Origin of the sequence: Agrobacterium tumefaciens (assembly GCF_031801495.1) — a bacterium.
In the GTDB taxonomy this organism is placed as follows: domain Bacteria; phylum Pseudomonadota; class Alphaproteobacteria; order Rhizobiales; family Rhizobiaceae; genus Agrobacterium; species Agrobacterium tumefaciens_K.
Map to the genome: position 1 here is coordinate 1 of NZ_JAOEGC010000002.1, position 57671 is coordinate 57671.

The 57671-nt window shown below is 58.1% G+C and carries 52 protein-coding genes, 1 other RNA gene and 1 riboswitch (1 of these 54 running past the window's edge); of the genes, 26 read left to right on the plus strand and 27 right to left on the minus strand.

The window, feature by feature from the left end:
- Positions 1-522 precede the first annotated feature (522 nt).
- The 3 genes from N7578_RS09465 (at position 523) to N7578_RS09475 (ending at position 4336) form a co-directional block, all read left to right on the plus strand.
- Positions 523-1422, plus strand: coding sequence for a DMT family transporter (locus tag N7578_RS09465; protein ID WP_311110107.1), 900 nt, complete (start codon positions 523-525; stop codon positions 1420-1422).
- Between the two features lie 93 nt (positions 1423-1515).
- Positions 1516-2520 (plus strand): ROK family protein, encoded by a 1005-nt coding sequence (locus tag N7578_RS09470; protein ID WP_311110108.1) that lies wholly within the window; start codon positions 1516-1518, stop codon positions 2518-2520.
- Positions 2521-2584: 64 nt separating this feature from the next.
- Complete coding sequence (locus tag N7578_RS09475) at positions 2585-4336, plus strand: GH116 family glycosyl hydrolase (protein WP_311110109.1); 1752 nt, start codon at positions 2585-2587, stop codon at positions 4334-4336.
- A 52-nt stretch (positions 4337-4388) separates the two neighbouring features.
- Here N7578_RS09475 and nagB read toward each other — a convergent pair whose 3' ends face one another.
- Both nagB and N7578_RS09485 read right to left on the minus strand, forming a co-directional pair.
- Positions 4389-5135: a glucosamine-6-phosphate deaminase gene (gene nagB / locus N7578_RS09480; RefSeq protein ID WP_311110110.1), complete on the minus strand. Its 747-nt coding sequence runs from the start codon at positions 5133-5135 to the stop codon at positions 4389-4391.
- 7 nt (positions 5136-5142) lie between these two features.
- On the minus strand, positions 5143-6282 hold the full coding sequence (locus tag N7578_RS09485; RefSeq protein ID WP_311110111.1) for a sn-glycerol-3-phosphate ABC transporter ATP-binding protein UgpC: 1140 nt from the start codon (positions 6280-6282) through the stop codon (positions 5143-5145).
- 326 nt (positions 6283-6608) lie between these two features.
- Between N7578_RS09485 and N7578_RS09490 the strand changes: the two genes are divergently transcribed.
- From N7578_RS09490 to N7578_RS09500, 3 genes are read left to right on the plus strand one after another with little or no spacing between them, the layout of a single operon-like run.
- The gene (locus N7578_RS09490; RefSeq protein WP_311110112.1) at positions 6609-7850 is read left to right on the plus strand and encodes an extracellular solute-binding protein; all 1242 of its coding nucleotides are present in this window, start codon (positions 6609-6611) and stop codon (positions 7848-7850) included.
- Positions 7847-8797, plus strand: a complete 951-nt coding sequence (locus N7578_RS09495; protein ID WP_311110113.1) for a sugar ABC transporter permease — start codon at positions 7847-7849, stop codon at positions 8795-8797. Before N7578_RS09490 ends, N7578_RS09495 begins: the two co-directional genes overlap by 4 nt.
- The gene (locus N7578_RS09500; RefSeq protein WP_311110114.1) at positions 8794-9612 is read left to right on the plus strand and encodes a carbohydrate ABC transporter permease; all 819 of its coding nucleotides are present in this window, start codon (positions 8794-8796) and stop codon (positions 9610-9612) included. Before N7578_RS09495 ends, N7578_RS09500 begins: the two co-directional genes overlap by 4 nt.
- A gap of 127 nt (positions 9613-9739) precedes the next feature.
- Here the strand turns inward: N7578_RS09500 and N7578_RS09505 are convergent, their stop codons facing one another.
- Together N7578_RS09505 and N7578_RS09510 are read right to left on the minus strand one after the other, a co-directional pair.
- Complete coding sequence (locus tag N7578_RS09505; protein ID WP_311110115.1) at positions 9740-10936, minus strand: ROK family transcriptional regulator; 1197 nt, start codon at positions 10934-10936, stop codon at positions 9740-9742.
- Between the two features lie 367 nt (positions 10937-11303).
- Complete coding sequence (locus tag N7578_RS09510; protein WP_311110116.1) at positions 11304-12536, minus strand: ROK family transcriptional regulator; 1233 nt, start codon at positions 12534-12536, stop codon at positions 11304-11306.
- A gap of 266 nt (positions 12537-12802) precedes the next feature.
- Between N7578_RS09510 and N7578_RS09515 the strand changes: the two genes are divergently transcribed.
- From N7578_RS09515 to nrdF, 8 genes are all read left to right on the plus strand, one after another.
- Positions 12803-13825: a sugar ABC transporter substrate-binding protein gene (locus N7578_RS09515; protein WP_311110117.1), complete on the plus strand. Its 1023-nt coding sequence runs from the start codon at positions 12803-12805 to the stop codon at positions 13823-13825.
- Positions 13826-13951: 126 nt separating this feature from the next.
- On the plus strand, positions 13952-15034 hold the full coding sequence (locus N7578_RS09520) for an ABC transporter permease (RefSeq protein WP_311110118.1): 1083 nt from the start codon (positions 13952-13954) through the stop codon (positions 15032-15034).
- A complete protein-coding gene (locus N7578_RS09525; RefSeq protein WP_311110119.1) occupies positions 15034-15816 on the plus strand; it encodes an ATP-binding cassette domain-containing protein in 783 nt (260 codons plus the stop codon). Before N7578_RS09520 ends, N7578_RS09525 begins: the two co-directional genes overlap by 1 nt.
- Positions 15813-16442: a nucleoside triphosphate hydrolase gene (locus N7578_RS09530; RefSeq protein ID WP_311110120.1), complete on the plus strand. Its 630-nt coding sequence runs from the start codon at positions 15813-15815 to the stop codon at positions 16440-16442. The genes N7578_RS09525 and N7578_RS09530 overlap by 4 nt, the downstream gene beginning before the upstream one ends.
- Positions 16443-16578: 136 nt before the next feature.
- A riboswitch (cobalamin riboswitch) is annotated at positions 16579-16800 on the plus strand.
- Positions 16801-17051: 251 nt separating this feature from the next.
- Entirely contained in the window at positions 17052-17273 is a 222-nt protein-coding gene (gene nrdH, locus N7578_RS09535) for a glutaredoxin-like protein NrdH (protein WP_311110121.1), read from the plus strand.
- Between the two features lie 11 nt (positions 17274-17284).
- The gene (nrdI, locus tag N7578_RS09540) at positions 17285-17683 is read left to right on the plus strand and encodes a class Ib ribonucleoside-diphosphate reductase assembly flavoprotein NrdI (RefSeq protein WP_311110122.1); all 399 of its coding nucleotides are present in this window, start codon (positions 17285-17287) and stop codon (positions 17681-17683) included.
- The gene (gene nrdE / locus N7578_RS09545; RefSeq protein WP_311110123.1) at positions 17671-19836 is read left to right on the plus strand and encodes a class 1b ribonucleoside-diphosphate reductase subunit alpha; all 2166 of its coding nucleotides are present in this window, start codon (positions 17671-17673) and stop codon (positions 19834-19836) included. Before nrdI ends, nrdE begins: the two co-directional genes overlap by 13 nt.
- A gap of 17 nt (positions 19837-19853) precedes the next feature.
- Positions 19854-20828: a class 1b ribonucleoside-diphosphate reductase subunit beta gene (gene nrdF, locus N7578_RS09550; protein WP_311110124.1), complete on the plus strand. Its 975-nt coding sequence runs from the start codon at positions 19854-19856 to the stop codon at positions 20826-20828.
- 28 nt (positions 20829-20856) lie between these two features.
- Here nrdF and N7578_RS09555 read toward each other — a convergent pair whose 3' ends face one another.
- Positions 20857-21963: an alpha/beta hydrolase gene (locus tag N7578_RS09555; RefSeq protein WP_311112451.1), complete on the minus strand. Its 1107-nt coding sequence runs from the start codon at positions 21961-21963 to the stop codon at positions 20857-20859.
- Positions 21964-22117: 154 nt separating this feature from the next.
- Here N7578_RS09555 and recF point away from each other — a divergent pair, with 154 nt between their 5' ends.
- From recF to N7578_RS09570, 3 genes are read left to right on the plus strand one after another with little or no spacing between them, the layout of a single operon-like run.
- Positions 22118-23245 (plus strand): DNA replication/repair protein RecF, encoded by a 1128-nt coding sequence (gene recF, locus N7578_RS09560; protein WP_311110125.1) that lies wholly within the window; start codon positions 22118-22120, stop codon positions 23243-23245.
- A gap of 16 nt (positions 23246-23261) precedes the next feature.
- On the plus strand, positions 23262-24029 hold the full coding sequence (moeB, locus tag N7578_RS09565) for a molybdopterin-synthase adenylyltransferase MoeB (protein ID WP_311110126.1): 768 nt from the start codon (positions 23262-23264) through the stop codon (positions 24027-24029).
- Positions 24026-24502: a GNAT family N-acetyltransferase gene (locus N7578_RS09570; protein ID WP_311110127.1), complete on the plus strand. Its 477-nt coding sequence runs from the start codon at positions 24026-24028 to the stop codon at positions 24500-24502. Before moeB ends, N7578_RS09570 begins: the two co-directional genes overlap by 4 nt.
- Before the next feature lie 5 nt (positions 24503-24507).
- On the opposite strand, the gene N7578_RS09575 is transcribed toward N7578_RS09570, so the two are convergent.
- On the minus strand, positions 24508-25512 hold the full coding sequence (locus N7578_RS09575) for a D-glycerate dehydrogenase (protein WP_311110128.1): 1005 nt from the start codon (positions 25510-25512) through the stop codon (positions 24508-24510).
- 175 nt (positions 25513-25687) lie between these two features.
- Between N7578_RS09575 and N7578_RS09580 the strand changes: the two genes are divergently transcribed.
- Positions 25688-26230, plus strand: coding sequence for an SH3 domain-containing protein (locus tag N7578_RS09580; protein WP_311110129.1), 543 nt, complete (start codon positions 25688-25690; stop codon positions 26228-26230).
- Here N7578_RS09580 and N7578_RS09585 read toward each other — a convergent pair.
- On the minus strand, positions 26223-27215 hold the full coding sequence (locus N7578_RS09585) for an adenosine kinase (protein WP_311110130.1): 993 nt from the start codon (positions 27213-27215) through the stop codon (positions 26223-26225). The two genes, N7578_RS09580 and N7578_RS09585, sit on opposite strands and share 8 nt — an antisense overlap.
- Positions 27216-27630: 415 nt before the next feature.
- On the opposite strand from N7578_RS09585, the gene N7578_RS09590 reads away from it, so the two are divergent.
- The gene (locus tag N7578_RS09590; RefSeq protein WP_311110131.1) at positions 27631-28575 is read left to right on the plus strand and encodes an AEC family transporter; all 945 of its coding nucleotides are present in this window, start codon (positions 27631-27633) and stop codon (positions 28573-28575) included.
- An 85-nt stretch (positions 28576-28660) separates the two neighbouring features.
- Here the strand turns inward: N7578_RS09590 and N7578_RS09595 are convergent, their stop codons facing one another.
- The 9 genes from N7578_RS09595 to rimP form a co-directional block, all read right to left on the minus strand.
- Positions 28661-29680, minus strand: a complete 1020-nt coding sequence (locus N7578_RS09595; RefSeq protein WP_311110132.1) for a class I SAM-dependent methyltransferase — start codon at positions 29678-29680, stop codon at positions 28661-28663.
- 76 nt (positions 29681-29756) lie between these two features.
- Positions 29757-31904 (minus strand): polyribonucleotide nucleotidyltransferase, encoded by a 2148-nt coding sequence (pnp, locus tag N7578_RS09600; protein WP_311110133.1) that lies wholly within the window; start codon positions 31902-31904, stop codon positions 29757-29759.
- Positions 31905-32214: 310 nt separating this feature from the next.
- Positions 32215-32484, minus strand: coding sequence for a 30S ribosomal protein S15 (rpsO, locus tag N7578_RS09605; RefSeq protein ID WP_311110134.1), 270 nt, complete (start codon positions 32482-32484; stop codon positions 32215-32217).
- A gap of 227 nt (positions 32485-32711) precedes the next feature.
- Positions 32712-33656 (minus strand): tRNA pseudouridine(55) synthase TruB, encoded by a 945-nt coding sequence (truB, locus tag N7578_RS09610; protein ID WP_311110135.1) that lies wholly within the window; start codon positions 33654-33656, stop codon positions 32712-32714.
- Positions 33657-33666: 10 nt separating this feature from the next.
- A complete protein-coding gene (rbfA, locus tag N7578_RS09615; RefSeq protein ID WP_311110136.1) occupies positions 33667-34077 on the minus strand; it encodes a 30S ribosome-binding factor RbfA in 411 nt (136 codons plus the stop codon).
- Positions 34078-34306: 229 nt separating this feature from the next.
- Positions 34307-37057: a translation initiation factor IF-2 gene (infB, locus tag N7578_RS09620; RefSeq protein ID WP_311110137.1), complete on the minus strand. Its 2751-nt coding sequence runs from the start codon at positions 37055-37057 to the stop codon at positions 34307-34309.
- A gap of 102 nt (positions 37058-37159) precedes the next feature.
- Positions 37160-37852, minus strand: a complete 693-nt coding sequence (locus tag N7578_RS09625; RefSeq protein ID WP_311110138.1) for an RNA-binding protein — start codon at positions 37850-37852, stop codon at positions 37160-37162.
- On the minus strand, positions 37849-39471 hold the full coding sequence (gene nusA, locus N7578_RS09630) for a transcription termination factor NusA (RefSeq protein ID WP_311110139.1): 1623 nt from the start codon (positions 39469-39471) through the stop codon (positions 37849-37851). Before nusA ends, N7578_RS09625 begins: the two co-directional genes overlap by 4 nt.
- A gap of 63 nt (positions 39472-39534) precedes the next feature.
- On the minus strand, positions 39535-40131 hold the full coding sequence (gene rimP / locus N7578_RS09635; protein WP_311110140.1) for a ribosome maturation factor RimP: 597 nt from the start codon (positions 40129-40131) through the stop codon (positions 39535-39537).
- Positions 40132-40419: 288 nt separating this feature from the next.
- Here rimP and N7578_RS09640 point away from each other — a divergent pair, with 288 nt between their 5' ends.
- Complete coding sequence (locus N7578_RS09640) at positions 40420-42048, plus strand: MFS transporter (RefSeq protein ID WP_311110141.1); 1629 nt, start codon at positions 40420-40422, stop codon at positions 42046-42048.
- A gap of 13 nt (positions 42049-42061) precedes the next feature.
- Here N7578_RS09640 and N7578_RS09645 read toward each other — a convergent pair whose 3' ends face one another.
- Together N7578_RS09645 and recR are read right to left on the minus strand one after the other, a co-directional pair.
- The gene (locus N7578_RS09645) at positions 42062-43327 is read right to left on the minus strand and encodes a lytic murein transglycosylase (RefSeq protein WP_311110142.1); all 1266 of its coding nucleotides are present in this window, start codon (positions 43325-43327) and stop codon (positions 42062-42064) included.
- A gap of 30 nt (positions 43328-43357) precedes the next feature.
- The gene (gene recR / locus N7578_RS09650) at positions 43358-43963 is read right to left on the minus strand and encodes a recombination mediator RecR (protein ID WP_311110143.1); all 606 of its coding nucleotides are present in this window, start codon (positions 43961-43963) and stop codon (positions 43358-43360) included.
- 57 nt (positions 43964-44020) lie between these two features.
- Between recR and N7578_RS09655 the strand changes: the two genes are divergently transcribed.
- Positions 44021-44635 (plus strand): MOSC domain-containing protein, encoded by a 615-nt coding sequence (locus N7578_RS09655; RefSeq protein ID WP_311110144.1) that lies wholly within the window; start codon positions 44021-44023, stop codon positions 44633-44635.
- A gap of 7 nt (positions 44636-44642) precedes the next feature.
- Here N7578_RS09655 and N7578_RS09660 read toward each other — a convergent pair whose 3' ends face one another.
- The 3 genes from N7578_RS09660 to ffs all read right to left on the minus strand — a co-directional run bounded on the left by N7578_RS09660 (position 44643) and on the right by ffs (position 47042).
- A complete protein-coding gene (locus N7578_RS09660) occupies positions 44643-44966 on the minus strand; it encodes a YbaB/EbfC family nucleoid-associated protein (RefSeq protein ID WP_311110145.1) in 324 nt (107 codons plus the stop codon).
- Positions 44967-44993: 27 nt separating this feature from the next.
- Positions 44994-46859: a DNA polymerase III subunit gamma/tau gene (locus N7578_RS09665; protein WP_311110146.1), complete on the minus strand. Its 1866-nt coding sequence runs from the start codon at positions 46857-46859 to the stop codon at positions 44994-44996.
- 86 nt (positions 46860-46945) lie between these two features.
- Positions 46946-47042, minus strand: an RNA gene (gene ffs / locus N7578_RS09670) — signal recognition particle sRNA small type.
- Between the two features lie 77 nt (positions 47043-47119).
- On the opposite strand from ffs, the gene N7578_RS09675 reads away from it, so the two are divergent.
- Positions 47120-47536, plus strand: coding sequence for an HIT family protein (locus N7578_RS09675; RefSeq protein ID WP_311110147.1), 417 nt, complete (start codon positions 47120-47122; stop codon positions 47534-47536).
- Positions 47536-48498, plus strand: a complete 963-nt coding sequence (gene nudC / locus N7578_RS09680; protein ID WP_311110148.1) for an NAD(+) diphosphatase — start codon at positions 47536-47538, stop codon at positions 48496-48498. The genes N7578_RS09675 and nudC overlap by 1 nt, the downstream gene beginning before the upstream one ends.
- Positions 48499-48561: 63 nt before the next feature.
- On the opposite strand, the gene N7578_RS09685 is transcribed toward nudC, so the two are convergent.
- Positions 48562-49425 carry a prephenate dehydratase gene (locus tag N7578_RS09685; RefSeq protein WP_311110149.1) on the minus strand — a complete coding sequence of 288 codons (864 nt, stop codon included), beginning with the start codon at positions 49423-49425 and terminating at the stop codon, positions 48562-48564.
- A gap of 11 nt (positions 49426-49436) precedes the next feature.
- Positions 49437-50192: a 3-deoxy-manno-octulosonate cytidylyltransferase gene (locus tag N7578_RS09690; RefSeq protein WP_311110150.1), complete on the minus strand. Its 756-nt coding sequence runs from the start codon at positions 50190-50192 to the stop codon at positions 49437-49439.
- Between the two features lie 150 nt (positions 50193-50342).
- On the opposite strand from N7578_RS09690, the gene N7578_RS09695 reads away from it, so the two are divergent.
- Positions 50343-50927, plus strand: coding sequence for a cytochrome c family protein (locus N7578_RS09695; RefSeq protein WP_311110151.1), 585 nt, complete (start codon positions 50343-50345; stop codon positions 50925-50927).
- A 92-nt stretch (positions 50928-51019) separates the two neighbouring features.
- Here the strand turns inward: N7578_RS09695 and N7578_RS09700 are convergent, their stop codons facing one another.
- A complete protein-coding gene (locus tag N7578_RS09700) occupies positions 51020-53323 on the minus strand; it encodes a transglycosylase domain-containing protein (protein ID WP_311110152.1) in 2304 nt (767 codons plus the stop codon).
- A gap of 130 nt (positions 53324-53453) precedes the next feature.
- Positions 53454-53912, minus strand: coding sequence for a YbaK/EbsC family protein (locus N7578_RS09705; protein ID WP_311110153.1), 459 nt, complete (start codon positions 53910-53912; stop codon positions 53454-53456).
- A 476-nt stretch (positions 53913-54388) separates the two neighbouring features.
- Between N7578_RS09705 and N7578_RS09710 the strand changes: the two genes are divergently transcribed.
- Positions 54389-54598 (plus strand): cold-shock protein, encoded by a 210-nt coding sequence (locus N7578_RS09710; RefSeq protein WP_003492998.1) that lies wholly within the window; start codon positions 54389-54391, stop codon positions 54596-54598.
- Between the two features lie 471 nt (positions 54599-55069).
- Here the strand turns inward: N7578_RS09710 and N7578_RS09715 are convergent, their stop codons facing one another.
- Positions 55070-56461, minus strand: a complete 1392-nt coding sequence (locus tag N7578_RS09715) for a dipeptidase (RefSeq protein WP_311110154.1) — start codon at positions 56459-56461, stop codon at positions 55070-55072.
- A 195-nt stretch (positions 56462-56656) separates the two neighbouring features.
- On the minus strand, positions 56657-57097 hold the full coding sequence (locus N7578_RS09720) for a MarR family transcriptional regulator (RefSeq protein ID WP_311110155.1): 441 nt from the start codon (positions 57095-57097) through the stop codon (positions 56657-56659).
- Positions 57098-57514: 417 nt separating this feature from the next.
- Here N7578_RS09720 and polA point away from each other — a divergent pair, with 417 nt between their 5' ends.
- Positions 57515-57671: the 5' end (the start) of a DNA polymerase I gene (gene polA, locus N7578_RS09725; protein WP_311112452.1), read on the plus strand. 2837 nt of this gene lie beyond the right edge of the window; only the first 157 of its 2994 coding nucleotides appear in the window; its start codon is at positions 57515-57517; its stop codon lies off the right edge, out of view.

The window sequence follows — 57671 nt, forward strand, 5'->3', positions numbered from 1 at the left end:
TAACTGAAAGCTCCTCCGCATACGCGTCGAGGAGCTTTTGGCGTTCCTGCGCAGTGTCAAGTTCGAACGCATGCAATCCGTGTCGCGCACCATATGCGAAAGTTCGCCTGACCACCGCGATCTCGGCCAACCGCGACAAAGCCAAAAAGACGTTCGAGTGCAGCAGAACGGAGCCGACCTGCTACCCTCAACGCCCTAAGCAAAATGAATTTGAAGCTCGTCAACGCAAGCCGATACATGGCTGTTTCCAGCAGAGCGTATTCCAGACTGCGTGGCACGCCTGTCGATAAAGGCGCGTCCCCGGTGGAACGTCCTCATCTCATTGGTAGAGCACACGGACGGACCCGGCATCGTGACCGACATGTCACACTTATTTTGGCCATGCTCGTCATCCAAATAATTATAGTTCGTCACGGTGACGAATAATAATGTCTGTGATAGAGGTCGCCTATGTTCTCCCGCAAGCAAGGTGGCAAAATGAGTTCCGGTTCATTGTCTGGAAGCACAACATGGAAAACGCGAATGAAAGCGCGAGCAGTGGAGACTGGTGACAATAAGGCTAAGGCGACCGTGATGATGCTGATTGCGGTATCCCTCTTTGCCGGTCTTGACAGTACCGCGAAGCTAAGCGGTCAGGATGTGCCGGCCATCGAGGTTGTCTGGTTCCGTTTCATGGTCCACTTCATTCTCGTGTCAGTCATACTCAATCCATGGCGCACACCGGGAGCCTGGCGTACGTCGGCACCCAAGCTACAGCTGGCGCGCGCAGCGGTGCAGATTATCTGCACTGGCCTCAATTTCCTCGCTCTCAGTTACCTGCAGATCGCCCAGACCTTATCTATCCAGTTCATGGGGCCAATATTCGTGACGCTGCTATCCGTTTTCTTCCTTGGCGAAGTGGTTGGCCGCTATAGATGGAGCGCGATCTTCATAAGTTTCATCGGCGTGCTCATTATCACACGGCCTGGTGTCGGAGAATTCAATCCCGCGTTCGGTATCATCATTCTGTCTGTGTTGATCGGGGCGAGTTACAGCATCATGACGCGGCGTCTTGCGACGACGGAATCGTCGGGAAGCATGTTGCTCATCATGGCTGCTTTGCCAGCTATCATTCTGACACCGGTGATGCCGTTTGTTTGGGTCTGGCCAACGGATGCATCCGTCTGGCTGGCTCTTGTCGGCACGGGCGTTTTCGGCGCTGTCAGCCACTATTTCTATATTCAGGCGCATCGTTATGCGCAGGCGTCGTTTCTGGCGCCCTTGCAGTACTTTCAGTTCCTTGCCGTCCTGTTGCTTGGTTTTTTCGTTTTTGGCGACGTGCCGACAATATGGACCTTGATTGGAACGCTGGTGCTGATCGGCTCGGGTCTGTTCATATGGCACCGCGAACGAAAACTTACCCACGCGGGAAAGTCTGCCTGACTACAAAAGATCGCCCAAAAGCAGGCGCTTGACACGTCACGGGCAACTCCATAATAATTCGTCAGCATACCGAACAAATAAAGGAATGAATCTGTGTCCAGTCCGGCGAGGTTTTCGGGTGACGGTGCTGTTGTCGGAGACGAACGAAATAATTCCCTTGATGAGGCTTCATGCAATTATGTCGTCGGTGTCGACCTCGGCGGTACCAAAATTCTCGCCGGTATCGCGAACGCCGAAGGGCAGATACTCGCTTCGCTGGAGGAACCTACCCGGCATGGCGAGGATGCGCCCGTTCTGGAGCAGATGGCCGCAATGGTGGGCAACCTGCTTGCCAAAGTCGGCGGAACCGATGACAGACTTCTGGGGCTTGTCATTGGCATTCCGAGTGTTGTCGATCCCGTCAGCGGGCTAGCATCCTTGTCCCCAAATCTGGCGCTTCCTTCCGACAGGTCTCTTGTCGATCTGATGTCGGCCCGTATTTCTTGCCCCGTCGCGGTGGAAAACGACGTCAATCTTGCAGCCTATGCCGAAGCGAAATCCGGTGCGGGGCGCAAGGAGAGGTCGCTGGCCTTCGTTTCGTTCGGCACAGGCGTCGGCATGGGATTGGTGCTCAATGGCGAGCTGTGGCGCGGCGAATTCGGTAGGGCAGGCGAAATCGGCTTCATGCCCGTCGGCGCTGTCCCGCACGGGGCTGCACCCCTTTCGGAAAACGGATTGTTCGAGGATGCGGTTGGAAGCCGCGCCATTCGTGAGCGCTTTGTCGGGGATGGCGGCACGGTTGTCGACCTTTTCTCGGCTGCCAGATCCGGCAACGGCAAGGCGCTTGACGCACTGGACGAGATCGCCCGCTCCGCTTCGATCGGACTTGCGGCGATCCATGCGCTTTTCGATCCCGCCGTGACGGTGGTCGGTGGCGGTATCGGTAGCCAGCAGGAATTTTATCAACGCCTCGTACACCATCTGAAGCCGCTTCTGCCGTTCGACTGCAGGCTTGAGATAAGCCATTTCGGAACAACGGCCGGAATGGTTGGTGCAATCATGCTGGCAGCGGAAAATGCGGGCGGCGCATTCCGGCCGCTTCGCATTCCGGCAGAGTGAGTTTCTGGCGGATCGACAAGTATCTGATTAGCGGCATGGTCTGGCTGTGCCACAGGAGAGCGACATGGAACAGGTAAGGCCGATTGCAAACGCCCGCGTGGATGGTCTTGTTGAAAGCGAAGAGGCTCTGCAGTTCGCATTCATGGCGCCACGTCTTCAGGGAGATTTCCTTCCCGAAGGCCGGCTTGAGCTTTCCCTCTGGGGATGCGGACGGATGGCGAACATCTTCCTTGACCGTTGGGATGGCCCATTCGTTTACGCACCCAACAGGATGACGACGCACGAGCGTGGCCTTTACGTCGCTCAGTCGGCTCCTGTCCTCGTCCTGCTTGGCGCGTCGGTGAAGTCGGTGCGACCGGCAACGCGCTGCGCGTGGTGGGGGACACTTACGAAGCCGCAAAAGATCACGCGGAAGGGTATACGGCGGATCGCGACAACCCCATGGGGCACTACGATAGTCGAGGAACGAGGCGATGGTGTCGTCGTGGTCGCAGCTGGCGCGAGCCTTGATGAGGCGGAGCGTGGTGCTGCGTTTTCCGTCGAGGCAATTATCGGCGAGAGCAACGCCTATGTCGAACGTTGCGATATTCTGAATTCGGCGCCCGCCTTGATGCGTAGCATGGCAATTCAAAGCGCTCACGCGTCTTTGTCTAGTATTCGCAGAGCGGAGGATGGTTCCTTCCTGGGATTGGCCGCCGGACAGGCTTACAGCGCGCCCACCCGTACCTATTATCGTGACGGCTACTGGACGCTACAGGCACTGCTTCATCTCGATCCCGAAGCTGTTCGTGATCAGATCGGGCTGCTTGCAAAGGGAATCCAGCCGGATGGAGAGGCGCCAAGCGGCGTTATTCTCACGGGTCCGGCGCAGGGGCAGGAGTGGGAGAAATTTCGTACCACTGCTCCGGAATACAAGATGGAGCATCTGCGTCCGACCGATTGGTGGAGCGATCACTTCGATAGTCCGCTGTTCTTCATTCTCACCATTGGCGACTACGTTCGCACTGTGGGTGATGGCGCCATTCTCGGCCAGCATTGGGTGACGGTAGAGACGATATTCCGGCGTTATCTCGGCTTCATCAAGAATGATAACGGCCTGCCGCAGAAGCCACGGCATGATCGCGACTGGGCCGACAATGTTTACCGGCATGGCTATGTATCATACGACATCGGCCTCTGGATCGGCGCTCTCGACGTGATTGCGGAACTCGGCGCGGAGTTCGATGCGAAGGTGGCCGAAGAGGCAGCTCGTGTTGCGGCTGTCGCCAGAGCCTCCCTGGATGAGGCGCTTCTCACGCCGGGCGGCTGGTACGCGGACTATGGTACGAAGCAGGATTTTCTCGAGGACCATTTGACGCTCGACAGCCTGACACTGCTGAGGTTCGACGCCGTGTCAAAAGATCGGGCAAAAGAAGTGCTCGGCCATGTCTGCGCATTGCTGGAAACCCGGAACAATGCGGAGCAGCCCTATGGAGACTGGGGTGTCATGTGCGCATGGCCGCCATTCAAACGGGTTGCGGATACGCGTGCGAAGTCGGCTTTCGCCTACCGCTATCATAATGGTTCGGATTGGCCGTACCTTTCCGGTCTTTATGCGGAACAGCGCCTGAAATTCGAGCTCGACGGCTGGGATTATCCGATGACGCGTTGGTGGAAGACCAGCCTGGAGAATGGCTGGATCGGTTCCGTCGAGTATTTTGCTCCACCTTTCGGTAGGGGCTCCCTGCTTCAGGGGTGGACCGGCATGTCGGCTGCGGCCATTCTCGAGTACCGGCCTCAGATCGAGGCCGCGATAGCATCCGGAAAAGTCGCATAGTGAAAAGGCCAGCTTTGAACTGGCCTTTTTGTTTCGGTTGTCGCCGTTAATTTCAAGCGGCCGATTTCAGCCTGGCTGCCGCCGTGTCCAGTACCCATTTCACATTGCAGTGTTCGAGCAGGGCTGATGCAGGGCATGCGGGATCAAAGTTTCCATTCGTTGCATGGAATACCGCGTCGGCTTTGCCCGAACCAGTTGCCAGAACGACAATCTGCCGAGCTGCGAGGATTGTTCCAATGCCCATGGTGACGGCGTATGCGGGCACCGGACGATCGGTAAAGAAGCGCGCGTTCGCCTCCAGCGTCTCCGCATGCAGTTCAACGAGTCTTGTCCGGCTGTCTTTCGCCGAACCTGGCTCATTGAAGCCAATATGCCCATTTCGCCCTATTCCAAGTAATTGCAGGTCAATTCCGCCGGCTTCCTCAATTTTCCGTTCGTAGACTTCACCGATCACATCGGTTTGGTCCTGTAGAGCGTCAGGGAGAAATGTTCTGCTTTTGTCGATGTCGACATGATCGAAGAACAGATTGTTCATCGTACTCCGATACGAGCCTGGATGCTCTGCCGGAAGTCCCACGTATTCATCGAGATTGAATGTCGTGCACCGGGCGAAACTGACGTCGCCGCGTCTGTAGGCGGCAACAAGATGTCCATAGACCGGCTCCATCGTGGCACCGGTGGCAAGGCCGAGCACAGGCTCGGCTATATCCCGGATTGTCGCCAGAATGAGGTCAGCTACGGTTTGAGCCGCCGCATTTTCCGTCGAGAAGGTCAGGCGCTGGGAAGACGATACAAGCATGATCCGCTCATTTGTCCGTCTGAGCAATCAGGCTGCCATCAGGGCGGCGTTTTGCAAATGAAAGACCGCTTGCCTCATGGAAAAGGTGGAGACGCGATGGTTCCACGCCAAACGTGATCGTGTCGTTTTCCGAAACCGGCACGTGGTCTGGAAGGTGCACAACCGTCGCCGTTTCGTTGCCTTCCACCTTGCCGTAGACATAGGTTTCGGTTCCGACGCTTTCCGCATAGCTCGCCCTGAACTTCACCGCGAGATGCTTGTCGGACGGTTGTTGCAGAAGGTGAAAATGGTTCGGGCGAATCCCAAGAACAATGGCCTCACCAAGTGTTGCCGTCGATGCATCGACAGGTACTGATAGCTCCCCGAAACCCTCAACGGTGACGGATACCTTTTCGGTCGCGATATGTGTGATTTTGCCGCTGTAGAAATTCATCTGCGGTGAGCCGATAAAGCCTGCGACAAATTTATTGGCCGGGAACTCGAAGAGTTCCAATGGTGCGCCGAACTGTTCGAGATTGCCGCCGTTCAGGACGGCGATACGATCCGCCATCGTCATCGCTTCGATCTGATCGTGCGTCACGTAAATCATCGTGGCGCCAAGCCGCTTGTGCAGGCGGCTGATTTCGCCGCGAGTTTGCACACGCAACGCCGCATCAAGGTTGGAAAGCGGCTCGTCGAACAGAAATATTTTCGGGTCTCTGACGATTGCGCGGCCAATGGCGACACGCTGGCGCTGCCCACCCGAAAGCTGTTTGGGGCGGCGTTCGAGCAAGGGCTCTATCGCGAGCATCCTTGCTGCTTCAGCCACCTTTCCGTCAATTTCAGCCTTGCTCAGCGAGAGGTTTTCAAGCCCGAACGACAGGTTCTTCCTGACTGTCATATGCGGGTAGAGTGCGTAGGACTGGAAAACCATTGCGATGCCGCGATCGCCTGGCGGAAGTTTCGTTACGTCCTCGTCGCCGATGAGGATCTGCCCGTTGGTCGTGGTTTCAAGACCCGCTATGATGCGCAGAAGCGTCGACTTCCCGCAGCCGGACGGTCCGACAAGAACGACGAATTCGCCATTCTTTACGGCAAGATCGATTCCGTGGAGAATGGGGTGCGTTCCATATTGTTTGACCACGCTCTGGAGCGTAAGACCTGCCATCGTCTATTTCCTTCGTTCCGCCATTGTTCGTCGCCTGCGGCTTGTCCGGCAACATTGCTTGATCTCACTCTGCGCGTTTCGTTATAGTTCGTCAAGGTGCCGAACATAATTTCGGTGCGCACCTGATTGCTATTTAAATCGGCTGATTTATGCGGCTCGTCTCCTAAAGATTGCTTGACTCGACGTCTGTCTCGTATTTAATTCGTCTTGGTAACGAACAAATTGGATCGATATTGAATTCCTCCGGGGCCAATGGCCGCGAACGTTCAGTGGAACACTATTAAGGACCGCGACAACAACGTCCGGACCAAAAAAAGGGGAACGCGATGAATATTCTCAAATTGATGAGCGGTGCGGCTTTGGCTGTGTGCATGACAGTTTCAATGGCCTCCGGCGCGGAACTCAAGCTTCTGTGGTATGTTGAAGACGATGCGCAGGAAACGGTCATCCGCAACCTTCTCGATCAGTATACGGCGGAACATTCCGGTACGACGTTCGATCTGCAGATTACGCCATACAGCGGCATGATCCAGAAATTCCAGCAGTTTGCCGCCTCCGGTATCATGCCGGATGTTTCGTTGACGTCCTCAATGGAGCCGGTGATCCGGCCTTTCCTTGCAGATTTTGGTCAGGAAATCGGGCCGGACTGGATCAATGACTTCGTCAAGGGGTGGGCGGATGGTGCACGTTTTGATGGCAAGGTCATCGCGGCCCCTCTGAACGTGACGTCGACCGGCATTTTCTTCAATGTCGATGCGTTTCAGAAGGCCGGGATAGAGATACCTGCACAGGACAAGAGCTGGACGTGGGAGGAATTCCTTCCGAAGGTCAAGGAAGTCGCTGAAAAGTCGGGCACCCGTTACCCGCTCGTATGGGATGTATCGGCCAGCCGCTGGATCGTGCATCAGTTCCAGTACGGAAACCATATCTTCTCCGAGCAGGAACCGGTGAAGGTCGTCATGGACGAAGCGAAGTGGACAAAGTCTCTCGATGACTTCATCACCCTGACAAAAGAAGCGATGCCTCCGGGGCTCTGGTCCGGCGCAAGTTCTGATAACCCCAAGGAACTCTTCATGGCTGGCCAGGCTGTGGCATATATGTCCGGTAGCTGGCAGATTCCTGCTCTTGCGAGCAGCGCTGGCTTCAATTGGCAGGCAGGGCCAACGCCTTACGGCACTGTTCGCTCCTCCATTTACGGTGGCGATTATCTGGTCGCCTTCAACACCAGCCCCAACCTCAAGGAAGCCGTCGAGTTCATCAAGTGGATGACGGGTCCCAACACCCAGGCCGAGTTCGCCAAGCAGATGGGCGTCATTCCGGCCAATATGAAGTCGGAAAAGGTTGATTACGGCAACGCCATGGCGTCCGATGCCGTCAAAATCATGCAGGGTGAACTGGACGGCAGCCCGGTTTATGCGGCGACCGATCAGGCATGGCCGCAGATGCAGGCCGTATGGGGGCCGATCAAGAATGCGGTAACGCAGGCTGTCGCCGGCCAGATTACCTCTGCCGAAGCCGTTGCCCAGATCAAGAAGGCTGCCGACGCGGCTGTCGAGGCCGCGCAGTGAGTGAGATCGCCTCTTCTCCAATGACGACAACGGCCGCAAGGCCGTTGTTTCCCGCGCGTGTCTCCACCATTCTGCGTGGGTTCTGGCCCTATTTCCTTATGCTGCCGACAATGGCGTTGATCGTTGCATTTACGCTTTATCCGTTGGTGCAAGGGCTCTTCATGTCCCTTTTCAAGCGGGGCGTGGTGGTGTTGCCACAGGTGCCGCAGACCTTGCCGCAATATGTCGGTCTGGATAACTTCGTCCACCTGCTCGACAATGCCGATTTCAAGCTGTCTCTTATCAAGACCGTCGTGTTCGTGGTGATAGCTGTACCGCTAAACATAGCCTTGTCGTTGTCTCTCGCCGTTCTTTTGCAACCGCAGACCAGGTTTTTCGCCTTTGCAAGAACTGTTGTGTTCTTTCCGTCCATGATCAGCCTGTTGATCATCGGCATCACGTGGCGTTGGCTCTTCGGTCTTAATAACGGTCTGGTCAATTACGCGCTGTCGCTGGTCGAGATCGCGCCGATCCCGTGGCTGGAGCAGGATACGATGGCGCAGATCGCTGTGGTCGTTGCCTGGGTATGGTGGCAGGCGGGCGTCAACATGATGATCTTCCTGTCGGGTCTGACAGCCATTTCGCCAGACTACTATGAGGCGGCGTCAATTGACGGCACCACCAAATGGCGCCAGTTCACGCACATCACCCTACCACTTCTACGGCCGACGATGGCGGTGGTCGTCGTTCTCTCCTCCATCGAAGCGTTTAAAGTCTACGAACTTGTCGTTTCTCTGACGGGTGGCGGTCCTGGAAAAGCGACAGTCTACCTGATCCAGACGATTTACGACACGGCTTTCCAGCTGCCCATGCAGGCGGGTGTGGCGGCTGCGCAGTCGGCCGTTCTGTTTATCGTGCTGCTTGCGCTGGCTGTTATCCAGTTGCGCCTTTCAAGGAGCAAATCATGACGAACGCCAATTCTCCAGCCCGGCTCCTGCTTGTAACGCTCGTTCTTGCGGTTTTCCTGTTGCCGCCTGTCTGGCTGTTCATGTCCGCCCTCAAGCCGCAGGCCGAAATATTTCAATGGCCGCCGACGTTGTTTCCTCACACGTTGACGCTTGAAAATTTCATGAACACGATTTCACGTGCGCGATTTCTGACATTCTTCAAGAACTCAGCGATCGTTTCCATCCTGTCGGCGCTGTTGTCCGTTACGATCAGCGTCATGGCCGGATATGCGCTGGCAAAGTTCAGGTTCAAGGGCGACACGGTATTTTTCCTGCTGATCATGTCGTCCCTGATGGTGCCGCTCCAGATCATCATGATCCCGGTGTTTCTGGTTCTGCGCGATCTGGGCCTGTTGGAAACCCTGGCTGGAGTGATTATCGCGCCCGCGGCAACGCCCACCGGCGTGTTCCTGATGCGCCAGTACATCGTCAATATTCCGGATAGCCTTCTGGAAGCAGCGAGGCTCGACAAGACGCCGGAATGGAGAATTCTGTGGCGTATAATCGTGCCGCTATCGCTGCCGGCGATAGGTACACTGCTGGCCTTCAATCTCGTCTGGCGCTGGAACGATTATCTCTGGCCTTTTCTGATCATTACGGATCAGGACCAGTGGACGGTGCAGCTTGCCATCGCCAATTCAATCGGTCGTTTCGGCATCGACTGGCCGAAGCTGTTGTCGATGTCGGTTCTATCCGTGCTGCCCGTGCTTGTTGTTTTCTCTGCGTTGCAGAGACTGATGATGGGTGGGATCATGGCAGGTGCCACGAAGGAATAGGGTGCCGGCCATTTGAGAATGGCCCTGAACATCAGGGCAATGCCCGTAAAATACCCGCGGATGAATGTCATTCGCGGGTATTTTCTTTGACCGGATCTTCAATGAAGTTGAATTGCGCCTGTCGGGTTTAGCCAACGGAGACAGGCAGACGCATCTCGCTCGGCAGGTCCTGCGGCGAAAACAGCGTGTTGTGGAGCTGGTTCAGGGCAATCGCAACCGCGCCAAGCAACGTGGCGCGCGAGGCGAGGGTACTTGCCTCAACGGTGATGTCGCGCTTCGTGCAGCTTGGAAGGGCTTCGTTGATAAAGCGAACCATCAAAGGGTGCCGCCCCACATTGCCGCCCAGAATAATCTTCTGTGGATCGAGTATGGCGTCGACGGAAACTACCAGCAATGCCGCCAGCTGCGCCGTCCGTCTCACGGTTTCAAGCGCCTTGTCCTCTCCGCTTTCAGCGCGTTCCAGAACATCGCGCACTGTCAGTTTTTCATCGTGAGAGCCATAGTTTTCGATGATACCTCTTGCGCTGATGGCACATTCGAGCGCACCACGCTCCAGACTCTCGGGATCATAAGGGTCTGTGCCGAACGGGAGATAGGAAATCTCGCCAGCAGCTCCTTTTGCACCACGCAGGAGCTTGCCGTTGACGAGCGTTCCAAGGCCGATGCCCGTACCAAGCGAAACATAGGCAACGGAATCAAGTCCCGTTGCAGTGCCCTTCCAGGTTTCCCCCAGAACCGCTGCATTGACATCGTTTTCCACGATCACGTCGCATCGCAGAATTTCCTGCAATGTTGCCACCACGTCCATGCTGGCAATTTCAGCCATGTTGGGCGCAAGCGACAGCTTGCCGGTTTCCGGATCGATCACGCCAGGGGTGGCAACCGTCGCCAGCAACACCTTGGTGCGAGAAATCCTTGCCTTCTTCAGGCTTGTTTCAATCAGGCCATTGAGTTTCTGAAGAAGATTTTCATCGAGGTGCCCGTCCGAGGTCGTTTCGACCTCCTGTACGATGTTCCCGGCTATGTCGACGATGGCGATGCGGATCATCGTCGCGCCGATATCAATGCCGATGACACATCCCGCGTCGGGGGCTACTTCGTACGTGACGGCGCTTCTGCCGACCTTGCCCGAAACGACCCCCTTGATGCGCACCCAGCCTGATTCCTCAAGGGTACGAATGACTTCGGACATCGTTTGTTTTGAAAGGCCGGTCTGCTTGGCTAGATCTGCTCGGGAGGTCGGTCCCTTGTGGAGAAGGATCTCCATGGCTGCGCGCACAGAAATCTGGCGCAGCATCGGAGGGGTGCTCGTCCAGATATTCATATGTCGTATTCCTCGCTCGGTCGCAGTTTGTTCGGATGCTGATTTATTGATTTATTGTCGCATGATGGCGATATTTTTGCAAATAGTTCGTTAAATTGACGAATTATGATGCGCGCAATCACTACGGCCAAACGCTCAGAATGGATACGCGAGAAAGGTTCGGCAATCAAGATTTGGCCAAGTCGAGCCTGCGGCTGGTCGAAGAGTAAATCTCGTTCACTCTTGTCATTTTTTTGGGATCAGCATGCTTGCTTTTATCCGAGGAAAAAGTCTGGAATTACGAGACGAAGGGACTTTGCCACTGCGATCGTCTTGCTGACCCCGCGACTATCAATGCCGCGCTCGCAAGACCTTTCCCTGGCTGCCTTCAGCCGGTCGTATCCTTGAACAGAACATTCTGGTCAATCAGGTAGCGTGAAAACAGCGGCAGGCTCGCACCGCCGATCGCCCGAGCCTGACTGCCGACCAGCCCCTCGATGATTTCCGGTATCATCACCCCCTGAAGATCGTGCTGATCCAGTGCTGAGCGGGTAGCGGAAACAATCCTTTGACGCACCCAGCCCGGAAATCCGCCGTCGATGATGACGGACGAAAAGTCGATAATCGAAGCCGATGCAATGACCGCCTGTGCCAGAGCTGCTGCGGTATTTCGGATCCAGTTTTCAAGCGGCTCGCCAAAATCGATCCATTCATCCGGCGAGAACCACAGTGGCCTCGGATCCATGCCTTTTTCGCGCAGCATGTTCTCGAGAACGAAGATGGACGCGATTTTCAGAAGCTGGACGGTTTTGCCGTCCTGCCCCTGAACGGGCAGGGGACCGATAGCCCCTGCCGTGCCGGTCCGTCCGGAAAACAGCGCCGAATTCAGCACGACGCCCCCGCCGATGAAAGATCCGATGAAAACATAGAGAAAGTCGGGGTAGTTCTGGCCCGTGCCGAAAACCAGTTCCGCACCGCACGCACTTGTCGCATCATTCTGGAGAAAAACAGGGTAGCTGATCTTTTCTGCTATGTCGGCGCGGATATCGACGTTTCGCCAGCGCTCCATTTCAATCTGCGGAGCGCCGACTTCCTGCGCCCAGTTCCATAGTTCGAAGGGCGCGGCGATACCGACACCGGCGATTTTTTCGAGTTCGGTTGCTGGTAGTTGCGATTCCAGTTCTGCGATTCCCTCGATCACGAAGGGCAGTATCCACTCCGGCATGGGATAGGGATAGGTGCGGTGTAGCTTCAGCCTGATCTGTCCGACGAAATCCATCAGCACGAGATCGACGCTGCGGCGGCCGATCTTGACGCCGAATGACAGGACGGCATCCGGATTGAGGCGCATGGGCGTTGAAGGTTGTCCGACTTTGCCGCGCAGCCGCTCGCCCCGCACCAGAAGACCGTCTTTTTCGAGCGACCGCATGATGACGGAAACGGTCTGAGCGGAAAGCCCGCAGAGCCTCGATATTTCTGCCTTTGACAGGCTGCCATGTCTACGGACGAGCGACATTACGAGCCGCTCGTTGTAGGCCCGAACTCCAACCTGATTGGCGCCGCCGCTCAGGTCGGCAGCGCTGCCCGGAGTTGGCAACGCCGGGTCGACAGACTGTCTCATACAAATTTCCTCCCGCCAGCCGGTTGCACGATACACAACACCTGCTGACCTCCTGGCAAGCCCTATATCGCTGTGTTTTCAACTATGGCGATATTCCTGCCTGCACAAATCCAGAATGCCATATCGAATTAATAATTCAATCGGATTTATTTATTGACAGAAATTGCCTTTAATGGTTCCATTTGCCTCAACGGTTGTCAGTCTCGGAGGAGACGGGATCGTTGGGCTGCCGGAAAGGCGTCCATTTGTTCATTTGGGAGGATTAAATGAAGACCACTGTTTCCGCTCTTCTGGGCGCGCTTGCGCTCGGCGTTTCTTTTGCCTCGGTTGCGTCCGCTGCTGATACCTCGGTATGCCTCATCACCAAAACCGACACGAACCCCTTTTTCGTGAAGATGAAGGAAGGCGCGGCAGCCAAGGCGAAAGAACTTGGCATGACGCTGAAGTCTTACGCGGGCAAGATCGACGGTGACTCCGAAAGCCAGGTCGCTGCCATCGAAACCTGCATTGCCGATGGCGCAAAAGGTATCCTGATTACCGCGTCCGACACCAAGGGTATCGTACCGGCGGTTCAGAAGGCGCGTGATGCCGGTCTTCTGGTGATTGCGCTCGATACGCCGCTTGAGCCGATCGACGCTGCCGACTCGACCTTTGCGACCGACAACCTGCTCGCCGGCGAACTGATCGGCAAATGGGCGGCGGGAACGCTCGGTGATAAGGCGAAGGACGCGAAGATCGCTTTTCTGAACCTCACGCCTGCCCAGCCCTCCGTGGACGTTCTGCGTAACCAGGGCTTCATGAAGGGCTTCGGCATCGACGTGAAGGACATCAACAAGATTGGTGATGAAGACGATGCGCGCATCGTCGGTCACGACGTTACCAATGGCAACGAAGAAGGTGGCCGTGCAGCAATGGAAAACCTGCTGCAGAAAGATCCGAATGTGAACGTCGTTCACACCATCAACGAACCGGCCGCCGCCGGTGCCTATGAGGCGCTGAAGGCAGTCGGTCGTGAAAAGGATGTGCTGATCGTGTCCGTCGATGGCGGTTGCCCGGGCGTCAAGAACGTTGCTGAAGGCGTGATCGGTGCGACATCGCAGCAATACCCGCTGCTGATGGCCTCTCTCGGTGTCGAAGCCGTCAAGAAATTCGCTGACACGGGTGAAAAGCCGAAGCCGACCGAAGGCAAGAACTTCTTCGACACCGGCGTGACGCTGGTGACGGACAAGCCGGTAAGCGGGCTGGACTCCATCGATACCAAGCAGGGTCTCGCCAAGTGCTGGGGTTGATACCCGGGTAATGAAATTCGCAGGGGGCTTTTTTGCCCCCTGTCTGGCCTGCAGCTAAAACCCGCCGCACATATGTTCGGAGGCGCGGGGACCAAAGACAGACGAGCGTGATCGGGAGGAACATTCATGAGCGATCAGCCGGCGCGTGCTCAGCCGCATAATGAATTTGAAAAAGTGCTTTCAGGAAGCTCGACGCAGCTCGCAGCTTTCGATACGCACGATAAGACGCCTCTGGAAAAGCTTCAGCATTTTCTGCATTCCAGCCCGGCGGCGGTGCCGTTGATCGTGCTGGTGATTTCGCTGGTCGTTTTTGGCGCAATTCTTGGCGGCAAGTTCTTTTCCGCCTTTTCGCTGACACTGATCCTGCAGCAGGTGGCCATCGTCGGTATCGTTGGCGCCGCGCAATCGCTGGTCATCCTCACCGCGGGCATCGATCTTTCGGTCGGCGCCATCATGGTCCTGTCTTCGGTGGTCATGGGGCAGTTCGCATTCCGTTATGGCCTGCCGGCGGAACTGGCCATCCTGTGTGGCTTCGCCGTTGGCGCGTTGTGCGGCTTCATCAACGGCCTTCTCGTTTCCAGAATGCGCCTGCCGCCGTTTATCGTGACGCTTGGCATGTGGCAGATCGTTCTGGCCACGAACTTCCTCTATTCCGCCAACGAGACGATCCGCGCTCAGGATATTGCCCAGCAGGCACCGATCCTGCAGTTCTTCGGGCAGAACGTCCGCTTCGGCAATGCCGTGTTCACCTACGGCGTCATCGCCATGGTGCTTCTGGTCGGGCTTCTCTGGTACGTGCTCAATCATACAGCCTGGGGACGCCATCTTTATGCGGTGGGTGATGATCCTGATGCCGCCGAACTGGCGGGTGTGAATGTCAAACGCATGCTTGTCACCGTCTATACCTTGTCGGGCATTATCTGCGCCTTTGCCGGCTGGGCTCTGATCGGCCGCATCGGTTCCGTTTCTCCAACGGCCGGCCAGTTCGCCAATATCGAATCCATCACCGCAGTGGTGATTGGTGGCCTGTCGCTGTTCGGTGGTCGTGGCTCCATCCTCGGCATGCTCTTCGGTGCGCTGATCGTCGGCGTGTTCTCGCTCGGTCTTCGCCTCATCGGAACCGACCCGCAATGGACCTATCTGTTGATCGGTGTCCTTATCATCTTGGCTGTCGCAATCGACCAGTGGATCAGAAAGGTAGCAGGCTGATGGCACAAGAACCCATTCTCACTGCACGCAATCTCGTCAAGCGTTACGGTCGCGTGACCGCTCTGGATCAGGCCGATTTCGACCTCTATCCGGGTGAAATCCTTGCGGTCATCGGCGATAACGGGGCGGGAAAATCGTCGCTGATTAAGGCGATTTCCGGTGCGATCACGCCGGACGAGGGAGAGATACAGCTGGAGGGCAGACCCGTCCATTTTCGCTCGCCGATCGAGGCGCGCAAGGCTGGCATTGAAACGGTCTACCAGAACCTCGCGCTGTCTCCGGCGCTTTCCATAGCCGATAATATGTTCTTGGGTCGCGAAATCCGCAAACCTGGTATCCGGGGCCGGGTTTTCCGCTCTCTGGATCGCCCGGCAATGGAAAAGTTTGCCCGTGACAAGCTCTCCGAACTGGGCCTGATGACGATCCAGAACATCAATCAGGCGGTGGAAACATTGTCGGGTGGTCAACGGCAGGGCGTTGCGGTGGCGCGTGCGGCCGCCTTCGGCTCCAAGGTCGTCATTCTCGATGAGCCGACGGCGGCTCTTGGTGTCAAGGAAAGCCGGCGTGTGCTGGAGCTTATTCTGGACGTGCGCTCCAGGGGACTTCCGATCGTGCTGATTTCCCACAACATGCCGCATGTGTTCGAAGTCGCGGACCGCATCCACATCCATCGCCTCGGAAAGCGGCTCTGCGTCATCAACCCGAAGGACTACTCGATGTCAGATGCCGTGGCCTTCATGACCGGTGCAAAAGAGCCGCCTCGGGAAACCCTTGCCGCATGACATTGAAGCTTGAAACGATCGTTGAGAACGTTCTCCAGCGAGCCGGGGACAGCCCCCGCTTCATCGTTGCCATTGCCGGTCCCCCTGGGGCCGGCAAATCGACTCTGGCTGATGCACTTCTGGATGCCCTGATTGCAAAAGGGGAAACTGCCGCCGTTCTGCCCATGGATGGCTTTCACATGGATAACGGCATTCTGGAAGCGCGCGGACTTCTGCCCAGAAAAGGCGCGCCTGAAACCTTCGATGTTCGCGGGTTTCTGGATATCGTTTCCGCTGTTCGCAAGGGTGGCGAAGAAGTTCTGGTGCCCGTCTTTGATCGTGAACGAGAAATTGCCATCGCCTCCGCCCGCGCCATATCGCCCGAAACGCGTTTCATTCTGGCGGAAGGCAATTATCTGCTTCTCGATGAAGAGCCATGGACGAGGTTGAGCGCCAGCTTCGATCTGACAATTTTCGTCGGTCCCGCGGTAGACGTGCTTGAGCGGCGCCTTCGCGACAGGTGGGTAGGGTATGGCCTCAGCCAAGCGCAGATATCCGACAAGCTTTTCGGCAACGATCTGCCAAACGGACGACGAGTAATCGAAAACGCGCGGCCTGCGGATATCCACATCGATATCTGGGAATAGGTATATAATTTTAGCGGGACAAAAAGGCCTTTGTAATTAGCCTTTTTAAGATTTTGTTGACCATGCGGTGAGTCTTTTTGAAGCACCGGTTGGCGCTTTGTTGTATCTACACGTTGACGCTGAAATTTCATCATATACTATATGTGGTGTTCAAGGTTCTTCCGATTCGCAAGAGTTGGAGGCTAAGACGGGAATTCGGTGCGTAAAGCCATGATGGCGGATCAAACCCGAAGCTGCCCCCGCAACTGTAAGCGGTGAGCATCGTTCCAATATGGTCCACTGGGGTTTTCCCTGGGAAGGGCGGGAGCGATGTGTAGACACGCGAGCCAGGAGACCTGCCTCGAGCAAAAACGTCCACGGGCGGGGTGTCCGGAAGGAGGGTGTCTGGTGCAAATGAATTGCGCTCGCCGTTTTTCCTGCGTCCCGTCGAAAAAGCTTCGGGGTGAAGTCATGCCATCGCATTTTTATCAGATCCTGCGCTCTTCGGCGTAGGCAATAATCGTTCGCGGCTCGTCCGCTCCAATTCATCAATGAACCCCTTGTTACCCGAGTGCCAAGCGCTTCGGGACCGTTTGGCTGCGCGCGCGAGCAGCTCTGAGAGAGAAAATCATGACCGTCACCGTTTACAGCAAACCCGCCTGCGTACAGTGCACCGCCACCTATCGTGCTCTCGACCGCATTGGCGTTGCTTACGAAATCGTCGACATTTCGGAGGATGCGGATGCGCTCGACCATGTCAGAGGGCTTGGTTACATGCAGGTTCCGGTCGTGATTGCGGGTGAGCGGCACTGGGCCGGTTTCCGTCCCGACATGATCAGCGCGATTTCCTGAAGACGCAGACGATGGGACTGATCGTCTATTATTCCAGCCGATCCGAAAACACCCATCGCTTCGTTCAGAAACTGGGTGGCCGCACGCTTCGACTTCCCCTTGGGGTGGATGACGAAACTATCCGTGTATCGGAACCCTATGTGCTGATGACGCCCACCTATGGGGGAGGCGGCACCAAAGGCGCGGTGCCGAAACCCGTTATCCGCTTTCTGAACGATCCAGCCAATCGAACCCTCATCCGCGGCGTCATTGCCGCGGGAAACACCAATTTTGGCGCGGCCTTCGCTTCCGCAGGAGAGATCGTGTCGCGCAAATGCGCGGTGCCGTTTCTCTATCGTTTCGAGCTTCTCGGCACGGAAGAGGATGTCGCCAACGTCACTCATGGATTGGAACGATTTTGGATACGCTGACCTCGACCGCTCTTCGCGACAAGGGAGCAAAACCAGTGGATGCGGCGCTGGATTACCATGCGCTGAATGCAATGCTGAACCTCTATGACGAGCAGGGTAAAATCCAGCTTGACAAGGACAGGCTGGCGGCACGGCAATATTTTCTCCAGCACGTCAATCAGAACACCGTCTTTTTCCATAACCTGCGGGAAAAGCTCGATTATCTGATCACCGAGGGATATTACGAACAGGAAGTTCTCGATCAATATTCATTCAACTTCGTTCGCGATCTCTTCGATCATGCCTATGGCAAGAAGTTCCGTTTCCCGACCTTTCTCGGTGCCTTCAAATATTACACCTCCTATACGCTGAAGACTTTTGACGGGAAGCGTTATCTGGAGCGATATGAAGACCGTGTTTGCATGGTGGCGCTGGCGCTCGCCGAGGGCAGTGAGCAGCTTGCCCGCGATCTCGTTGATGAGATCATCTCCGGACGCTTTCAGCCTGCGACCCCGACCTTTCTCAATGCCGGAAAGAAACAGCGCGGCGAACTCGTCTCGTGTTTTCTGCTGCGGATCGAAGACAATATGGAGAGCATCGGCCGGGGGATCAATTCGGCCCTGCAGCTTTCCAAGCGCGGTGGCGGTGTCGCGTTGTCATTGACCAATATCCGTGAAGCCGGCGCGCCGATCAAGCAGATCGAAAACCAGTCTTCCGGCGTCATTCCGGTCATGAAGCTTCTTGAGGACAGCTTCTCCTACGCCAACCAGCTTGGCGCGCGGCAAGGTGCGGGTGCGGTCTATCTGCACGCCCATCATCCGGATATCATGCGCTTTCTCGACACCAAGCGCGAAAACGCCGACGAGAAGATCCGCATCAAGACGCTGTCGCTTGGCGTCGTCATCCCCGACATCACCTTCGAACTGGCGAAGAACAACGAGGATATGTACCTCTTTTCGCCCTACGACGTGGAGCGGGTTTACGGCGTACCGTTCACGGAGATTTCCGTCAGCGAAAAATACCACGAGATGGTCGCCGACAGCCGCATTCGTAAGAAAAAGATCAAGGCGCGCGAGTTCTTTCAGGTCATCGCCGAAATTCAGTTCGAAAGCGGTTACCCCTATATCATGTTCGAAGACACGGTGAACCGTGCCAACCCGATTGCGGGCCGTATCAGCATGAGCAACCTCTGCTCGGAAATTCTTCAGGTCAGCGATGCGAGCACTTTCAACGCCGATCTTTCCTATGCGCATATGGGCAAGGATATTTCCTGCAATCTCGGTTCGCTCAACATCGCAGCGGCGATGGATTCGGCAGACTTTGGAAAAACCATCGAGACATCGATCCGCGCCCTGACCGCCGTGTCCGATATGAGCCACATTTCGTCTGTTCCGTCCGTTGAGAAAGGCAATGACGAGAGCCATGCCATCGGCCTTGGTCAGATGAACCTGCATGGATATCTGGCCCGCGAACGGATCTTTTACGGCTCCGAAGAAGGCATCGATTTCACCAACATCTATTTCTACACGGTCACCTATCACGCCATTCGTGCCAGCAACCGGTTGGCCGTGGAAAGGGGCCAGAGCTTCAAGGGCTTCGAAAACTCGAAATACGCTTCCGGCGACTATTTTGATAAATATATCGAGCGGTCGTGGAAGCCGCAGACCGAGAAGGTGCAGGGTCTTTTCGACAAGGCCGGTATCGCCATTCCGTCACAGGAAGACTGGCAGGCGCTGAAGGAGGCCGTCATGGCGTCCGGTCTTTACAACCAGAACCTTCAGGCCGTACCGCCGACGGGATCTATCTCCTATATCAACCACTCCACCTCCTCCATTCATCCGATTGTCTCGAAGATCGAGATCCGCAAGGAAGGCAAGATCGGCCGCGTTTATTATCCGGCTGCCTATCTGTCTGATGATAATCTCGAATATTATCAGGACGCCTATGAGATCGGTCCTGAAAAGATCATCGATACCTATGCGGCGGCTACGCAGCACGTCGATCAGGGGCTTTCGCTGACACTGTTCTTCCGTGATACCGCGACGACACGCGATATCAACCGGGCGCAGATCTATGCCTGGAAGAAGGGTATCAAGACCATTTACTACATCCGCCTGCGCCAGATGGCGCTGTCCGGCACGGAAGTGCAGGGCTGCGTTTCGTGCACGCTGTAAACGGGAAGACAAAGACGATGAACATGCACATGAAAACCGCCTCCCGCCAGCGCGCCATCAACTGGAACCGTATCGAAGATGACAAGGATCTTGAGGTTTGGAACCGTCTGACCTCGAATTTCTGGTTGCCGGAAAAGGTGCCGCTCTCCAACGATATCCCCTCGTGGGGAACGTTGAGGCCGGAAGAGCAGAAACTCACCATCCGCGTTTTTACCGGGCTGACCCTGCTGGACACGATCCAGAATGGTGTCGGTGCCGTACGCCTGATGGAAGATGCGGTCACACAGCATGAAGAGGCCGTACTCTCCAATATTTCCTTTATGGAGGCGGTTCATGCGCGCTCCTATTCCTCGATCTTTTCGACGTTGTGCCTGACACCTGACGTCGATGACGCCTATCGCTGGTCGGAGGAAAACGAGTTCCTGCAGCGCAAGTCATCGCTCATCATGCGGGAATATGACAGTGGCAATCCGCTGAAGAAGAAGGTCGCCAGCGTCTTTCTTGAAAGCTTCCTGTTCTATTCCGGCTTTTACCTGCCGATGTTCTGGTCGAGCCGCGCAAAGCTCACCAACACCGCGGACCTGATCCGCCTCATCATTCGCGATGAGGCCGTGCACGGCTATTACATCGGTTACAAGTTCCAGCGTGCGCTGGAGAAGCTCAGCGAAGCGGAACGTCAGGAGATCAAGGATTTCGCCTTCGATCTGCTGCTCGAACTCTACGACAATGAGGCGAAGTACACCGAGGATCTCTACGATGGCGTCGGGCTGACCGAGGACGTCAAGAAGTTCCTGCATTACAACGCCAACAAGGCCTTGATGAATCTGGGTTACGAGGCGCTTTTCCCGGCAGAGGCCTGCAAGGTCAATCCGGCCATCCTGTCGGCGCTCTCACCGAATGCCGATGAAAACCATGACTTCTTCTCCGGCTCCGGTTCGTCCTATGTCATCGGCAAGGCCGTGGCGACGGAAGACGAAGACTGGGATTTCTGAGGTAGCAGCAGGACATGTGACCCCGCATCTACTGCGGGTTCACCACCTGGCTTGCCAGGCGGAAAGGACTTGAGATGGTGGCGCCAAGCGCGTCGAAAACAAAGGCGCCCGCCCGCCCGATTTCGGAGCCGCCCTGACGTCTGTTGGCTTCCAGTTGCGGCAGCAGTGCCGCCAAAGCCGCATAGCGATCGTGGTTGAGCGGATCGGAGGCTTTAAGGTTGGAAATGTCGACGAACTGCACGCCTTCCTTCAGCGCAGCCTCCTGAACCTGCGGATCCTCCACATCCAGCGCGCCGATGCGGGTGACGTCCGCCCCCAGAATAGAGGACGCTTTCAGCGCCCGGTCATCCTTGGACACCAGAACGGTTAGCGGCGGGTCAAGACGCCCCACCACCTCGATCTGCTTGCGAAACACGTCGGCGTCGATGTCGGGTGCTGCCAGAACGACCTGAAGTCTGGCGATGACATCGTTTTTGCCTTCGAAGCGTAATTGCCGCAACGCCTCCATCACCAGCCAGCCACCCATGCTGTGACCGAATACAACGACCTTTCCTTTGCGTGATTGACGGGTCAGATCACGCATAAGACCGGCCAGAGCATCACGGGAATAAGCCGCCGATTCCTTGTCGGCAACGTAGCCTGTGACGTTTGCCTGTGATGGCCAGGAAAACACGACAGGCACGCCATTGATGTCCGCATCGGCAGCCATCTGTGCGGCGCGAAACAGGGCTTCCTGATAGCTGTAATTATAGCCGTGGACGAAAAGACCGACCTGCCTGCCTGATCGCAGGACATGCCCGAGGTCGTCATTGAATTCGGTTTCTGGAAGCATGCTGGCGCGGGTAACGACGAAATCTGTTCGTGGGTTCGGCTTGGCGTTGGGCCATTCGATTTTGCCCTTCCTGTGAGAGGGCGGAATGGAGATATCGAACCGTGCGTAGTTGGGTGAGGAGGCGCGCCCGGTGCCGAAACCTTTGCCAGATTCGTCTGGATCGCGCGTGCTGGCCACATAGGCCGTCACCGTTTTCGTGTTGCCCGCCTTTGTATCGATGGCCTGCAGGACGTCTGCTCCCGGACGCCCCGCGCAGGCGGACAGAAAACTGAGAGCGAGGAGAAGCGGAACGATAAGGCGCATGAACGGGGTAACCGGCAAAAAGGAACTGGCCATAAATAGCGGTCCGCCGGAAAAGTTGCCAGTGCGGAATAATTTCCTTCTGTTTAGGCGCGCTTCAGTCGATGAACCGCGCTCCGATCTTGCTATCGGTTCGGGTTCGCTTTAGGCCGTAACCATGACGAACAAGGTTTCTCTGACACGGCTGAAACTCACCGATTTTCGCAGCTATGCGACAGCATCGCTTGGCCTCGATGATCGTCATGTCGTGCTGACCGGCGATAACGGCTCGGGCAAGACGAACCTGCTGGAAGCGGTTTCCTTTCTGTCGCCCGGCCGCGGTTTGCGTCGCGCGGTCCTGTCCGATGTGACGCGTGTTGGAACTGACACGGCCGGTTTCTCGATCTTCGCCAATGTTGTCGGCATGGACGGAGAAGTCGCCATCGGAACCGGCATCGAAGGCGATGGAGAGGTTGTTTCGCGACGTCTGAGGCTGAATGGGACGCCCGTGAAGTCCGTCGATGAGCTGACCGACCATCTGCGGGTGCTGTGGCTGACACCGGCCATGGATGGCCTGTTCACCGGCTCGTCTTCTGATCGCCGCCGCTTTCTCGACCGTCTTGTGCTTTCGCTCGATCCCGCACATGGCCGTCGTGCAAGTGATTTCGACAAGGCCATGCGTGGCAGAAACCGGCTGCTTTCGGAGGGCCGTTTCGATCCGGTCTGGCTGGATGGCATTGAAAAGCAGATGGCGGAACTTGGCATGTCCATGGCGATTGCCCGTCATGAGATGCTGGGGCTGCTGAAAAACCTGATCGAAACCCGCAAGGGTGATGCTGCCTTTCCGTCTGCCGCTCTGGCGCTATCCGGCTTCATGGATGATGCCTTCGATCGCCCGGCAGTCGATCTCGAGGATGAATATGCAGAGATGCTGCGTGAAGGCCGTTACCGTGACGCTGCCGCAGGCCGCACGCTTGACGGACCGCACAGGGTCGATCTGTTTGTCCGTCACGCGGAAAAGAACATGGAGGCGGAGCGATGTTCAACGGGCGAGCAGAAAGCCCTGCTCGTCGGTCTGGTGCTTGCCCACGCGCAGCTGACGGCGAACATGACCGGTTACGCCCCGGTTCTGCTTTTGGATGAGATTGCCGCGCATCTGGATGAGGGGCGTCGCGCCGCGCTGTTCGACCTGATCCATGCGCTAGGTGGCCAGAGTTTCATGACCGGCACGGATGCGGCGATGTTTTCGGCGTTGGGCGACCGTGCACAGTTCTTCAACGTATCCCATGGAAGTATTACCGCATGAGGGCAGGGAGCGCGAAATGGACCCTTTGAGTTCCGAGGAAATAGAACGTTACAAGCGCCATATCCTCCTGCCGGAAATCGGCGGGGTCGGACAGCAGCGCCTGAAAGCAGCGCGTGTTCTTGTCATCGGTGCCGGTGGGCTCGGTGCACCCCTTCTTCTCTATCTGGCCGCAGCCGGTGTCGGAACAATCGGCCTGATCGATGACGATGTGGTGTCCCTCTCCAATCTCCAGCGGCAGGTGGTCCATGATACCGGCACGCTCGGTGAACTGAAAACCGAGAGCGCCCGTAAAACCATCGCCCGGCTTAATCCGCATGTCCGTGTGCAGGTCTACGAGGACCGGTTCTCGCCGGTCTGGGCAGACATGCATCTGAAAAGCTTCGATCTGGTGATCGATGGCTCGGACAATTTCGACACGCGGTATGCCGCCGCCGATGCCGCGGAGAACGCCAGGCGTCCGCTGGTGACGGGCGCGGTCGGCCGCTTCGATGGTTCTGTGACGGTACTGAAACCCTATGAAGTAGGTCCAGGGGGGAATCTGCTGCCGGGTTACCGCGATCTGTTTCCGGCCCCACCGCCGCAGGGCCTCATTCCGAACTGCGCCGAGACAGGTATCGTTGGTGCTCTTACCGGTGTGATCGGCACCATCATGGCCATGGAAGCAATCAAGCTGATCACGGGGTCGGGAGAGCCGCTGATCGGCCGTCTGCTGCTATATGATGCGCTTTCGGCCCGGTTCGAGACGGTCCGCTACAAGCGCCGGGGCGCTGGAAAAAAAGCATGATTGAGGTTGTTCGTATCGACAGCGAATTTGCGCGCGAAGGGGAACTCCTGGCGCTGATCCGGTCTTCCTTTGCCTATATGGATGGCGTTATCGATCCCCCTTCGTCCGCCCATAAGCTGACACCGGAAAACCTTGCCGCAAAAATAAATAACGAAACTGCCTTCGCCGCACTGGACGGCGGCGAGATCGTTGGCTGCATTTTCTGCAAGCCGGAACCACCCGCCGGCCTGTACATCGGAAAACTCGCCGTATCGTCGGCATCCCAAGGCAAGGGCATCGGGTACCGCCTGCTGGAAAGGGCGGAAGCGCTGGCGCGTGAACTTGCACTTCCCGCGCTACGACTGGAAACGCGAATCGAGCTGGTCGGCAACCACACCCGCTTTGCCTCGTGGGGCTTTGTGAAGACTGCCGAAAACGCCCATGCCGGTTATGATCGAACGACATCCATCGAAATGACGAAACGGCTCGACTGAGAGGCTCAGTTCCGGCCAGGCAGAACCCGGTTCGGAGGGCGATGTCCGTCGAAAAGGGTGCGGATGTTGATGATGACCTTTTCGCCCATGTCGATACGGCCTTCGATGGTCGCCGATCCCATATGCGGCAGCAGCACCACCTTGCCTTCCTTGGCGAGTTTGATGAGCTTCGGATTGACCGCAGGTTCGTTCGAATAGACGTCCAGACCCGCACCGGCGATCTTGCCGTCGCGCAGGCACTGGATCATGGCCGCCTCATCGATGATATCGCCGCGCGCCGTATTGACGATGTAGCTCGTGGGCTGCATCAGCGCCAGACGCCGCGCCGACATCAGGTGGTAGGTCGCGGGCGTAGACGGGCAATTGACGGAAACGATATCAACGCGCGCAAGCATCTGGTCGAGACTGTCCCAATAGGTTGCCTCGAGTTCCGCTTCCGTAGCGGGATTGACGCGTTTGCGGTTGTGATAATGGATGGATAGGCCGAAAGCCTTCGCACGTCGGGCAACCGCGGTACCGATGCGGCCCATGCCGACGATGCCGATGCGTTTACCGGAGATGCGTCGCCCAAGCATCCAGGTTGGCGACCAGCCTGTCCAGTCGTCGGCACCACCGGCCAGTACACGTGTGCCCTCGATCATGCGGCGCGGAACGGCCAGCACCAGCGCCATGGTGATATCGGCCGTGTCTTCGGTCAGAACGTTTGGCGTGTTGGTGACAGTGATTCCCTTGCGCGCCGCAGCGTCCACATCCACGTGGTCGATGCCGTTGGAAAAACTGGCGATCAGCTTCAGCTGCGGTCCAGCCTTTTCAATCATGGCGGCGGTTACGCGGTCTGTCACGGTTGGGACGAGAACGTCCACGCGCTGCATGGCGGCAACCAGTTCATCTTCGCTGCGCAGCGTGTCATCGATGTTCAGTTCGGCATCGAAGAGCTCGCGCATTCTGGTTTCGACGACATCCGGCAATTTGCGGGTGAGATAGACGGTCGGTCTCTTCTTGTGGGTCATCGTTAGCCGCTGCCTTGTTCAGAAGTCATTAACCAAAAAGAGCGATAATTTCTCTTAACTCTAGGGCGTTTCTACCAGACCCATCGGCGAAGACAAACAAAACTCGTGCCGACGCGGGAGGCTGGAAACGCGTACCCTGAAAATCCTTTGGTTTACGGAAGACAAGGAAGCGGAAATGGCCAGACGTCGCGTTGTTTCTATGATCTGCATTGCATTATCGCTGACTTTCCTTGCGGCCACCTCAGCACCGGTGAGTGCTCAAGGTGCCGCGAAGGGCGCAAGTGGCCTGCCTTTGCCTCGTTTTGTCAGCCTGAAGTCGAAGCGCGTCAACATGCGAATCGGCCCCAGCACGGACTATGCGGTTTCGTGGATGTACATGAAGTCGGGCATGCCGGTTGAGATCATACAGGAATACGAAAACTGGCGGCGTATCCGCGATGCTGAGGGAACCGAAGGCTGGGTCAATCAGGCGCTTCTGTCCGGTGAACGCACCGCCGTTGCCGCGCCGTGGATGCGCGGCAAGGGTAAGGATGTCTATGTCAACATGCGCCGTGAACCGCAGTCAGGTGCGGCGGTCGTTGCAAAGCTCGAACCCGGTGTCCAGGTCATCATCAAGGAATGCAACGGGGACTGGTGCCGGGCCGAAGCCGGCCAGGCAAATGGTTGGTTGTCGCAGGGCGAGATCTGGGGCGCTTATCCGGGCGAAGCCTTCAAATAAGGCCGTGTTTGTCGCCAAGCGCCTTCAGGGATGACATGGGCCGCGGTCCGACCTGCTGGATGACGGCCGCTGCCGCGAGGCAGCCGAGCTTGCCGCAGTCTTCCAGCGAGCGATCTTGCGTGTAACCGAACAGGAAGCCAGCTGCGAAAAGATCGCCGGCGCCAGTTGTGTCCACGACATCATGAACGGGGAAAGCGTCAACCTTCACGCGCTCGTTGCCACGCAGGATGACAGCGCCTTCTTCGCTCATCGTAACCGCAGCGATCTTGCAGTCCGCGGCGATTTTGGAAAGCGCCAGCTCGAAATCATCGGTTTCATAAAGCGACAGGGCTTCCTGCTTGTTGGCGAAAACGATGTCCACCGTACCGGAGCGCATCAGGTCGAGAAACTCGTCGCGGTAGCGGCCGACGCAGAAGCTGTCGGAAAGGGTCATGGAGACTTCGCGACCGTTTTCATGCGCGATACGGGCGCAATCACGAATAGCGTCCTTGGCACGCGGCGGATCCCAGAGATAGCCTTCGAAGTAGGTTACTTTCGAATCGGCGACCACATTGGCTTCCACGTCTTCCGGTCCCAGATCCACGCAGGCGCCGAGATAAGTGTTCATGGAACGCTCGCCGTCTTCGGTCACGAAGATCATCGAACGGGCGGTTGGCGGGAAAGTGCCTTCCGGTCTGGTTTCGAAATAGACGCCCTGCGCACGGATATCGTGCTGGAAGATTTCGCCGAGCTGATCATTCGCGACCTTGCCGAAATAAGCGGCCTTGCCGCCGAAATTCGCGATGCCCGCTGCCGTGTTTCCGGCGCTGCCGCCAGAGGCTTCGAGAGCCGGACCCATAAGCGAATAAAGCAGTTCGGCCCGCTCGGCATCGATGAGGTTCATCGCGCCCTTGGTGATGCCGTTGTCATTGAGAAAGCGATCATCGCAGCGGGAGATGATGTCAACGATAGCATTGCCGACAGTCAGTACGTCGAATTTCGTCATGAGCCCTTTTCCGGTTCGCACGGTGTCGTGCTTTTATCCGGAATTTGGTCTTAAACATTTCTCGCGGCAAGAAAAGCCCCATGCGCCGATAGACATTCAGCTTTCGCGCGTCATTTCCCTGTAACAAGGCTTTGCTATCCAGGTGTCAGAGCGAAGGGCGCATATGTGTTCCAGAAAGGAAGACATGAGGTCTTCCGGCTCCACCGTTGTGTTCGCCACGGATGTACTGGCGGATTATGACGGTTCCAAAAGGCGGGGTTTAACCCCGCTTTTTTCGTTTGCGTTGTCAAAAACGGTACAGCCGTAAGTCCATGCTGGCGGCAACCTTCCACTTGCCGGGCATGCAAGCATTGTCCGCAGGGGGAAGATGGGGTAAGCGAGATGTCTCCCCAAGGCTGCGAAAGTCTCCTTCCTTATGTCCGCTGTTGCCGCAAACGTCGCTCCCATTTTCATTCTCATCCTGATTGGCTGGCTGACCGTCAAGGCGGGGTTGTTCAAGGCGGATGCCGGTGAGATTCTGAGCGATTTCGTGTTCAAGATCGCCGTGCCGACGCTGATCTTCCGCACGCTGGCGGAGGCCAATTTTCACGGGGCGTCACCGTTTCGACTCTGGATCACCTATTTTGCCGGTGTCGCCGTCACATGGACGCTCGGCCACGTCGTGACCCGCTACGTCTTCAAGCAGGATGTGCGTATTGCCGTGATCGCTGGCATTTCCTCGGCTTTTGCCAACAACATCTTTATCGGTCTGCCTCTTGTCGGTCGTTCGGTTGGCGATGAAGGCTTGGTCGCTTTGTCGATCCTGCTTGCCATTCACCTGCCCGTGATGATGATCGCAGGTACGATTCTGATGGAAAATGCCACGCACAAGGCAGTCGGCGGCGAGAGGCGCAGCCTATGGTCGGTCTTCAGGCAGGTCGGCCGCAATCTCATTACCAACCCGCTGGTGATCGGCCTTTGCATCGGTCTTGCGACCAATATCTCCGCGGTGCCTGTACCGTCCGTTCTGAAGACGGTCATCGATCAGGTCGCCTCGATGGCGGGTCCGGCAGCACTGATTTCGCTCGGCATGGCGCTGACGAAATACACGGTTCGCGGTAATTTGCGGATCGCAGTGACGATGACGGTCTTCAAGCTGTTATTGCTGCCTGCCTGCGTCTGGGGAATGGGCCATCTGCTTGGCCTCAGCCGCGAATGGACAGCAGCTCTTGTGTTGACCTCTTCAGTGCCAACAGGTGTGAACGCCTGGCTGATCGCCAACCGTTTCGGTATCGGCCACAGTGTCGCTGCTTCCACCATCAGCATATCCACCGCCGTCGGCGTTCTGTCGGTGTCACTCTGGGCCTGGTTGCTGAGCTGACAGATTTCAGAAAAAAATGGAAACAGAAAGATGAGCACGTCCAACGTTTAACGACATGGACGTGCTCCGGTATTTCTCGTGCTGATTACTTCTGCGCACTCAGGATCTTGAAGCGGGCGTTACGGCACACTTCCTGGCTGGAGCGGAATTCGGCGGCCAGCACCGGCTCGTAGGGCATCCCGCGATTGGCGACCATCAGAAGCTTGCCGCCACTGCGCAGCGCGCCTGCTGCCGCCTTGATGAAGGCCTGGCCAAGGGCTGGCTCCGCTGCCTGACCGGCTGCGTGGAACGGCGGGTTCATGATGATAAGGTCGTATTTTTCCTTGGGCGGCTCTGCAGTCAGATCCTGCCAGAAGAAACGTGTCGTCAGGCGTGGATTGTTTTCCAGAAAATTGTTCTTGGCGAACTCGAGCGCGTTCCAGTCAGCCTCGAAAAGATCGATGCGGGCGGTGCGCGGCGACTTTTCCGCCAGCATGATCGACAGATAACCCCAGCCCGCGCCAAAATCGGCGGCGTTGCCGTCGAAATCCGTCGGCATGCGGGAAACGAGAAGTTCTGAGCCTTCGTCAACGCGGTCATGCGAGAACATGCCAGGCAGCGCCGTAAAGCGGTTCTCGACGGTTACTGCACCCTGCTGCAATTTCGCAACCGGAGCGGAAACGTCGTCCGGCCTTTTGAACCAGAGCGCGACGCCATGGTATTTCGGCGTGGAATCGGCCTCAATGCCGAGCTTCGCCAGCGTCTTGCGCAGCGTTACGATGCCATCTTCCTTGGAACCGGCGGCCACGATCAGGCCACCTGCCTTGACGCGATTCAACGCTTCCGCAAGGCGGTTCTCGTTTTCCCCGCGGTGCTTGCCGCACAGGATGAGGGCAGCATCATAGCTGCCTTCGGGAATGTCGGGCGTCACGTCGGCGCTCTGCGCCTGCAAGGCCCTGTAAAGCGGGCGCAGGTTCTGAACCGCAACGATGTCGGCATCGAAACCGGCCGGGCGGGCCGTACCGGCTTCCGCACCGAGAAACAGCACGCGTTCGCCGGATTTCGGCATCTCAAGCATGTCGGCGGCGAAAGGATGAAACAGGGTTTTGACGGCGTCGCGGCTCATCGGATTTCCTCAAGCGGTAAATAGAAAAAAGGCGCGGGAAATTCCCGCGCCTCCATGCGTGACAGGCGGCGCAGCCTTATTCGGCAGCAGCTTCGCCCTCTTCCTTCTTCTTCTCGGCAACGATTTCCTTGCCGGTTGCCTGATCGACGATCTTCATCGACAGGCGGACCTTGCCGCGCTCGTCGAAGCCCATCAGCTTGACCCAGACCTTGTCGCCTTCCTTGACGACGTCCGAGGTCTTGGCAACGCGCTCGGAAGCGAGCTGCGAGATGTGAACCAGGCCATCACGTGCACCGAAGAAGTTGACGAAAGCGCCGAAGTCAGCGGTCTTGACGACCGTACCTTCGTAGATCTGGCCGACTTCCGGTTCAGCAACGATGGAGTGGATCCACTTGCGGGCCGCTTCGATTTCCTTGCCCGAGGACGAGGCGATTTTGACGGTGCCGTCGTCTTCGATGTTGATCTTGGCGCCGGTCTTTTCGACGATTTCGCGGATGACCTTGCCGCCCGAACCGATGACTTCACGAATCTTGTCGACCGGAATGTTCATGACTTCGATGCGTGGTGCGAACTCGCCGAGCTGCGCGCGGCCTTCGGAGATGGCGTTGGACATTTCGCCGAGGATGTGCGTACGACCACCCTTTGCCTGCTCCAGAGCGACCTTCATGATCTCTTCGGTGATACCGGCGATCTTGATGTCCATCTGCAGCGAGGTGATGCCGTCTGCCGTACCGGCAACCTTGAAGTCCATGTCGCCGAGGTGATCTTCGTCACCGAGAATGTCGGAGAGAACCGCGAAGCGGTCGCCTTCGAGGATCAGGCCCATGGCGATGCCTGCAACCGGCTTTGCGAGCGGCACACCAGCGTCCATCAGTGCGAGCGACGTGCCGCACACGGTTGCCATGGAGGACGAACCGTTGGATTCGGTGATTTCCGATACGACGCGCAGCGTGTAGGGGAACTGCTCAGCCGAAGGCAGCATCGGGCGGATTGCGCGCCATGCCAGCTTGCCGTGGCCGATTTCGCGGCGGCCCGGGGAACCCATGCGGCCTGTTTCACCGACCGAGTAGGGCGGGAAATTGTAATGCAGCAGGAAGCGTTCCTTGTACATGCCGGTGAGGCTGTCGACATACTGTTCGTCTTCGCCGGTGCCGAGCGTGGCAACGACGATGGCCTGCGTTTCACCGCGCGTGAACAGCGCAGAGCCGTGCGTGCGTGGCAGAAGGCCGACTTCGGAGACGATCGGGCGAACGGTGGAAAGGTCGCGGCCGTCGATACGGCTCTTGGTGTCCAGAACGTTCCAGCGAACGATCTTCGCCTGAAGGTGCTTGAAGACAGCGCCGATTTCTTCAGCCGTGTACTTCGCTTCGCCGTCTTCCGGCAGGAAGTGCGCCTTCACCTTTGCCTTGACGGCGTCGACTGCTGCGTAACGGGCAGCCTTCTCGGTGATCTTGTAAGCGTCGCGCAGTTCGGCTTCGGCAATGCCGAGCATTTCGTTTTCGAGAGCGGAGAAGTCTTCCGGCTCGAATTCGCGTGGTTCCTTGGCGGCGACTTCAGCGAGCTTGATAATCGCGTCGATAACCGGCTGGAAGCCGCGGTGGCCGAACATGACGGCGCCGAGCATGATTTCTTCGTTGAGTTCCTTGGCTTCGGACTCAACCATCAGAACCGCGTCCTGCGTACCGGCAACGACGAGATCGAGGACCGACTCGTCCATTTCGTCAAGATGCGGGTTCAGAACATATTCGCCGTTGATGTAGCCAACGCGCGCGCCGCCCACTGGGCCCATGAAAGGAACGCCGGAGAGCGTCAGCGCTGCGGAAGCCGCAACCATCGACAGGATGTCTGGGTTGTTTTCCAGATCGTGCTGGATGACGGTGACGACGACCTGCGTGTCGTTCTTGTAGCCTTCAGGGAAAAGCGGGCGGATCGGGCGGTCGATCAGACGCGAAACCAGCGTTTCGTTCTCGCTCGGGCGACCTTCACGCTTGAAGTAGCCACCAGGGATCTTGCCGGCAGCGTAGGTCTTTTCCTGATAGTTGACGGTCAGCGGAAAGAAGTCCTGGCCCGGCTTCGGAGACTTTGCGGAAACAACGGTCGCAAGAACCATCGTCTCACCGTAGGTGGCGATGACGGCGCCGTCAGCCTGGCGGGCAACCTTGCCTGTCTCAAGCTTCAGCGGGCGGCCTGCCCATTCGATTTCCACGGAGTGTTGATTGAACATATCTTGTCCTTAATCTTGGCTGCAATTCCGGCGAGATGCCAGAACCGGGCAGCGCTGAGACACAATCACGGGCAAGACAGCGGGAGGCTTTAACCGACGGCTTCTGCAAGCGCGGTATGCCAGAAAATCTGGCCAAAGCATCCGGCAATCCTGCCCCATGACAGGTCGTCGGTTACAAGGCGGCTCCGGCCCATCCGGGCCACCTCAGCTTCGGAACGCTTTTTCAGAAAAGCTCCGAGAAACAAGAAATCCGGAATGATCCGGATAGAAAAACCGGCGGGTATCGTAACGAAAACCCGCCGGAAGATTTTTAGCGGCGAATGCCGAGGGCGCTGATCAGCTTCGTGTAACGAGCGTCGTCCTTCTTCTTCAGATAGTCGAGAAGCGAACGGCGGCTGGAAACGAGCGTTAGAAGGCCACGACGTGAGTGGTTGTCCTTCTTGTGGCCCTTGAAGTGTTCCGTCAGGTTGTTGATCCGCTCGGTCAGGATGGCAACCTGAACTTCCGGCGAACCGGTGTCGCCTTCCTTCGTTGCGTATTCCTTGATGAGGGCGGCTTTGCGCTCTGCAGTAATCGACATCGGACGATCCTTTCTATTTTAAGGAAAAACGGGACGCCTAGAGCCGGGATGTCGTCCAGCTCAGGCCATTCGGTAGCGCAGGCATGCGCCCAAGCTGGCGCAGCCTATAAACCATTATGGGTATAATTGAAAGAGGCGATTGACAGCCGCCTCCCCGAGCGTTTCCAGGAAAAGTGTGAAGCGGTTTTCCGTCTGGAAACGCACCACACGAATAGATGGAGCCCGTTTCAGCCGAAAACGCGTTTCGGACGGAATTCGCCCTGGCCGATCTCGCCGATGGCAACCAGCTTGCCGCGTGCGGTAGCATAGGCTTCCGGGTGATCGGCAGGCGCATCGCGACCGCGCAGCAGAATGGGATTGCCCATTTTCAAGCGGTGAGCCTGATCATCGTTGATGATGAGCTGGGGCAGGGAGGACAGTGCTTGCGCCGTATCGATCAGAAAGGCATCGAGGGCGTCCAGTCGCGCATCACGATCTTCGATGGCTTCCAGCTCTATGAGCTTTTCGAGCGGCACCATCATGTCCTCGCCGAAAGGCGCGACCATCGTGCGACGCAGCTCCGAGATATGGCCGAAACAGCCAAGGTCACGGCCCATGTCCCGTGCCAGCGCCCGCACATAGGTGCCTTTGCCGCATTCCACTTCGAAATGTGCGGTGTCGGCGTCACAAGCAAGCAGCGTCAGGCGGTGAATTTCCACCTCACGAGCAGGGATTTCAACCGTTTCGCCATCGCGTGCCAGATCGTAGGCGCGTTCACCGGCAATCTTGATGGCCGAAAACTGCGGCGGCGTCTGCATGATCGTGCCGGTGTAGTTCGGCAGGATATCGCGGATCGCCTGTTCCGACGGGCGCACCTCGGACGTTTCGACGGCTTCTCCCTCGAGGTCATCCGTCGTGCGCTCTTCGCCCCACGTCACGGTGAATTCGTAGATCTTGCGGCCGTCCATGACGTAAGGAACGGTCTTGGTGGCATCGCCAAGTGCGATCGGCAACATGCCTGACGCCAATGGATCGAGCGTACCGGCGTGACCGGCCTTCTGGGCATTGAACAGCCACTTGATCTTGGACACGGCTTCGGTCGAGCCGAAATCGAGCGGCTTGTCGAGGATAAGCCAGCCGGAAACCGGGCGGCCCTTGGGTTTACGGGACTGCTGCTTGCGTGGTTTGGACATGCTTTAGGTTCTATTCTTCGTCTTTGTCTGTAGACGTGCCGAGATCGCGGCTGACTTCCGGCGAACGCAGGAGTGCGTCGATCTTCTGGTAGTTGTCGAAACTCGTATCGTCGCGGAAACGTAGCTCCGGCATGTACTTCATCTGCCTGAGCTGCGGACCAAGACGGCCACGGATGAATTTGGCGTGACGGTTGAGTGCGTCGATGGTGCCGGTGTGATCGGCAACGCCAAGCGGCGTCACATAGGCCGTCGCAATCTTCAGGTCCGGCGACATGCGCACTTCCGAAATCGAGATCACGGTCTTTTCGATAAGATCGTCGCGGACTTCACCGCGTTGCAGGATTTGCGTGACGGCCGCGCGAACCTGTTCGCCGACGCGCAGCATACGCTGGGAAGGAGCCGATGATGTTGCTTTTGCCATTTCTTTTGCCCCTGCACATCTCCCCTCGATCATTTTTGTTCGAGGATCGCATGTGCAAATCTACCGCATCGGCCCGGGAATCGAAATTGATTTCCAACAGCAGCGACGCACAGTTTCAGAGTGATGCAGCGACCTTTGCACGCTTCGAGTGATTGAGGGCGCTATAAACAATCGGGCGCCGGCTTGCCGGCGCCCGACTGTGATTTTTATGTGTGCTTCAGCCAGACGCTTAGAGCGTTCTGGTGACGTGTTCGACACGGAAGCACTCGATGATATCGCCTGCGCGGATATCTTCGTAGTTTTCGAACGCCATACCGCATTCCTGACCGACCGGCACTTCTGCCACTTCGTCCTTGAAGCGCTTGAGCGTCTTGAGCTTGCCTTCGTGAATGACAACGTTGTCGCGGATGAGGCGTACACCTGCACCACGTTCCACCTTGCCCTCGGTAACGCGGCAACCCGCGACCTTGCCGACCTTGGTGATGTTGAACACTTCGAGGATTTCCGCGTTGCCGAGGAAAGTCTCGCGACGTTCCGGCGAGAGCAGGCCCGACATCGCTGCCTTCACGTCATCCACCAGATCGTAGATGATGTTGTAGTAGCGGATTTCGATGCCGGCGCGTTCGGAGGCCGTACGGGCCTGCGCGTTTGCACGGACGTTGAAGCCGATGATCGCGGCGTTGGATGCCTCTGCAAGCGAGATATCCGATTCCGTGATCGCACCGGCGCCCGAGTGGACGATACGAGCCCGAACCTCGTCCGTGCCGAGCTTGTCGAGCGATGCGATGATCGCTTCGACCGAACCCTGCACGTCTGCCTTGATGACCAGCGGGAATTCCTTCATGCCGGACGTCTGCAGCTGGCTCATCATCTGTTCCAGCGAACCACGCTGGCCAGTCTGGCGAGCCACGGCCTTGTCGCGTGCCAGACGCTGACGGTATTCGGAAATCTCGCGGGCGCGGCTTTCGTTCTCGACCACGGCGAACCTGTCACCAGCGGACGGCGTACCGGAGAGGCCGAGGATCTCGACGGGCATCGCCGGACCGGCTTCCTTGACGTGTTCGCCCTTGTCGTTGACGAGTGCGCGAACGCGGCCCCACTGATCGCCGGCAACGATGATCTGACCGGGCTTCAGCGTACCCTTCTGGACGAGAACGGTTGCCACGGCGCCACGGCCACGGTCGAGTTCCGCTTCGATGACGGTACCTTCGGCGGTGCGGCTCGGATCTGCCTTGAGGTCGAGAATTTCGGCCTGCAGCAGGATCGCTTCCAGCAGCTTGTCGAGGCCCAGATGCTTCTTGGCCGACACTTCCACGTCCAGCACTTCACCGCCCATGGATTCCACGAACACTTCATGCTGCAGAAGCTGCTGGCGAACCTTTTCCGGGTTTGCCTCGTGCTTGTCGATCTTGTTGATCGCAACGATGATCGGCACGTTGGCTGCCTTGGCGTGATTGATGGATTCAATCGTCTGCGGCATCACGCTGTCATCGGCGGCAACCACCAGGATGGCGATGTCCGTTGCCTGCGCACCACGGGCACGCATCGCCGTGAAGGCTGCGTGGCCGGGTGTGTCGATGAAGGTAATCTTCTGCCCGTTCTTCTCGACCTGATAGGCGCCGATATGCTGGGTAATGCCACCGGCTTCGCCAGCAACGACGTTCGCCTGACGGATGGCGTCGAGCAACGAGGTTTTGCCGTGGTCGACGTGACCCATGATGGTGACGACCGGCGGACGGGAAACCATTTCGCCTTCGTCATCAGCCTGGTTGAAGATGCCTTCTTCGACGTCGGATTCCGAAACACGCTTGACGGTATGACCGAATTCAACAGCGATCAGTTCCGCCAGATCGGCGTCGATCACGTCGCCGGGCTTCATCATCTGACCTTCCTTCATCAGGAACTTGATGACATCGACGGCACGTTCGGACATGCGCTGCGACAGTTCCTGAATAGTGATGGTTTCCGGCAGGATCACTTCGCGCATAACCTTTTCGCGGACTTCCTGCATCTGGCTGCGGCGGAATTTTTCCTGCCTGCGGCGCATGGATGCCATCGAACGGCCGCGCGCCTGGCTACCATCTTCTTCCAGATTGGAAGTGACGGTCAGCTTTCCACGGCGACGCTCTTCTTCGGTCTTGAGACGGGCGGCCGGCTTGGCAGGCGCCGGAGCGGCGACCTTGCCACGTACAGGCATGCCACCGCCGCGGCGTGCACCGCGATCGTCTTCATCTTCGCCAGCGGCACGGCGTCCGCCCGGAGCGCCGCGACCCGGCAGCACAGCGGCCGGGGCAGCCACAGGCGCGGCGGGACGTGCGGATTGCGGACGTGCATCCTGACGGGAAGGCTGAACAGCCGGAGCAGTCCTTTCGGCCGGGCGTTCCGATTTGTCTTCGGTAACGACCTGAGTAGCGGCCAGCTTGGCAGCGGCGGCTTCTTCAGCAGCGCGGCGGACAGCCTCTTCTTTTTCGGCGGCGATGCGAATTTCTTCTTCGGCCTTGCGGCGAGCTTCATCTTCGGCGCGCTGCTTGGCTTCGAGTATGTCGCGCGCCTGAGCTTCTGCGAGAGCCCTGCGGCGTGCATCCATTTCGCCAGCGGAAAGGTCATGCAGCACATTGCCACGCGGCCGTTCAGGCTGACGCTGTGGAGCAGACGAACCGGGGCGCTGCTGCGACTGGGAAGAACCCGGGCGCTGCTGCTGGGCCGGCTGATGAATGCGTTGCTGGGGAGCCTGCGGACGCGGTGCGGCTGCGGCAACCGGAGCTGCGGGTTTCGGGGTCTGAGCCGCCGGGGCGTGCGTGCCCTGCTTCTCGTCTTCGGGACGCATGGGGCGGCGTTTACGTGTCTCCACGACAACCGCGTTGGTGCGACCTCGACCCATATCCTGACGAACCGTGCCCTGATTCATCCCGCCCGGTTTCAGGGTAAGAGTCTTCTTGGCAGGTGCGTTGAGTGTCTTGTCGTCGTTGTTGTCGGTCATTCCGTTCCCGTTCCTTCGGACGAGAGCCGGATGACGTCCATCAGGTCTCGTCGTTCAATTGCTGCATCGGAACGCGGCGACCGTTCATATCCGGTAACCGCGTCATTGTTCTGTCCGGGCAGCGACGCGTTCCGCTTCGGGCTGACCGCCGTGGCGGTACTGCTCAAGCATCGTTGCGCGCTTCACTACACCCTCACCCGCCTGTCCCGCAAGCGCGCAGGCATGGATAAAAGCATTCTGGCCCATCAACTCGTCCATTTCGGCGCCGCTAAAGAGCCGGAAGGACGGAATTTCATGTCCGGCATTGCTGCCGAGAGCCCAGGCCTTGCGAGCCTGGTCAAGTTTTCTCACGCCATCGGCGGCTGCATCGGTCGCATGGAACACCGCAATGGCGTTTCCGGAGCGGACAGCCGCGTCGACTTTCATCGCGCCGCTGATGAACTGGCCGGCCTTGCGCGCCATGTTCATCATCCCGGCAACCTGCTGCGCCATCAGCCTGTCGACCAGAACGAGAAGTTCCGGACCGGCCTTGACGTCGCGTTTGAGAGCCCTTGCGAAAAGTTTCTTCGCAATGGCTTTCTCTATCAGGGCGCGCTCGGCTTTCACCCAGCATCCGCGCCCCGGCAATTGGCGTTTCAGGTCCGGTACGACGCTTCCGTTCGGGCCTGCGACGAAGCGGATCAGCTCATCCGGCGATCCGCTTTGCCGTGTCACAATGCACATACGTCCATTGACGTTGCCTTCGACCTCAGCCTCTTCGGCCACGTCTTCCGGCTCATGCGCCTGCGAAATCATTCCTGCTCGGCGGTATCCGCCTCCTCGGCAGCATCGGCCTCTTCGGCAGCCTGCTGTTCCGCAGCCAGTTCTTCTTCGGTGATCCAGCCGGCCAGAAGGCGCGCCTGAAGAACCATGTTTTCAGCTTCGACGCGCGACACGTCGAGCTTCGAGAAGATGCCTTCGAACTTCTTGGTTTCGCCGTCCTTGCGTTCGCTCCAGCCAACCAGATCGTCTGCGGCGCAACCTGCGAAATCCTCTATGGACTTGATGCCTTCTTCACCGAGCGCCACCATCATCTGCGAGGTGAGGCCGTCGATCTGGCGCAATTCGTCGGAAACACCGAGCTCCTTGCGCTTGGCATCCATTTCGGCTTCCAGGCGCTCCAGATATTCGCGGGCGCGGGTCTGGATTTCGTTGGCGGTGTCTTCGTCGAAGCCGTCGATGGAAGCAATTTCGTCGAGATCGACGTAAGCCAGTTCTTCAACCTGCGCGAAGCCTTCCGATGCAAGCACCTGGCCGACCATTTCGTCGACGTCGAGGGCTTCCATGAACAGGCCCGTACGCTCGTTGAATTCCTTCTGACGACGCTCGGATTCTTCCTGCTCGGTCATGATGTCGATGTCCCAGCCGGTCAGCTGCGACGCTAGGCGAACGTTCTGGCCGCGACGGCCGATGGCGAGCGAAAGCTGCTCGTCCGGAACGACCACTTCGATGCGTTCTGCCTCTTCATCGAGAACGACCTTCGCGACTTCCGCCGGCTGCAGGGCGTTAACGATGAAGGATGCCGGTTCCTGGCTCCAGGGAATGATGTCGATCTTTTCGCCCTGCAGTTCGCCGACAACCGCCTGAACGCGCGAACCGCGCATACCGACGCAGGCGCCGACGGGATCGATCGAAGAATCGTTCGAGATGACGGCGATCTTGGCGCGCGAGCCCGGGTCACGGGCAACCGACTTGATCTGGATGATGCCGTCGTAGATTTCCGGAACTTCCATGGTGAAGAGCTTCACCATGAACTGCGGATGCGTACGCGACAGGAAAATCTGCGGGCCGCGCTGTTCGCGGCGAACGTCATAGACGTAAGCACGGACGCGATCGCCATAACGCATGTTTTCGCGCGGGATCATCTCGTCACGACGGATGATACCTTCGCCGCGACCGAGATCGACGATGACGTTGCCGTATTCGACACGCTTGACGGTACCGTTGACAATTTCGCCGATACGATCCTTGAATTCGTCATATTGGCGGTCGCGCTCTGCTTCGCGGACCTTCTGCACGATGACCTGCTTTGCGGACTGTGCGGCGATACGACCGAAATCCATCGGCGGCAGCGGGTCGGCGATGAAGTCGCCGATCTTGGCATCCACGTTACGGTCGCGCGCCAGTTCCAGCGGGATCTGCGTGCCATAGTCTTCTGCGACCTCGACAACTTCCAGAAGACGCTGCAGGCGGATTTCGCCGGTCTTTGAGTTGATGTCGGCGCGAATGTTGGTTTCCGAGCCATAGCGCGAGCGGGCGGCCTTCTGGATAGCGTCGGCCATTGCGGCAAGCACGATTTCACGGTCGATGACCTTTTCGCGCGCCACAGCATCGGCGATCTGCAGAAGCTCAAGCCGGTTAGCACTCACTGCCATTTTTCTGTCTCCGTAAGTCGCAAGTTGCGTTGGTCGCCCGTTGTTCCGGGCTTTACGTTGGGATTAGTCTTCGTCTGCTTCGTCTTCGTCGTTCTGGTTTGCGGCAGCGGCCTTTGCCGCCTTGTCTGCCCGCAGCGCGTCACGAATAAGATCGTCCGTCAGAATGAGCTTCGCGTCGGAAAGCGCGCTGAACGGAATGTTGACTGTCGGTTCTTCGCCATAGGCGATCTGGTCGCGTTCCAGCTTGAAGCCGTCCGCATCGACCTCGATGATCTTGCCGCGAAACCGCTTGCGGTTCTCGACGAGGATCGACGTTTCTACCTTCACCAGATGGCCCTGCCAGCGGGTGAAATCGGATTTGCGAACCATCGGTCGGTCGATACCGGGCGAGGACACTTCCAGATGATACGCTTTATCGACCGGATCTTCCACATCAAGAACAGGTGAAATGGCCATTGAGATGGCTTCGCAGTCCTCGACGGTCATTGTGCCGTCTTCTCGTTCCGCCATGACCTGTAATGTCATGCCGTTCTGATTGGAGAGCCTGACCCGCACCAGAACATATCCCATACCCGCCAGAACGGGTTCGATGATCTCGGCAATGCGCTGGTCGATGCCAGTTTCGGTTATCAGTCTCGGTTCAGGTGCGGTATCTGCCATCTGGCCTTCCGGTCGTAATTTTCGGGACCGGAACATTGCGTCCCGGTTTTCGGTTCGCCTAACGAAAAAGAGCGGGGCCTTGCGACCCCACTCTTCATCAAGCGATCAAGAATTTGAACCTGCATATAAACGCTTCAGGGTACGATTGCAAGGTTTTCCCGGCAAACCGGCATGGGGGCCGTTGGACAGCACATTTTTGCCATCCTCATCCGCGAAGGGCTGGCATCATTTCGCGCGCCGTCTATAGTCGGCAGCGGATCAATCGCACTTGCTTCATGTGGACCGATCGTGCCCGACCGTAAATCGCCACTCGCGCCTCTAAGGCATTTGACCTACAGACGAATCTGGTTCGCAAGCCTTGCCTCTAATTTCGGCGGATTGATCCAGGCCGTGGGCGCGGCGTGGATGATGACGTCACTCTCGACCTCCGAAAACATGATTGCGCTTGTGCAGGCGTCGACCTCGTTGCCGATCATGCTTTTCTCGCTGGTGTCCGGTGCGCTGGCCGATAGTTTTGACCGTCGCCGCATCATGATCTCCGCACAGCTTCTCATGCTTGTCGCTTCGGTCCTGCTCACCGTTTTTGCCTGGTCGGGTTGGCTGACGCCCTGGCTTCTGCTGTTTTTCACCTTCCTGATCGGCTGCGGAACGGCACTCAACAACCCGTCATGGCAGGCATCCGTCGGCGAACTGGTACCACGTCAGGATCTGCCCGCTGCGGTGACGCTCAACAGCGTCGGCTTCAACATCACCCGCAGCGTCGGTCCGGCCATCGGTGGCGTCATAGTCGCTGCGGCGGGTGCGGCGGCGGCGTTTTTCGTCAATACGCTGAGCTATTTCGCGTTGATATACGCGCTGTTCCGCTGGCAGCCACCGAAATACCCTTCGACCCTGCCTCGCGAACAGCTTCTGTCGGCGATTTCCGCCGGCATGCGGTATGTGGCCATGTCGCCCAATATCGGCAAGGTACTGGTCCGCGGCTTTCTTTTCGGTCTTTCCGCAAGTGCCATTCTTGCCCTCATGCCTGTCGTCGCCCGCGATCTGGTGCAGGGTGGACCACTTACCTATGGTGTTATGCTGGGTGCCTTCGGGGTTGGGGCGATTGGCGGTGCACTCGTCAGCGCGCGTCTGCGCGAAGTCCTGTCCAGCGAATGGATCGTACGCGTCGCGTTTCTGGGCTTTGCCTTCAGTGCCGGTGTGACAGCGATCAGCACGAACGCATTTCTGACCGCCCTCGTTCTTACCGTTTCCGGTGCATCGTGGGTGCTGGCCCTCTCGCTGTTCAATACCATCGTGCAGCTGTCCACGCCGCGATGGGTGGTGGGGCGGGCGCTGTCGCTCTACCAGACGCTGACCTTCGGCGGCATAGCCGTCGGCAGCTGGCTGTGGGGAGCACTCGCGGAAGAGGTCGGGATCAGCTATTCGCTTCTCTGTTCCTGCGCACTGATGCTGTTCGGTGTCGTTGTTGGCTTCAAGCTCGCGATGCCGGCCTTCGCGTCCCTCAATCTGGATCCGCTCAACCGTTTCGTCGAACCGCCTCTGAGGCTCGATATCAAGCCGCGCAGTGGGCCGATCGCCATCCTCATCGACTATGAGATCGATGATTCGGATCTTGCCGAGTTCCTGTCGGTGATGGGGGAGCGCCGTCGTGTCCGTATCCGGGACGGTGCCCGCAACTGGAACCTGATGCGCGATCTTGAAAATCCCGATATCTGGACGGAGAGCTACCATGTGCCGACATGGGTGGAGTATGTCCGGCACAATCACCGCCGCACCCAGGCAGATGCGGAGACGTGGGACCGGCTGCTGACCCTGCATCGCGGCAAAACGCGTCCTCGCGTTCACCGCATGATCGAGCGGCAGACCATTCCGCCGACCGACGATATCTTTCACAAGCCCCATACCGACGTGCATTGAGGGCGGGAGAAACCTACTTCAGTTTCGCCTTCAGGGATGAGTCCGGGAAGCAGGTCGGCTGAATGCCGTTCTTCGCCTGCCAGTCGCCAAGCGAGCGGCGCGTCTTGAAGCCCGCCAGACCGTCCACCTTGCCAACGTCGTAGCCCTTTGCGGCTAGGGCTTTCTGCATGGCAAGCACGTCGGAGCGCAGCATCGATCCGACATTGCCCCACTCGCCCTGAAACGGGCCCGCGCCATAAGCGATGCGATCGGCCAGGTTGCCGATGAACAGTGCATAGAGGTCGGAGTTGTTGTATTCCTTGATGACGTAGAAGTTCGGCGTCACCACGAATTCCGGTCCGTGCCGTCCGGCCGGGACGAGCATCATGCCATCCGCGGTCAGGTCGTTTGCGGGAAAGGCTTTTCCGGAAATCCGGGTAATGCCCATCTTCGCCCAGTCGGCGACAGGCCGGGCGAGGTCGGGACCTTCCTGCGCGCAGGAGACATTGGCGGGTATGGAAACTTCAAATCCCCAGTCCCGGTTGTTCTGCCAGCCTTTCTGGGAAAGATAGTTGGCTATGGAGGCAAGTGCGTCCGGAACCGAGTTCCAGATATCGCGACGGCCATCACCGTCGAAATCCACGGCATATTTCAGATAGCTCGACGGCATGAATTGTGGCTGGCCAAGTGCGCCTGCCCACGAACCCATCAGCCTCGATGCAGCGATGTCGCCGTTTTGCACGATCTTCAGCGCATCGATCAGCTCGACGCGGAACATCTCCTTGCGGGTCGACATATAGGCTTTTGTCGCCAGCACATCGACGACGGTATGCGGCAGCTTGGCGCGCCCGAAACCAGATTCCCGGCCCCAGATCGCCACGATGATGGTGCCGGGGACACCATATTTCGCCTCGATGCGGCGCAGTGTGGCGGCGTGTGTGGCGGCCAGCGAGCGGCCCGTGGCGGCAAGCCCCTGCAGCCGCTTCTCGGAGAAATATGCGCCGGGAGACGAAAACTCCGCCTGGCTCTGGCTTTGCTCTTTTGGCGCTTTCTGGCCGGGAATAACGAGATCGGGCAATTTCCAGTTGATCGTGAGGCCGCTGAGTGTGGCGTCGAGCGTCTGTTGCGAGACGCCAGCCTTGCGGGCTTCCGGCCATATTTCCTTTTTCAGCCACGCGTTGAAATCCGCATCATAGCGGGCGGCAGCGGTACCAGTCGGAACCGACTGTGCGTTGGCTGCGGTGACCGGCAGGGTGGAAAGCAGGGTGGCGAACGCTACGCCAGAAAATCGGATTCGCATTCAATCTCCTCTGGAAAGGAACGGAAAGCCTTAGATAGCCGTTCGCGCCCTTAGTGCGGCCGTCAACGTGCCTTCATCGAGATAGTCCAGCTCGCCGCCCACCGGCACGCCGTGCGCAAGCCGGGTGATCTTGACGCCGAGATCGGCGAGACGGTCTGTAATGTAGTGAGCGGTCGCCTGACCCTCGACGGTCGCATTGACCGCGATGATGAGTTCCCGGATACCGCCTGCGCTGACGCGATCGATCAGGCCCTTGATGTTCAGGTCTTCCGGCCCCACGCCGTCGAGCGGAGAAAGCGTGCCGCCCAGAACGTGATAGGCGGTGTTCATGGCTCCGGCCCGTTCCAGCGCCCACAGATCGGAAACGTCTTCCACCACGATGATGACGGACTGGTCGCGCTGAACATCCGAACAGACGGTGCAGGGATCGATGGTATCGACATTGCCGCAGCAGGAGCAGATCTTCACCTTGTCATAGGCTTCTCCCATGGCGTGGCCGAGAGGCCCGAGCAGCTGTTCCTTCTTCTTGATAAGATGCAGCGCCGCACGCCGTGCCGAGCGGGGGCCAAGCCCCGGCACTTTTGCCAGAAGCTGGATGAGTTTTTCGATTTCGGGGCCGGTGACTCGTTTTGCCATGTGCGCGTTCTAGCGCATAAATCAGGAAACGGGAATCACGAGTGCAGAAGGTGTCGAATGAAAATACAGGCAATCTGCCGTGCCGAGGCAAGGACCATGCCGGAAAAAACGACGAAAACCGGCATTTTCAAGCATTCTGTGCACGGTCCAGTCATGGTTGACGGCGAAGGGCTTGTCGGTGATGCCGTCTGCAACCGCAAACATCACGGCGGGCCCGACCAGGCGGTCTATGCCATGGGATCGGTCGATCTCGATTTCTGGTCGCAAAGTCTCGGGCGCGACGTGGAGCCGGGTTTGTTCGGGGAAAATCTCGTCATTGATGGCGTGGACAGCGCGATGCTGCACGTTGGCGACCGCTTTCTGGCAACCGAGGTGGTGCTGGAGGTCACTGCGGCGCGTATTCCCTGCGCCACCCTCTCTGCCCGGCTTGGCGAGCCGGATTTCGCCCCACGGTTTCGCGACGCCGGTCATCCGGGGTTCTATTGCCGTGTGTTGAAGGGTGGATTGCTTGGCGCTGGCGAAAGCCTCGTGTTTGAACCGTATCAGGGGACGAAACTGCCGATTCCGGTCATTCTCCGGCGTTTCCGTCCCATGCGGCTGACAGAAAAAGAGCGTGCCGATTACCTCGGCACGCCGCTTGCTGAACGCTTTCGCGCAATGCTTGAGGTTTGAACCTCGCTCAGAACGGAAACTTCATGCCGGGCGGCAGCGGAAGACCGGCAGTCAGGCCTGCCATCTTTTCCTGCGCCTGCGCTTCGCCCTTTTGCTTGGCGTCCTTGTGGGCAGCAACAATCAGGTCTTCGAGGATTTCCACCTCGTCTTCCTTGAACAGCGAAGGATCAACCTTCAGGCCACGCATTTCGCCCTTGCCGTTGAGAATGACGGTAACCAGACCGCCACCGGACTTACCCTCGATTTCAAGGGCGGCGATTTCCTCCTGCACCTTCTCCATCTTGGCCTGCATTTCCTTGACCTTGCCCATCATGCCCATGATGTCGCGCATGGTTGAAACTCCTGTTCTTGTTGTCTTTTAAAACTCGATGTCGTCGCCAGGAAGGATGTCACCTTCGCTGGACTCGGCAACGGAGGGCGGGGCGATTTCGTCCTGCTCATCCTGTTGCGTGGCCCGGATGCGGACGTCGGTAATCTTGGCGCCGGGAAACTGCGCAAGAATGGCGGCAACGTCCGGATCCTGCCGTGCGTCCACCAGTCGCGCCGTACGAGCATTGCCTTCCGCCTCAACGAGTGTCGGCTCGCCCTGTTCCTTGCTCAGGCTGACGATCCAGTGAATACCGGTCCATTCCTTCAGCTTGACGCCCATTTCGCCGGGAAGCGTTCCCGGTGCGCCATCGCCCAGCCGCATGTCAAGGCGGCCCGGCTCCAGGCGCACCAGCCTGACAAAATTACGGACCTTCGCTCTGAGAACCGGGTCGCGATTTTTTTGAGCAAGATCGGCGATATCCTGAAGCGTGTTGACCGGAACCTTCGGTTCGGGACGCTCTTCCGTTTTCGCTGCCGCGACCTGCATATCCTGTGGGCGACTGTCCGGCACGGTGCGCAGCATGGCTGTCGGCTGCGCAGACGGTTGCCGCTGCGGGGTTGCATGGGCTGACGCCACGGCCTGCGTGGAAGAATAGGCGCGTGCACCGCCGCCGTTTCCACCGCCATTACCGCCGCCGTTCGGGATGCCGCCTTCGCCGTTGGAAAGCTCCAGCAGGCGACGCGCGGCATCTTCCGGCGCGGGAAGATTGGCGGCATGTGAGAGACGGATAAGCACCATCTCTGCAGCTCCAGCAGGTCGCGAGGCGTTTTCCGTTTCCGGGATGCCCTTGAGCAGCATCTGCCAGATGCGCGACAGCGTCGAAACGGCGATGCTTTCCGAAAATTCCGCACCGCGCACCCGCTCCACTTCCGACAGCGACGGGTCTTCCGCCGCATCCGGTACGTATTTCATGCGTGTGACGAGATGGGTGAAATCGGCAAGGTCGTTCAGAACCACGACAGGGTTTGCACCCGCTTCATACTGGCCGTTGAATTCAGATAGTGCCGCCGCAACGTCGCCTTTGACGACATGCTGGAAAAGATCGACGATACGGGCGCGGTCTGCAAGACCGAGCATACCGCGCACGGTGTCGGCCTCGACGCGACCGCCGCCGTGGGCGATTGCCTGATCGAGCAGGGAAAGGCCGTCACGGGCAGAGCCTTCCGCCGCACGCGCAATCATCGCCAGAGCCTGGGGATCGGCCTCGAAACCTTCCTTGCCGGCAATGGCCGTGAACAGGCCGACGAGGTCGGCAGCGCTGATGCGGCGCAGGTCGAAGCGCTGGCAGCGTGACAGGACCGTGATCGGGACTTTACGGATTTCGGTGGTGGCGAAGATGAACTTCACATGCTCCGGCGGCTCTTCCAGCGTCTTCAGAAGACCGTTGAAAGCCTGCGTCGAGAGCATGTGCACTTCGTCGATGATATAGACCTTGTAGCGCGCCGAAACCGGACGGTAGCGCACCTGCTCGATGATCTCGCGAATGTCGTCGATGCCGGTATGCGAGGCGGCGTCCATCTCGATGACGTCGACGTGGCGGCCTTCCATGATTGCCTGGCAATGTTCACCGGGGATACGAAGATCGATCGTCGGTTTGTCGATGTCGACCGTCTTGTAGTTCAGCGCGCGCGCCAGAATTCGGGCGGTGGTTGTCTTGCCCACACCGCGGACGCCGGTCAGCATGTAGGCTTGGGCGATTCGGCCCGTTTCGAACGCATTGGTCAGCGTTCGGACCATCGGCTCCTGGCCGACCATGAGATCGGAAAAATCTTTCGGGCGATATTTGCGCGCCAGTACCCGGTATCCAGCCCCGTTCTGGGAAGTGTTCGGTGTGGTGGATACGGTGTCGCTCATCGCCTCGCCAGTTTGTTTTGCCAGTTTGTCTTTGGGCGCGGAACTGGCCCGGCGAAAGCTGAGCACGTCTTTTTAAAAATTAAAAGGTGGGAGGCTGGCACGGCGACCCGTGCCGGGCTCGTTAGGGCTGCTTCCTTCCGGACCTGACCCGGTTGGCGAGTGGCTCGTCCACCACCAACCTCCCGGGGCCACATATCGGCAATATCGAAAGCAAATGCAAGCCAAGCATTCAAAAAACTGCTATCACTGCGAAAACAAACATGGAGGAAGCCTTGGAGACATTCCGGCTGGACGAAAGATTGGCCCGGGACAGCGAGCTCGTGACCCGATTGGGGCTATGTGAACTGCGTTTGCAGAATGACAGCCGCTGGCCTTGGCTCGTGCTGGTGCCGCAGAGAAACGATGTGAGTGAGCTGTTCGAGCTGACACCGCTCGATCAGGCGGTCTTGACTTTCGAAACCAATCTGGTCGCGGCGGCCTTGAAGGATGTCACGGGCTCCACGAAAATCAATGTCGGCGCGCTGGGCAATATCGTGCGGCAATTGCACGTTCATATCATTGCCCGCAGTGAAGGCGACACATGTTGGCCCGGTCCCATCTGGGGACACGGAACTGCGGTGCCTTACGCGGCAAGTGACAAGAAATCTTTCATGCAAAAAATCTCCGGCGCGCTCTGATGATCTCAATAAAAATTTTCGAAACCTCTGCCCCTCATCCCGAAGCAAGTGCACTGACCGCATTCTCCAGAAATGCGCTTGATCGTTTCGCCGAAAAACGGACCGAAAGCTGCGTTGCCGATGCACTGAAGATCGACGGTACCCACATCTTCGCGCTTGCTGGCGGTCGTCTCGTGCTGAAGCACGACGAACAGGTGATCGATCCGCTTTTTTCCGCGTATGAACTGGCTGAACTGCAGCCGGATTTCAACAATGCCGTCCTGCTCGGCTATCGCGAGACGGGTGAGCCGCGCATCGCCGTTCCTGTCGGAGTGACCGAAGACCGGCTGGCAAGCAGCCACAAGCTTGCCGATGCCCGCACCCTTTACCGTGATCATCTGCTCGACGAGGAACTTCTGGGGGAGGTTGCCCAGGCACTCAGCCTCACGCACTGGAATGCCCAGAACCGCTTCTGCGGACGCTGCGGCACGGAAACGGAGCTGCGCATCGGTGGCTATAAACGTGTCTGCCCGGCATGCAGCAACATGATTTTCCCGCGCACCGATCCCGTGGTCATCATGATGACCATCGATATCGAGCGTGATCTGTGCCTATTAGGTCGCGGCGCGCATTTTGCGCCGGGCATGTATTCCTGCCTTGCCGGATTCGTCGAGCCGGGTGAGACGATCGAGTCCGCGGTCCGCCGGGAAACCCATGAGGAATCGGGTATCGAGATCGGACGCGTGCGTTACCACGCCTCGCAACCCTGGCCGATGCCGCACTCCCTGATGATTGGTTGTTATGCCGAAGCGCTCTCGTCGGAGATTTCCCGGGATGAAGCGGAGCTCGAAGATTGCCGGTGGTTCACCAGGGCGGAAGTTGCCGAAATGCTGGAGGCGACGCCCGGCGAAGGAATATCCGGACCCCATGGCGGCGCTATCGCACATCGCCTGATGCGGGACTGGGTGGAATGGACCAAATGACCCGTTGAGGGAAAGTTTCAGCGCTGCGCGTCGTGTTGGCGCGCAGCGTATATGCTGCCCGGATCAGCTCTGGTTGAGCTTGTCGCGCATGGCGTGCCCCTTGTACACGCCGAGGATGCGCACCTTTTCCGAGAAGAAGCGCAGTTCGTCCAGCGCACGCCGCACGGCTTCGTCGTCCGGATGGCCTTCTATATCGGCATAAAACTGTGTCGCCACGAACTTGCCGCCGATCTGGTAGCTCTCCAGCTTCGTCATGTTGATGCCGTTGGTGGCGAAACCGCCCATGGCCTTGTAAAGCGCAGCCGGAATGTTGCGAACGTTGAAGACAAACGTCGTGACGATGACTTCCTCTGGCGATGTGCGTTTGACCCAGGATTCATCGCGCGACAGAACCACGAAGCGGGTGACGTTATTTTCCGAGTCCTCGACATTTTCCGCAACGATATCGAGACCGTAGAGATCTGCGGCAAGGCGTGGTGCAAGCGCTGCCATGCTGCGGTCGCCTTTTTCCGATACGAGTTTCGCAGCGCCCGCAGTGTCTCCGGCCACAACGGCTTTCCATCCGTTTGAGCGGATGATCTTTCGGCACTGGCCAAGCGCATGAATATGGCTGTGAACCGTTTGGATTTCACCAGCCTGAACACCCGGAAGCACCATCAGCTGGAAGCGGATCGGCATGAAATATTCGCCGATGATGTGCAGCCGCGATTCCGGCAACAGATGATGGATGTCGGCAACGCGACCGGCCAGCGTGTTTTCGATAGGGATCATGCCAAGATCGGCTTCACCGTTCTCGATGGCGTTGAAGGCGTCTTCAAAGGTCGGGCAGGGCAGCGGATCCATATCGGGGAACATGTCACGGCAGGCCATGTCCGAGTTGGCACCATAGTCGCCCTGAAAGGCAATGCGTTTTCTGCTGGTTGTCATGGAGTTATCCATCAGTGGGGTCTGCCTGCAAGTATGTTGCGGGCCTTTTCAAGATCGGCGGGTGTGTCGACACCCAATGGCACGGAGCGCACGATTTCCGCGTCGATCCGCATTCCCGCTTCCAGTGCCCGCAGCTGCTCCAGCCGCTCACGTTTTTCCAGCGGAGACGGTGAAAGGGTGACGAATTTTTCAAGCGCGGATCGACGATACGTATAAAGGCCGATGTGATGGTAGAGCGGGCCGTCACCATAGGGCGCGGTGGCGCGGGTGAAATACAGCGCGCGCAGCCTGGTTTCGGAAAGCGGGCTGCCAACGACCTTCACGACATTCGGATTGGTCTTTTCTTCCTCGTCAGTGATTTCGACCGTCAGAGTCGCGATGTCGACTTCAGGATTTTCCATGGGACGCAATGACGCGCGGATCGTTTCTGCCTCGATGGTGGGCAGGTCGCCCTGAACGTTGATGACATATTCCGCCTTGCCATAAGGGTCGGCTTTTTGAAGCGCCTCGAAAATCCGGTCCGAGCCAGACTGGTGATCGTCCCGCGTCATCATCACCTCGAAGCCCGCATTCTGAACGGCGGTGAAGACCTGCTCGTCATCGACGGCAACAACGATTTTCTCTGCGCCGGCTTCCCGGGCACGCAGGGCGACCTGGACGATCATCGGTTTGCCGCCGATATCCGCCAACGGTTTGCCCGGCAGGCGTGTCGAGGCCATACGGGCAGGTATGAGCACCACTGCCTTTTCAAAATCTCTATTCTTCATCCGACACCTTCAAATCCCGCCCGAAAAGTGTCAAAACGTCACGGTGTGGGGAGCATTATTCAAGTTGCATAGGCTGTGCAAAAGCCATAGCTTTCAAGCAATTTCAAGATACCCGTTTTATATCGATCGGATGCGAGGGAGCGCATATAGATGAATTCATACGTAAACATGGGCGTTGGTGCGCTGTTGGGCACCGTTTTCGTCCTCATGTCGGTGTCTATCGCATCCGAGGGCATCTTCCATTCACCCTTGCCGGAGAAGGAAGGCTACGCGATTGTTGCGGAAACGAGCGGTGGCGAGGCTGGCGGGGAGGCGGGTGCTGCCGCGGCCGCAACGCCGATTGCCCAACTGCTTGCCAGCGCGGATGCCGCCAAGGGCGAGACGGCTTTCAAGAAGTGTACAGCCTGTCATACCGGAGAGAGTGGTGGAGCAAACAAGGTCGGCCCCAATCTCTTCGATATCGTAAACCGGCCGATCGCCAGCCATGCAGGTTTCAGCTACTCTGCGGGTATGAAGGATTTTGCCAAGGGTGGCAGCGAAAAGTGGGACTACGACCACCTGAGCTACTTCATCGAAGCACCGAAGAAGCACGTTCCGGGCACGGCAATGGGTTTTGCCGGCATCAAGAAGGAAACGGAACGCGCCGATCTCATTGCGTATCTGCGCACGCTTTCCGCCAATCCGGCCCCGTTGCCTGATCCGGCAGCCGCACCTGCGCCCACGCCAACCAACTGATTTCAATTGGGATGAAGTGAAAAGCCCGGATCATTCCGGGCTTTTTGTATTTGTGCGGACTTCAGCCGGCTTTCAATCGATCAGCCTGACACTCAGTTGCCCAAGAGAATATCGAGCAACGTTGTCTGTTTTGCGCCGTTTCCTGCTGGGTAGGAACCACCAACATCCGCCGGTGGAACGGGGCCTCCGCCGGCATAGTCGGGTTCCGTTCGGCGCATCGGAACATCGGCCGGCGGCAGCCCGGTATCGACCTGTGGTCGGTCAGGCGCGACCGGAGCAGCCGGATAGACATCAGCCGTTGCGCCTCCGCCAAGCGCGTTGGAAATGATGTCGCCGATCGATGGTGCGGCGTTTTCCGGTGCTGGCTGCTGCATATCGCCAAGCGGCGGAACGCCGGTCGTGCCAAGACCGAACAGGGGCGAAGGGCTGAGGCCGGAATGGGCAGCCGTCATGAAATCCTTCCAGGCTTTTGCCGGAAGGCCGCCGCCGGTGACCTTTTTCATCGACGTGCCGTCGTCATTGCCGAACCAGACGCCTGTGGTCAGATTACTCGTGTAGCCGACGAACAGCGCATCACGGAACGATTGCGTTGTTCCGGATTTCCCCGCTGTCTGCCATCCCTGAAGACGAGCAGCCTTGCCTGTTCCCTCGGTGATGACACGGGACAGCATGCCATTCATCGTGGCGGCAATGTCTTCGCTCAGGACACGCGGCGGATTGTCGTATTTGTTCTCGTAAAGCACCTTGCCGTCGGCATCTGTGATGCGCTTGACGATGTGAGGTGTGGCCTTGTAGCCGCCGTTCATGAAGGGCGCGTAGGATGCCGTCAGTTCCAGCAGAGAAACTTCGGAGGTGCCAAGCGCGATCGAGGCATTGCTCTGGAGTTCGGATTCGATGCCCATTCGGCGCGCTACCTGTATCACGCGGTCAGGGCCGACCTCCATCACGAGTTGGGCGGCGATGGTGTTGAGGGAATTGGCAAGCGCGGTGGCCAGCGTGACTTCGCCGCGATACTTCTTCTCGTAGTTTTCCGGCGTCCAGTTTCCGATCCTGACCGGCGCGTCATTGCGTAGGGAGTAGGGCGTCAGTCCCGATTCGAGGGCTGCGACATAAACGAAGGGCTTGAAGGCGGAGCCGGGCTGGCGTTTTGCCTTGGCGGCACGGTTGAACTGACTTTCGGCATAGTCCGCGCCGCCCACCACGGCGCGGATTGCGCCTGTTCCATCAATGGAAACGAGAGCCGCCTGTGATGCGCCCTGTTTCTTGCCGTCGCCTTGCAGGACATGGGCCAGCGTCTTCTCGGCGTCGCGCTCGAGATCCGGATCGATGGTCGCATCGACGACGATGTCCTGCTTCACGTCGCCGATCAGCATACGGACTTCATCCAGAACCATGTCGGCGGCGTAATGCTCTGCACCGGACCAGAAACGTTTCGCCTTTGTGGGCGGCTGCGACATCGCCGTCTTGATTTCGTCGTCGGTAATGAAGCCGACATCGCGCATGGATTGAAGAACGACCTGGGCGCGCTCCTCTGCCGCCTGCGGATCGCGCGCGGGCGAAAGGCGAGACGGTGCCTTGAGAAGTCCGGCCAGCATGGCCGCTTCACCCAGATTGACGTCACGGGCGGATTTGTTGAAATACCGGCGTGAAGCAGCCTCGACGCCGTAGGCATTGGAGCCGAAGTAGACGCGATTGAGGTACATCGCGAGAATCTGGTCCTTGGTATATTTGTGTTCCAGCCAGAACGAGAGCAGCACTTCCTGTATCTTGCGCTCCATTGTCCGGTCCGGAGAGAGGAACAGGTTCTTGGCAAGCTGCTGCGTCAGCGTCGAGCCGCCCTGAACCGTGCGCCCTGTCATGACGTTCGTGACGATGGCGCGTCCAAGGCCGAATGGATCGATACCGAAATGCGAGTAGAAGCGCCGGTCTTCGATCGCCATCACCGCCTGTGGGAGGTAGGGCGACATGTCCTCGAGCGCGAGAGCCTCACCACCGGTCGTACCGCGGTTGGCCAGAACGGTGCCGTTGACGGAGACGATCTTCACATTCGGCGGGCGCTCGGGAATGGACCAGCTGGCCGCACTCGGCATGCGCGCGCCATAATAGAGAACCAGTCCCGCAACACCGATCCCACCCCAGATGCCAAGAACGATGCACCAGTAGACAAGTGAGCGGAACAGGCCGGTCATGCCGCGTGGTTCGGCTCGGCGGTTCTTTTGCCGTGCCTGACGCTTCTGTGGCCTGGGGGGAGGAGGTTCTTCTTTTGCGGGCTTCGATGCCTGCTTGCGCCCGCCACCGATGCGGTCGCTGGCGTCAAGACGCAGGTCATCGCCGGAATCGTGAAAATCCCCGAAGGAGGGTTCTACCCGTTCGCGTGATTTGCCTTTGCCTGCCATCCAGCCGAAACCGCTCCATTCTGATTGTCTGATCGCACGCCGATTATGCGTGAGCGATCCTTAATCCGGGATGAAAAGCTTAAATGCGGCAATTTAAGGCGGGGTTAAGTTTAAGGCTATCACTTCGACGTCATTGGCAGACGTCGATCCACTCCGCTTGCGTCAGTTCCGCCATGGCGTGCGGAGAAATTTTGACAGCCGCATTGGTGGCGCCCGCTGCCGGAACGACTTCGCCATAGCTTTTCAGGGAAACGTCGCAAAATACCGGTATTTGTGTCGGCAGGCCGAAAGGGCACACGCCACCGACCGGATGGCTGGTCACGGCAACGACTTCCTCCGCGCCCAGCATGCGTGGCTTTGCGCCGAAGCGGTCGCGGAATTTGCGATTGTCGAGCCGTTTTGTTCCGGCTGCCACAACGAGGAGAACGGTGTCTCCGGCCTTCAGGCAGATTGTCTTGGCGATCTGATCGGGATCGACGCCATGTGCCTCGGCCGCCAGTGCAACGGTGGCTGAACTTGCTTCCGTCTCGATGACGGTGACGTCAGGGGATTTTTCAGCGAAATAGGCGCGGACGGATTCGATTGTCATGGTTATTTATTAGGCGGGAAGCCGGCGTGCCGCAAGACGGCCTGAAAAAGCCATGCAAAAAACGCAATGCTGCGCTGCGATAGAGTGGCTGTTTTTTGAGCGGGAATGCTGTATCTTCAAATCATCGAAGCGACGCACTCCTCCTCCCAGCGTCGCCCGATTGGACTGACAATACTCCTCCTCCCAATTGTCAGTCAGTTTCAAGAACCCGGCGCACCTCCTCCCGCGCCGGGTTTTTGCGTTTTGGCATTTCTTTTGGGTCGCGAGGCTCCATTTGATGCCGAACATCACGCCAACTTCAAAGAAACTTGACTTTTCGGGTCTCCCCACCTAGGTGTTGCGGCATCGAAATTTGTTTGACGACCAGAGCTTCGGCGCTTAACGGCGCACCCGACGATCTTTCTTTCCTTCAAATTCGACACAAGACCCGCACTGCGTGCAGTGCAAATGCAATTTGCCAACGGAAGGAAATCGTTATGGCGACTGGTACAGTAAAGTGGTTCAACGCAACTAAGGGCTACGGCTTCATTCAGCCTGATGATGGTTCGCAGGACGTATTCGTTCATATCTCTGCTGTTGAGCGCGCTGGCCTTACGGCTCTCAACGACGGTCAGAAGCTCTCCTACGAGCTGATGCAGGACCGCCGCTCGGGCAAGATGTCTGCGGGCAACCTCGTTGCTGCCTGATACGGCGATGTGACCTTCCAAGGTTGCGCCCGGAAATAAGGAAAAGGCCGGACTTTGCGTCTGGCCTTTTTTGTTTCGAACATTATTAGCGGCCTCGGCCTTGCAAAAGCCATCTTCGAATACAATATAGGTTTCAACAGTGCTTCAGACGCTGTCAGGCGGGCGCTTTAAAAAGTGCCGCTGCTGTTGCGTTAACCAAAGATTAACCAAAGCAGTCGATCCTGATTGTGAAGATGCAGTCGGTCAACAGCCGACGCGCTCTGGAGCATCGGACGTTTCAAACTCTTTGACCACGGATGTACTGGCACTGAAGTAGAAACGAGTGGAAAGGTCGGGCTTGCCCGGCCTTTTTGTTTTTCAGGTGGTGGCATGTGGAGAAAGTGCGCAGCGCTTTTGGGATACGACGTGCGACCGAACCGGAATTTTGAGAAAAACCGGCCACCGTCTGGAGGCCGGTTTTTTTGTTCTGCTTTATTTCGTTGCCAGTGCGTCGAGTATCCTGACCCAGGAGCGGATGCCCTTGTGGAAGGATTGCAGGTCATACTTCTCGTTCGGCGAATGAATGCGATCATCCGTCAGGCCAAAGCCGACGAGAAGCGAGTCCATGCCGAGCATCTTCTGGAAATCGCCGACAATCGGGATGGACCCACCCATGCCGATCACGACGGCGGGCTTCGGCCACTCGTCCGAAAGCGCGTTTTTCGCCTTGGTCAGAACCGGCGAATCGTAGGAAAGCTGGATCGCTGGCGAGCCACCATGTTCGTGGAACTCCACGGAGCAGTCAGCCGGGATTTTCGAGCGAACGTAAGCCCGGAAGCTTTCACGGATGGCGGCAGGATCCTGCTGCCCAACCAGACGGAACGAGATTTTTGCCGAGGCTTTCGCTGCGATGACGGTTTTGAAACCGTCGCCCGTGTAGCCGCCGATAACGCCGTTTACTTCCGCTGTCGGCCGGGCCCACGTCTGCTCCAGCACGGAGCGGCCTTTTTCGCCCGAAGGCACCGAAAGGCCGACTTCGCCGAGGAAGTCTTCAGCGGTGCGCCCGAGCGTCTCCCACGACGCCTTGATGTTGGCGGGCGTCTCCTCGACACCGTTATAGAAGCCTTCGAGCGTAACGCGGCCCGTTGCGTCGTGAAGACCAGCCAGAATGTCGGTCAGGATATGGATGGGGTTTGCCGCGGCGCCGCCGAACAGGCCCGAATGCAGATCGCGATCCGCTGCCGTGATGACGACCTCTTCGCCGACCAGGCCGCGAAGCGCTGCGGCAATTGCCGGCGTGTCGCGATCCCACATGCCGGTATCGCACACCAGTGCATATTCGGCCTTCAATTCGGTGGCGTTGGCTTCAAGAAAGGGCTTCAGGGATGGAGAACCGGATTCTTCCTCACCCTCGAACAGAATGGTGACGCGGACCGGCAGGCCACCATTGACTTCCCTGTAGGCACGGCATGCCTCCACGAAGGTCATGAGCTGGCCCTTGTCGTCCGCTGTGCCACGGCCCGTGATGACCTGACGGCCTTCGCCGACATCCTTGATAGCCGGTTCGAAAGGGTCGTTCTCCCAAAGATCGAGCGGATCGACCGGCTGAACGTCGTAGTGACCGTAGAAGAGGACATGCGGTGCGTCTTTCGTCGCCGCATCGTGATGGGCCACCACCATCGGGTGACCGGCGGTATCACGGACGGACGCCTGAAAGCCCAGTTCGGAAAGCGTTCTGGTCAACCACTCGGCAGCCTTGCGGCAATCCTGCTTGTAGGCGGGATCGGTCGAGATCGACGGAATGCGGACAAGCTCGAAAAGCCGCTCGAGACTGGAGGGAAGGTTGTCGTCTACCGTGGAAAGAATGGGAGAAACGTCTGTCATCGCTGATCCTGTCATGTCTGTCATGGTTCCGGCGATGATGCGAGCAGGTGGCATCGCCAATCGCAGGAATTGAGAAGGGGAAGCCGCCGGAATCGGAAGGGCTTCGGCTGCGGCACGATAGAGCATTGCGTCGAAAAGTGTAACGCGCTTTTCGGAAAATCCGATGCTCTATCAAAGACGAGAGCGGCGGAGATGTCAGTCCTGTCTGGCGGTCTTGGCGCAGCTGATTGCCCGGCGCATATACTCCGCCAGAAGCTGCCGCTCGAATTGTCTGAAATCGCTCAGCAGCGCGTCTTCCGTGCCCCTGGTCGCGGCGATGGCGTTGGCTTCCAGTTCCTTGCCGCGCGGCGTCAGCGTGATGATCTGTGCACGGCGATCTGTCGGATGCGGTTTACGCGCAATCAACCCGTCCCGCTCCATGCGTGACAGGGTATTGGCAAGCGTCGCCTGTTCGATGTCGATCCTGTCCAGCAGCTGCCGCTGCGTCAGCCCCTCCTCATGCCAAAGCTCGATGAGGATAGGAAACTGGCCGGGTGAGAACCCGAGCGCGGAGGCGCGCTTCTGGAGAGCCATGGTGAATTCCCGCGCCATCTTGGTGGCGAGATAGATGATGGATTCGTCTCGGGAAAATTCCATGTCTTTGCATCCATGCGAGGCCGTGGTGATATGGAGGGGCAATTTCAATAGTATGGGATATATAGCACGGAATATTCGTGCTGGCCGCAGAATTCGGCGCAAAATAAAACCGCCACGGCCGGGAGGGGTCGGCCATGGCGGTCATGTTGGAGGACAAAGGCCCGGAGAGGGGGAAAGGCCTTTGTCCGGTCTGACGCGGCGGGGGACGAGCCTGCAATCAGACTACGGCGTGATCAGGCGCCGTCCGATAAGAAATGTGTCTGCAAATGCGGCTTTTCAAGGGAATTCGGATTACAAATCGGTAAGGTTCCGATGATTTTTATGGCCTTTCCGGATTTTCCGGTTCGCTGTGCTTAACGGTGCGTTTTACGAAGTTTGTGTGGACGCCAAAACGGCCCCGCGCTATCCATGCTACCCATGAAAAAAGGCGATCATCTCTTCCTCGTTGACGGTTCCGGGTTCATTTTCCGGGCGTTCCATGCCATCCCGCCGTTGAACCGCAAGTCGGACGGGTTGCCGGTCAATGCCGTCTCCGGTTTCTGCAACATGCTGTGGAAGCTGCTGAAGGATGCGC

Coding starts and splice junctions, on each gene's coding strand:
- recR (WP_311110143.1), bottom strand. CDS start 43,963: ATGGCAAAACGAGTCACCGGCCCCGAAATCGAAAAACTCATCCAGCTT.
- N7578_RS09590 (WP_311110131.1), top strand. CDS start 27,631: ATGTCCGCTGTTGCCGCAAACGTCGCTCCCATTTTCATTCTCATCCTG.
- N7578_RS09475 (WP_311110109.1), top strand. CDS start 2,585: ATGGAACAGGTAAGGCCGATTGCAAACGCCCGCGTGGATGGTCTTGTT.
- rpsO (WP_311110134.1), bottom strand. CDS start 32,484: ATGTCGATTACTGCAGAGCGCAAAGCCGCCCTCATCAAGGAATACGCA.
- nrdI (WP_311110122.1), top strand. CDS start 17,285: ATGGGACTGATCGTCTATTATTCCAGCCGATCCGAAAACACCCATCGC.
- infB (WP_311110137.1), bottom strand. CDS start 37,057: ATGACCGACAACAACGACGACAAGACACTCAACGCACCTGCCAAGAAG.
- recF (WP_311110125.1), top strand. CDS start 22,118: ATGACGAACAAGGTTTCTCTGACACGGCTGAAACTCACCGATTTTCGC.
- N7578_RS09465 (WP_311110107.1), top strand. CDS start 523: ATGAAAGCGCGAGCAGTGGAGACTGGTGACAATAAGGCTAAGGCGACC.
- nrdF (WP_311110124.1), top strand. CDS start 19,854: ATGAACATGCACATGAAAACCGCCTCCCGCCAGCGCGCCATCAACTGG.
- N7578_RS09520 (WP_311110118.1), top strand. CDS start 13,952: ATGAGCGATCAGCCGGCGCGTGCTCAGCCGCATAATGAATTTGAAAAA.
- nudC (WP_311110148.1), top strand. CDS start 47,536: ATGATCTCAATAAAAATTTTCGAAACCTCTGCCCCTCATCCCGAAGCA.
- N7578_RS09690 (WP_311110150.1), bottom strand. CDS start 50,192: ATGAAGAATAGAGATTTTGAAAAGGCAGTGGTGCTCATACCTGCCCGT.
- N7578_RS09510 (WP_311110116.1), bottom strand. CDS start 12,536: ATGAGACAGTCTGTCGACCCGGCGTTGCCAACTCCGGGCAGCGCTGCC.
- N7578_RS09700 (WP_311110152.1), bottom strand. CDS start 53,323: ATGGCAGGCAAAGGCAAATCACGCGAACGGGTAGAACCCTCCTTCGGG.
- N7578_RS09515 (WP_311110117.1), top strand. CDS start 12,803: ATGAAGACCACTGTTTCCGCTCTTCTGGGCGCGCTTGCGCTCGGCGTT.
- N7578_RS09525 (WP_311110119.1), top strand. CDS start 15,034: ATGGCACAAGAACCCATTCTCACTGCACGCAATCTCGTCAAGCGTTAC.
- N7578_RS09585 (WP_311110130.1), bottom strand. CDS start 27,215: ATGACGAAATTCGACGTACTGACTGTCGGCAATGCTATCGTTGACATC.
- N7578_RS09645 (WP_311110142.1), bottom strand. CDS start 43,327: ATGCGAATCCGATTTTCTGGCGTAGCGTTCGCCACCCTGCTTTCCACC.
- N7578_RS09660 (WP_311110145.1), bottom strand. CDS start 44,966: ATGCGCGACATCATGGGCATGATGGGCAAGGTCAAGGAAATGCAGGCC.
- N7578_RS09625 (WP_311110138.1), bottom strand. CDS start 37,852: ATGATTTCGCAGGCGCATGAGCCGGAAGACGTGGCCGAAGAGGCTGAG.
- N7578_RS09530 (WP_311110120.1), top strand. CDS start 15,813: ATGACATTGAAGCTTGAAACGATCGTTGAGAACGTTCTCCAGCGAGCC.
- nusA (WP_311110139.1), bottom strand. CDS start 39,471: ATGGCAGTGAGTGCTAACCGGCTTGAGCTTCTGCAGATCGCCGATGCT.
- N7578_RS09505 (WP_311110115.1), bottom strand. CDS start 10,936: ATGAATATCTGGACGAGCACCCCTCCGATGCTGCGCCAGATTTCTGTG.
- moeB (WP_311110126.1), top strand. CDS start 23,262: ATGGACCCTTTGAGTTCCGAGGAAATAGAACGTTACAAGCGCCATATC.
- N7578_RS09500 (WP_311110114.1), top strand. CDS start 8,794: ATGACGAACGCCAATTCTCCAGCCCGGCTCCTGCTTGTAACGCTCGTT.
- rimP (WP_311110140.1), bottom strand. CDS start 40,131: ATGGCAGATACCGCACCTGAACCGAGACTGATAACCGAAACTGGCATC.
- N7578_RS09595 (WP_311110132.1), bottom strand. CDS start 29,680: ATGAGCCGCGACGCCGTCAAAACCCTGTTTCATCCTTTCGCCGCCGAC.
- N7578_RS09720 (WP_311110155.1), bottom strand. CDS start 57,097: ATGGAATTTTCCCGAGACGAATCCATCATCTATCTCGCCACCAAGATG.
- rbfA (WP_311110136.1), bottom strand. CDS start 34,077: ATGGCAAAAGCAACATCATCGGCTCCTTCCCAGCGTATGCTGCGCGTC.
- N7578_RS09570 (WP_311110127.1), top strand. CDS start 24,026: ATGATTGAGGTTGTTCGTATCGACAGCGAATTTGCGCGCGAAGGGGAA.
- N7578_RS09655 (WP_311110144.1), top strand. CDS start 44,021: ATGAAAATACAGGCAATCTGCCGTGCCGAGGCAAGGACCATGCCGGAA.
- N7578_RS09685 (WP_311110149.1), bottom strand. CDS start 49,425: ATGACAACCAGCAGAAAACGCATTGCCTTTCAGGGCGACTATGGTGCC.
- N7578_RS09665 (WP_311110146.1), bottom strand. CDS start 46,859: ATGAGCGACACCGTATCCACCACACCGAACACTTCCCAGAACGGGGCT.
- nagB (WP_311110110.1), bottom strand. CDS start 5,135: ATGCTTGTATCGTCTTCCCAGCGCCTGACCTTCTCGACGGAAAATGCG.
- N7578_RS09555 (WP_311112451.1), bottom strand. CDS start 21,963: ATGCGCCTTATCGTTCCGCTTCTCCTCGCTCTCAGTTTTCTGTCCGCC.
- truB (WP_311110135.1), bottom strand. CDS start 33,656: ATGTCCAAACCACGCAAGCAGCAGTCCCGTAAACCCAAGGGCCGCCCG.
- N7578_RS09580 (WP_311110129.1), top strand. CDS start 25,688: ATGGCCAGACGTCGCGTTGTTTCTATGATCTGCATTGCATTATCGCTG.
- N7578_RS09695 (WP_311110151.1), top strand. CDS start 50,343: ATGAATTCATACGTAAACATGGGCGTTGGTGCGCTGTTGGGCACCGTT.
- N7578_RS09715 (WP_311110154.1), bottom strand. CDS start 56,461: ATGACAGACGTTTCTCCCATTCTTTCCACGGTAGACGACAACCTTCCC.
- N7578_RS09675 (WP_311110147.1), top strand. CDS start 47,120: ATGGAGGAAGCCTTGGAGACATTCCGGCTGGACGAAAGATTGGCCCGG.
- N7578_RS09710 (WP_003492998.1), top strand. CDS start 54,389: ATGGCGACTGGTACAGTAAAGTGGTTCAACGCAACTAAGGGCTACGGC.
- N7578_RS09575 (WP_311110128.1), bottom strand. CDS start 25,512: ATGACCCACAAGAAGAGACCGACCGTCTATCTCACCCGCAAATTGCCG.
- N7578_RS09485 (WP_311110111.1), bottom strand. CDS start 6,282: ATGGCAGGTCTTACGCTCCAGAGCGTGGTCAAACAATATGGAACGCAC.
- pnp (WP_311110133.1), bottom strand. CDS start 31,904: ATGTTCAATCAACACTCCGTGGAAATCGAATGGGCAGGCCGCCCGCTG.
- nrdH (WP_311110121.1), top strand. CDS start 17,052: ATGACCGTCACCGTTTACAGCAAACCCGCCTGCGTACAGTGCACCGCC.
- N7578_RS09490 (WP_311110112.1), top strand. CDS start 6,609: ATGAATATTCTCAAATTGATGAGCGGTGCGGCTTTGGCTGTGTGCATG.
- N7578_RS09705 (WP_311110153.1), bottom strand. CDS start 53,912: ATGACAATCGAATCCGTCCGCGCCTATTTCGCTGAAAAATCCCCTGAC.